Here is a 52413-nt window from a genome sequence, read left to right as displayed (position 1 = left end):
AAGACCTGACCGTCCGGGCCGTACCAGGCCGGGATCTGATGGCCCCACCAGAGCTGGCGCGACACGCACCAGGGCTGGATGTTCTCCATCCACTCGAAGTAGGTTTTTTCCCAGTTCTTCGGGACAAATTTCGTGCGGCCTTCGCGCACCGATGCGATCGCCGGCTTGGCGAGCGTCTTGGCGTCGACATACCATTGCTCGGTCAGCCGCGGCTCGATCGGCACGCCGCCGCGATCGCCATGCGGAACCGTGTGCTTGTGCGGCTCGATCTTGTCGACGAGGCCCGCTTCATCGAGGAACTCGACGATGATCTTGCGCGCCTCAAAACGGTCCTTGCCCTCAAGCTGATCCCAGGCGCCATGCAGCGCTGCCGGATGATCGAGGCCTTCGAGGAAATCCTCGTTATCCTTGATGGCGATGCGCCCTTCGATGGTCAGCACGCTGACCGCGCGCAGACCCTGGCGTTTGCCGACGTCGAAATCGTTGAAGTCGTGGGCGGGGGTCATCTTGACGGCGCCCGTTCCAGCGGTCGGATCCGGGTATTCGTCCGCGACGATCGGAATGCGGCGGCCGACGATCGGCAGAATGACGTGCTTGCCGACGATGCCCTTGTAGCGCTCGTCGTCCGGATGGACGGCAACGCCGGTATCGCCAAGCATCGTTTCCGGCCGCGTCGTCGCGACGACGAGATAGTCGCGGGTCTCCCATTCGACGGGCTTTCCGTCCTCGTCAAAGGCAATCGGGTGCTGATAGGTCACGCCCGGCTCGAGCGGGTAGCGCAGGTGCCACAGGTTGCCGTTCACTTCCACCTGCTCGACCTCGAGGTCGGAAATGGCGGTCAGAAGCTTCGGGTCCCAGTTCACAAGACGCTTGTCCTTGTAGATGAGACCTTCCTTGTAAAGCGTTACGAATACTTCGAGAACGGCCTCCGAGAGGCCCTCGTCCATGGTAAAGCGCTCGCGTGACCAGTCGGCCGAGGCACCAAGGCGGCGCAACTGGTTGAAGATCAGGCCGCCCGACTCAGCCTTCCATTCCCACACCTTCTCGACAAACGCCTCGCGGCCCATCTCGCGACGGTGCTGCTGCTTTTCCATGAGCTTACGCTCGACCACCATCTGGGTCGCAATGCCGGCATGGTCCATGCCAGGCTGCCACAGCACGTCCTTGCCGCGCATGCGCTCGAAGCGCACCATGATGTCTTGCAGCGTATTGTTGAGCGCATGGCCCATGTGCAGCGAACCGGTAACGTTCGGCGGAGGAATCACGATCGAGAAGGTTTCGGCGCCGGGTTTGGCCCCCGCGCCGGCACGAAACGCATCCGCGTCTTCCCATACCTTCGCAATTCTCGGTTCTACGGCCGCGGAATCGTAATTTTTCTCAAGCATCTTACTGGCCATACCCATTGTTGCAGTCATCGGGTTCTAAACCGGATGCCCAGATTGAAGTCAACAACCTCAAAAGAAAAGCCGCGCTCCCGGCGCGGCTTGCAGTGCTGCACGCCCTTTCAGGACATGGGGCAGCACAATGGCAGAAGCAAGGGGCTAGCGGCGCGGACCACGTGCCACGCGGGCAATTTCCTCCCGCACCAGCCGCTCCACGAGAGTCGGCAGGTTGTCGTCGAGCCATTCCTGCAGCATCGGCCGCAACATTTCCTCGGCGATCTCATCGAACGAGCGACGCGGGCCGGCCTCGACGGCCTCCGCCAACGCCCCGAAGGAGTTCGCCACCTGTGCGCCCACCGCGGGCGAAACGAGCGACGCGGCTGCGGCAGGCAACGCCGCATCGGTCAACGGCGCCGCAGACACTTCGTAGGTATCGCTGTTGGTCCGAGACGGACCGAAATCTTCCCCGGCCGCTTTCGCGCCCTGCAAATCGACACCCACTGCACTGGAGGGAGGCATCCGCGTAGTCGTCAGCGGACTCGTCACATTCTGTTGGCGCTCCGACCGCTCCGGCTGTTGGCGCTCAGACCTCTCCAGTTCGGCGTTACCTGTGTTTGCCTCGCGCGTGAGGACGCCGCTTCGCTCGGAGGCGGCGCGTACGCGGGCTGCGACATCGGCAAGCGAAATCGCCGGTTGAGCCGCGCGCGTATCGGGCTGGACCACCGGCATTACATCGGGCGCGGAATCCTTCACCTCGGCAGCGCGGCGGGCTTCCTCGGCATGGAAATCGGCGACGATGATCTCGTCGTCGAAATTGTCATCATCGGACGCCGCATCGATGTTCGCGGGTTGGATCAGCATCGGAGGCGCGCCAAGCGGCGGCTCGTTGCTCTCGATGATCCGGCGGATCGACGCCAGGATCTCCTCCATCGAGGGTTCACGCGCTACATTCGGCTGAGCCATTTTCATCCCCGTTCACTGCTATTCGCAGCCGACGAACACGAAATGGGGGCTCGATGCGGTGCGATGAGCAAGACCATAAGCCACTCGCGAGGGCAAAAAAATCGTCGCGAATCAACTCTTAACAGTGATGCACAGAATTGTGGGCCCTGCCAACGGGCGGGGTTTTACCGACCGTCCACGGTGCGCAGGCCGAACCACTTGTCCTTGACGGCTTCGTAGTGGTCGCCGGCGCGATACTCGGCCACCTTCAGCCCCTGGTCCCGGACCGTCAGGCGCCCCATCGACGCAAGAAGCGAATAGCTAGCGACGACCGCGATCCGCTGGGAGATCACAAGCCGCTCCTGGGCATCGAGCACGGTCTGCTGAGCGATCAGCACGTCCAACGTTGTACGCTGACCGACGTTGCGCTCCTCGATCACGCCCTTCAGCGCCAGATCCGCAGCTTCGATTTCCGCCTCGTTCGCCTTGATCGCCGCCAATGCGGCCTCGAGCTGCGTATAGACGGAAATGATCGTCTGCTGCACCTCAAGACGCGCCGAATCGACGAGGATGCGTTGCTGGCCGAGCCGTTCCTTGGCCTGGCGGATCTGACCATATTCGGCGCCGCCCTGGTAAAGCGGTATCGTCACGCGGGCGGAAATGCTGCCGGCGACGTTATCGGGGTTGGCGTTGTCACCGCCATCGACTGTTTTAAAAACATCGCCCTGGAGGGAAACGCCAGGAAGCATGGTGCCCTCGGCCGCCTTGACGTTATAGCCGGCCGCATCGACACTGCGCTGCGCCGAGAGGATCTGCGGATTGTCGCGCAGACCGTTGGCGACCGCCACATCGAGGTTCCTCGGGATTCCGCGCGTGGTCGGCACCGGCTGCTTGATATTCTTCGGCTGGTCGCCGACGATCTGGAAATAGACCGCCTCGCTCGACTTCAGTGCCGCCTGCGCAGAAACGAGCAGAGCCTCGGCCTCGGCAAGCTGGGCTTCGGCCAGGCTCACGTCCGTCTGCGTCCCCTCGCCAACATCGAGGCGGGCCCTGGAGGCATTGAGCTGCTCGCGCAGGAACGCCAGGTTCTGCTTGCGGATGTTCACGATCGCCTGGTCGCGAGCGATGTTGGTGTAGGCCTCGACCGCGGTGAGGAGAATCGAGATTTCCTGCGCGCGCAGTGCTTCGCGGTTGGCCAGCACGTTCGCCTCGGCAGAACGCACCCTGTTCAGTGTCTGAAAGCCGTCGAAGATCTGCTGGGTGATCGAAATGCCATAGGAGGAGTTGACGCTATCTCGACGCGTCAGTGGTGCGGAGCAGAACCCCCCAGGGGATACGGGAACGGCACAATCTTTGTCAAAGCTCCTGCGTGTTGCAGAGGCCTCCGCCACACCATTGATCTGCGGACGCATGGCGGCCTTCGCTATGGTCACGTTCTCGTCGATGGCGCGCAGTGCGGCCCGCGCGGCGTTCAGGTCCGGATTGTTCGCGTAGGTCTTCGCCATGGCGCCGGCCAAGGTTTCGGCAGACAAAGGCTGCGTCGTTGCCAGTAAGATGGGAACGAGGGCTGCTGCCAGCGCGGTCTTGCGAAAGTTATACACGTATAGACTCCAGACTGGACCGGCGTATCGGCCCCGCTTTACGCAACAACGACAGCCATCAGCGCCGCGATACGCATGTTTTCCTGCGAATGCAACGGTCCGATCTGGTCGCCACACTCTGGCCTTATGCCATCACCTGTATCTTTTCCCCACCCTCAGCACAAGTACTGAGGTACCATCGCACTTACACCCGACCTGCTTCCGACGAACTATCCACAGGCCTGATCCAATTCCCCAACTCGTTATTCAGCATTTACCTCGCACACAATGCACGTGATCGTATGCTAAATTAATATAAAATCCTTTCCGAATTTCGAATCGGATTTCACGGTCCCTCAGAACACGAACTCTGCAGCCTTGCGGAAGCCCGGCAACGGCTTGACGGCAGTGTTGAAGACAGTGCGCTCCGAGGCGATACCGCGCTCCTTGACGAACAGCCGCGCCCTCGATGCATTGCCGTAACCCTCAACAGCCACCAGCCGCCCGCCGTCACGCAACTCGCCAAAGAACGACTCCGGAATGACTTCGACGGCACCGTTCACGAATACGACGTCATAGGGGGCCTCGGCCCCGTATCCCTTCTCGAGGTCGCCGGTGACGACCGCGACATTGTCATAGCCGAGTTCGGCTAGCGTTTCGCTCGCCTTTGCAGCCAGAGCCTCATCGCTTTCAAGCGCCACCACCGATCCGGCCAGCATGGACAGGATTGCCGAGGCATACCCCGTACCACAGCCGACCTCGAGAACCAGGTCCTCTTTGGTGATCGTGGCAAGCTGGATGAGCTTTGCGAGCGGCGACGGCTCCATAAGATAGCGGCCCGGCGCTATCTCGATATCATTATCTATGTAGGCGAGCGGCTTCGAGGCGGCGGGAACGAAGGCTTCGCGCGGAGCCTTCAGGAACGCTTCGAGCACGGAATGCGAAGTCACATCCGTGGTCCGTATCTGGTTGTCGACCATTTTAATGCGCGCTGCGGTATAGTCCATCATTCCTGCCCTGTCAGAAGCTCGCGGCCGTTCGGTCGGCCGGCGGATATATTCAGCCTGTCTTAATGCTCTTTCATATTGGGTGTCCATATCCATAGCCGCCACCTATGGGCAAAAAATGACGCACTCCCCACAACGTGGGCGAGATATATCATGAGTATTTAACTCATAATAATATTGCTCCGGCGCACATTTGTGGTATGAAATACTCATGATTTCGCCCCCGCGAACGCGCGCCCTACCCCTGCTGCTCGCTTCCCCATAACGACTACCGAGGATCCGACCTTGTCAAAACAGCGCCACGTGGCGGCGGCCATGACCGTAATCGGCCTAGTATTTTGCTCAACACCGGGACACGCCCAGGAAGGGGCCGCGTCATCGGTCACCAGCACAGCGCACACGCAAGACCGGCCGAGTACTTCCAGCAATGCAAACACGGGGCCTGGTGTGAACACCGCGGCGTCGTCCGTAGGCACTGCGACTGCGGTCGAGGGCTTGGAAATCGACACCTTATCTTCCGAGACGGTCGCGCCCGGCGTCCAACAACGCCCAGATGCAAATGACACGTCGACGGGCACCGAAGGCGAGCGACAGAGCGGTTTGCCGCACGATCTATCGCCCTGGGGCATGTTCCTTGCTGCAGACGTGGTCGTAAAAGCAGTGATGATCGGCCTTGCCTTTGCGTCCGTCGCCACCTGGACCGTCCTCATCGCCAAAATTGTCGAGCTTGCGACCGCTCAACGCTCTGTCAGACGCGCCATTGCCGATCTCACGGCAGCGCAGGGTCTCGCTGTCGCCGAGCAGATCTTCGCCGGTCGCCAGAGCGTTCCCGCACACATGGTCGCGGCCGCGCGGGCCGAGATGAACAGTTCGGAAGCCGTGCTGGATCACGTCTCAGACGCGGGGGTGAAGGAACGGGTCGCCTCGCGCCTCCAGCGCATGGAAGTTCAGGCCGCCCGCCGGATCGCCAAGGGAACGGGCCTCCTCGCAACGATCGGCTCGACCGCACCATTTGTCGGCCTTTTCGGTACCGTCTGGGGAATCATGAACTCGTTCATCGGAATCTCGAAGGCGCAGACGACCAATCTGGCGATCGTCGCGCCAGGGATCGCCGAGGCGCTTCTTGCAACCGCCATTGGCCTTGTGGCGGCCATTCCCGCCGTCGTCATCTACAACTTCCTTGCCCGCGCCATCACCGGCTACCGGCAAGGACTAACCGACACCTCGGCCGCAATCGAACGCCTCGTCAGCCGCGACCTCGATGTGCGCCGCTCGAAGCTTGCGGCATTCCGCCCCTCCGGCTCCACCCGTCCGGACCCCACTCTCGTCAGGGTCGGGTGAGCCATGGCCGGCAGGATCAAGGAAGGCGGCAGCGACGATCTTGAGGAGAACAGCGAGATCAACGTGACGCCGTTCATCGACGTGATGCTCGTGCTGCTCATCATCTTCATGGTGGCCGCACCGCTGGCGACGGTGGATATTAACGTCGACCTCCCCTCCTCGGTCGCCAAACCGGCACCGCGCGAAGACAAGCCGGTGTTCGTGACGCTGAAGAAGGATCTGGCGCTTTCGCTCGGCAATGGCACGGTGGAACGTGATGACTTCGCTGCAGACCTGGATGCAATCACGCAGGGCAACAAGGAAACGCGCATCCTGCTTCGTGCCGACAAGGCGGTCGGCTATGGCGACGTTATGGAAGTGATGAACCTGTTGCGTGCAGCCGGCTACCCGAGAATCGCTCTTGTCGGGCTGGAGGGAACCCCAGGCTGACCATCCGAGCGGAAGCGCCTGTTGCGCCGGCGTTAAGTATCTAGACACCCTGCCCGGCCCAGAGCCCTTGCGGACGCCGCGATCCCCTTGCCACCCGCCCGCAACGAGCGGTAGATTGAAATCCGCTGCATGCTCCCGGCAATGGAGGACGCCATGACCCACCGTGCTTCGATACTCATGCTTGCATTGGCGCTTCTCGCCCTACCCGGCTGCGCCACCCAATCAGGCGCCTACAACACAACCTATTCTCAGTACCAGGGCCCATCGCCGGACGCAGAAGTCACGGGGATGCGTACCGGTACCATGAACGCCGAGTACTGATCTATCGAGGCACACGGGCGACGCGCGCGACAACTCCGCACTACTGGACGCGACCGATCGCTCGACCTACTCAGCCAGGGTTCATGCGCTAGACTCTAGATGATCAGGATGCACACGCAAAACGGGCGGGTTTGCTGCCCGCCCGCTATGCCATCTCACAGGCCCCCCGCGACTACTGGCCGGTGACGACCTTGGTCCAGATCCGGGTGACGATGCGCTGCGTCTTCGGGTCGTACGGATCGTGCGTGTAGAGCTTCTTCATCGTTTCCTCGGAGAGGTAGACCGACGGATCCTCGAGGATTTCCTTGCTGACGAAGGGCTGCGACGCCTTGTTGCCGTTGGCGTAGAACACGTAGTTCGTAGCCTTAGCGATGACCTCCGGCTTCATCATATAATTGAGGAAGGCATGCGCCTCTTCGACATGCGGCGCATCAGCCGGGATTGCCATCATGTCGAACCACATCATCGTCCCGTCGGCGGGCACCGAGTAGCCGACTTCGACACCGGCGCCGGCTTCCGACGCGCGATCGCGCGCCTGCAGAACATCGCCGGACCAACCGAGCGCCAGGCAGATATCACCGTTCGCCAGAGCGTTGATATATTCGGAGGAGTGGAACTTGCGGACATACGGGCGGACCGACTGCAGGAGTTCGCCGGCCTTTTCCAGATCCGCGGGATCGTGCGAGTTGGGGTCAAGTCCGAGATAGTGGAGTGCCATTGGCATCATCTCCGTCGCGGAATCGAGGAAGTAGATGCCGCAATCCTTGAATTTGGCCGCGAGCTCCGGATTGAACACGACATCCCAGCCGGGCGCCTCGTCCGTGCCGAGTATCTCCTTGACCTTCTGAACATTGTAGCCGATGCCGTTCGTGCCCCACATGTAGTTGATGGCATACTCATTGCCCGGATCGGCAAAGGCGACGCGCTGCGAGATCTCGTCCCACATGTTGACGAGGTTCGGCAGCTTCGACTTGTCCAGCTTCTGGAACACGCCCGCCTGGATCTGTCGCTGCAGGAAGTCTGCAGTCGGCACCACGACGTCGTATCCAGTCCCACCGGCAAGCAGCTTCGTTTCCGCAGTTTCGTTGGAATCAAACGTGTCGTAGACGACCTTGATCCCCGTTTCCTTCGTAAAGTCAGCCAGGATCGAATCATCGATATAGTCGGACCAGTTGTAAATGTTCACCGTCCGCTCCTGCGCCTCTGCCGGCAACGCGATGATGCCGGTCAGTGCTGCAACCGCAACAGTCGCCAAGAAGTTCAACTTTCTCATGAAGGGTACTCCCGATATCAAAAAATTCTGCCCGTATCAGAGCCGGGCGGACATAATGTGCACGTTAGGATCAGTCCGTAATCTCTTCTACCATAATTGAAATCTCTTCCGTAGCTTGAACAAGGCGAAAACGTCTTGTGAGGTCGTGAGCTATCGGTGGGAAGAGAGAAGGAAAACCGGCGGACTTGAAATTGGCCGCCCCGAAACGCAGCGGATGTAGCATTGCTACCGTCCCACGCTGACAGATGCCAGTGGATTACCGTTACCTGACAAGATCTGTGCGACGCCGCGAATGGCGACGCGGAACGCTTCGTCGAAATTGACGCCGCGCACTTCCCAGGTGATGGAAGCCGCGCCGTGGCGGAACTGCCACCGGGCCACCCAGCCAAGGTCCTTTTCGCTCCAGGTGAGATGACCGACAACCGGCGTGGCGAAAGCCTGCGGGATGTCGGATGGTTCGACATCGTCGGGACGAATGCGCCCCGCCGCTGAAAGCGTGCTCTTTATTTCTGCTTCGCTCGGAAAGGCGACGGTAAAGGCGAGCGGCGTGGCGGCCTGCTCGAAAGCCTGGCGCATGGCGAGGTCGCGTGGCTGATCACGCTCGACGGCGTAGGTCGTTACGCCGCGGCTGACATTGAGGAAAATGCTGAGATGTGGTCGTTCCCCACGCCAGGGCCGGCTACCCAATTGCCGAAGTAGCCCGTCGATAACGACCGGCTCATATCTGCAGGTCAGGTCATGTGGCCGGTCATGGGTGCCCTGTTCATCGTGGATGGGTCGACCGGCAAGCCGGTCCCGGTAGGTGAAGGAGGCGATGAAACTGCCCGCATGGGCTCTCGGTTCGGCCATTGCCGGCAGTGTCGTTAGTCGCTGATCACCCGAGACGCGGATTAGCACGCGATCAAGGCACTCCTGGAAACCTGCCGGGCGGTTCCTTTCGTCGCTGCCGGTGACGATCGTGACCGACTGGTAAAGGTCGTCGAGATCGGTCGCTCCCGCTGGAGAGGCGAGAGCGCACATGGCGACCGTAATACCGGTGATGCAACGAAAGTAATGCATCCTGCCCCCATATTCCGGCCCACCCGGGGTAGCTGGTCGCAAGAAATACCACCTCCGAGCGATCAATGCAAAGGCAGGCTATCTTGCCGACGGTGACCCAGTTCTTGAACCCGCCGGCCGCTTGCGGCTGGCCGATTCGCGCGGCACCTCGGGCCGAAACCGGAGGGTGCGGCGCGCGTCATGAGGATGCTACACTCGCAACGCAGAACGGGCGCGCCTCGCACGCAGGCCGTGGCGAAGATCGATCGGGACGGAGTGGGCGCGAAGCTGCTGGCTTCGCAGGGATAAACGGCGAACGAATTGCCACACTTAGCCCTACGGTGGCGTTCTGGAGTGCCACACCCAAAAAGATAGAGCAGTAAAAACAATGCCTTACATGGAAAGAAAGCGAAGGTGGAGGCCTCGCCCGGAATCGAACCGGGGTGCAAGGATTTGCAGTCCTCTGCGTAACCACTCCGCCACGAGGCCGTCCGTTTGCTTAAAAGCGAGTGGTGCCGGGCGTTTAGAACGAATTTCACGTGGACGCAAGGGGGCTGATCCCGGATTCGCTCGTCTCCCGTTTTTCAATTGATGTTTCCACAGCGTTCGAACAGATCGCCCCGATCAACATCTCTGCCAGCAATCTCGGGACGCTGCGGCACTATGGCGTTGGCCACATTCAAATTCAGCGTCAATTCGAAGCCAACGGCAACACGCACCACCCGTTTGCTCTCCGCCCCCCAAAATCACGTCGGAACAGAAACCTATCGTCACCTGCTGTAGTAATAAGGCGAGATGCACAGCCGGCGCGGGCCATAATAGGGCTGAAATGAGTTGTCATCCGCTCTGTACGACCGGTAACGCGCATAGCACCAGCCGACATGAGTATCCGATCCGTAGTAGCTCGGCACATAGTAGCGCGGCGCGTTATACCGGTAGCCCGGCGCATAGGATTGGGTCAGCAGCCCACCAAGGATCGCTCCGACCGCCAACCCGCCGAACACGGCCCCGAAATCATCGAAATCATCGTGATCGTCATAATGGCGATGGTGGTGCCCGTGACGATAGAACCTGTAACGGTGAGAATGATTGCGATGACCATCGTCGCCACGTCGATAATATCTTCGAAATGTGCCGCCATCATTGTCGCCGCGATTGGCTATAAAGCCGCGGTTCCAGGCGCGTTTGCGATACCACTTGCGCTGCTTCACCTGCTGAACATCACTCGAGACCTGAAGCTGCGCGCCTTGGATTGACGGAAATGCCTCCGCCGGCAGGGTTCCGGCAATGGCAGTCACCGCGGATAGGCCGATAGTTGCGAGCATCTTCATGTGCGTCACCCTTGCCATTTGATGGCATAACGCACGAGACGGCTCTTTGTGCCGCAACGGCGCGCCTAGCCACAGCACAGACGAACACAAGAGCGGCGCCACGGCGCGCCCGCATTGACAAGGAACGCCGTTCGCCCCGCTCCTAGCCCCGGCGGCGCATCTTGCGCGTCGCCCACCAGACGGCGAGCTTGCGCCGCTGGCGGCGGACGGAGGGAGAATCGTGCGACAACACAAGAAGGCCAAGCGGAATCATCCAGAAGCCGAGTACGGGCAGGAAGCCGAGTAGGCCAAAGAAGATCAGCATGAAACCGATGAGCATGCGGACCATGCGCGACTGCGGAAGCCTCTGGCGGTACGGGCCAATGACGATCTCATGGGTCCGATGATCGATGCCGAAGCGGGTCTTCGACGTGTTTTTCGGCTTCATCCGTTCAGCTCGCAATTCAGGAATGCTGGATTTCCACGTGGTTCAGCGTCTCATCTGGGCCCTTCTCCACAATCAATCAAGGAACTTGCGTTTTTTTCGCAAAAAGCGCTTGGCAAATCGGTCCAGCGTTTGTATTACGCGCTCACTCCGCAGCGAGCGGATGATCCCTGGTAGCTCAGCGGTAGAGCATTCGACTGTTAATCGACAGGTCGCCGGTTCGAATCCGGCCCGGGGAGCCAGTTTCAAGAGCCCTGCACCTCACGGTGCGGGGCTTTTTCTTTAAGCCTTTTCAATAACTTACATCGCCACGCTAACCCGTCCGCCCCCCAAACGCGCGACGCCGCATTGCCTTTTTGGTTACATTTTGGCTACATTTCGGACTACAAGTCATCGGGAGAGAGGCGGTCGATGGGTTCGCACGACATCGCGCGATATGTGGTCAAACACCCGGCGAGCGGAATTTATCGCTACTATCGGCGCGTCCCGACCGAAGTGGCGCACCTCGACGCACGCACCCACATCAAGCAATCGCTGAAGACGAAGAGCCTGAAAGAGGCGCTGGATAAGGCGCAGGCGGTCCACGAGGCCGCCGAAGCCTTCTGGCGAGCACTGCTCGCCGGAAACGACAACGATACCGCCTTCGCCAGATACGAAGCTGCCGTGAAGCTCGCGCAGTCGATGGGCTTTGCCTATAGGCCGGTCGATGAGATTGCCACCCTGCCCCTCGACGAGCTGGAGCGTCGGCTCGCAATCGTCGCTGAGCACTTGGACAAGTCGCAGATCGTGGTCGACGCGGTCGCCGGCACGGTCGAGGAACCGGAGCCACGCATCAGCAATATCTGGTCGCTGTATGAGAAGCACAACGCCGCCGGCCTGACCGGCATGTCGAAGAATCAGATGAGGAAGCACAAGGTCTCGCGCGAGCGTGCCATCCGCTACGCGATCGATGTCCTAGGGGATCTGGAGCTTTCCGCAATCACCCGGGCAGACGTGCTGAAATTTCGCCAGTGGTGGACCGACAAGGTCATCAGCGAAGGACTAACAGCAGACACGGCGAACCGCTCGTTCAGCGACATCATGGGCATGCTGACGCCCATCGATAACGCCTTGCACACCACCTATCACGCGATCTGGGAAAAGGCGCGGATCAAGGAAACGAACGCTACGAAGGGCACCAGTCGGCCGCCCTTCCCCGTCAGCTGGATCAGCGAGAAGATCCTGGCAACCGGCGCGATGGACATGCTCGACGAGGATGCGCGCCTTATCGTCTACTCGATGGTGGAAACCGGCGCCCGGCTCGGCGAGATCTGCAATCTGAGACCGCAGGACATTCGCCTCCACGACGAGGTGCCACATATCGAGATTGCCGAACGAACCGACCGCCGGCAGAAGACTGACCATTCCATCCGCCGCGTGCCGCTCGTCGGTGTCTCGCTCTGGGCAATGTGCCAGCGGCCGCATGGCTTCAAGAAATACCAGGACAAGTCCGATTCCGCCTCCGCGCTGATCAACAAGGTAATGCGCAACAACGGGCTGATGCCCTCCGACGAGCACACAGTTTACTCGCTACGGCACAGCTTTCAGGACAGGATCGAGAACGCCGCCTGCTCCGATCGCATGCAGGCAGACCTTATGGGGCACGAGTTCGGGCGGCCGCGCTACGGCGACGGCCCCGAAATGGAGCGACGGAAGGTGTTCCTCGACGGCATCAAATTCACTTGGGCGCCAGCTGGGATGCAGGGTTAGCGGCTGCTGGTGTCGCCCCTTTACGACAGGCCCTAGCCGCGCCGCGCGGTGGTGGACCCGGAGGGCTACTGGAAAGCATTCAATTTCAGCCATTTGCGAAAAAGTGGGACAAATAATGGGCCTTTGATTTTCTTATGTTTTACAAGCCGATTGTCCCACCACGTTTCTACGACGGATCATGGACAAGCGACAAGCGCGTTACGGCTTCTCGACAACCTAGCCGCGATTTGCTTTATTCCCGCCATCTCGCTAGCTCACGCACCTTCGTCCGAGAACTAAGGCCAACAATGCCATCCCAAACACTGTACAAATTCCTGGACAAGGCCGATGTACATTATTGGTTTGACGGTTCGATCAAACTTTCTTCACTGTCGTATTTCCGCACCTTAGAGGGGCCCGAATGGATAACAGATCGAGAGGAGAACTGCTCAAAATTCAACGCCCAAGACGTTCACATCTTCCATCGCGATTGGGGCGAAGGTAAAGTTCTTGCGGACCGGCTTGAGAAAACAGGAATGTTTATCGTTCCTCCGGGAACGACAGATGCTAGGATTACCGGCCTGCAATTCATGACACAGCAGCCTGAAGTGTATGCCCTCTGCTTTTCGGAAGGACCATTTAAGTCAGCGCGAACCGCAATGTGCGTTAACGCGCCTGACGGATACCGCTACGATGCCTGCATCGTGTTACCGAGACCTTCTGCATTGATAGAACATATCTACAAGGAAGGAACGATAGACAATCAACCAGTAAGGCAATTCTTCAGTCGGTATACAGGTTCATCAGTAAAGTACACGAAGAAGCCCACTGAAATCAATAGGCAGGCGCCCGTCCATTATGGACCGTTTCACAAGCCGCCCTATTTTAAGGAACAGCAAGAGTTCCGCTATGTTTTCGAACCGAAGATGACGCTGGCAGACCGCATAAACGTACGGTTTCCACCGCGCCCCGACTTGATGAAGAAAGTCTTCTAGACCGTCATCTGGCACGTCCCCTCGCCATGCATGCGCAGCGTCCGCTGAGGCGGCCACGCACCAACGTGTAAGATTAACATTCGAAGGGTTCGATGGTCGCTCACTGAACGCAAACAGTAATGCAGTTGCCGCCCGAAACGCCCCTGCTCCGAGTAATTTGCGGCATACGTTCAGCTTGGGAAGCTCGCGACCTTCCTTGATCGTCAACGGCTTGGCTGTAAAACAGGCTCCACTCAGCCCAAACGACATCAATGGCTTAATCGGCCGCTGTAAAACCCATCAGCGTTTCAACCGATCACATAGACCGCACCATCGCCCTCCGGATCGCGCAAGCCCTTGAACGACGAATGTCGCAACTTTCCGTCCTGCGTCCACCCGCGAAACTCGATTTCGGCTACCAGCTTCGGCGCGACGAATACACCCTTGCGCCGACCGACATCGGCGGCCGGCGTCTCTGTCCGGATCTGATCGAGGGCCTCCCGCAAAAGCGTTGCTGTCCGTTCGGTGAAGCCCGTCCCGACCCCGCCGACATAGACCAGGCCATCGCCATTGTGCGCCGCCAGGAGTAGCCGACCTATTCCGCCATAGCCGACGCGGGATGGCTCGTAGCCGATGATCACAAACCCTTCGCGCTGCGTGCATTTGATCTTGACCCATCCGCCACGGCGCCCCGATCGGTACGGACACGTCCGGTCCTTGGCAATGATACCTTCCAGCCCCATTGCGCAGGCCGCTTTCAGGAAGCTCTCGCCATCGGTCTCGATCTCCTCTGAAAACCGGATCGTCGGCTCTGCTTCATCGATCAGCGGCGCCAGCGCCCGCCGGCGATCGGACAACGGCATACCCCGCATGTCGTGCCCATCCAGGTAGAGCAGATCAAAGGCATAGAAGATGACCTCGTGCGCCCGTCGTTTGCCGCCTCGTCCACCGAGGGCATGCTGAAGAGCACCGAAGTCGGATCGACCTTGCGCGTCGAGCGCGACTGCCTCACCATCCAAGATGGCCGTTTCTGCCGGCAGTTGCTTGGCTGTTTTTGCGATGGTGGGGAATCGTTCGGTCCAGTCGTGCCCGCCTCGCGTCATGATGCGCAGGCCTGCAGGCTCCTTGTAAATGACGAGCCGATAGCCGTCCCACTTCACTTCGAAGGCCCATTGCGGGCCAACGGGCGGATTTGCCACGAGCTGCGCAAGGCAAGGCTCGATGCGGTCGGGCATTGGATCCGGCTTGATGGACGGCTTCTCCATGGCACATTATTGCGCCACACGCCGTTTCGCTCCAAGGAAGCAAAATGACTGATGAAGAAGGCCCCCGCCCCCGCCACCAATGGATCAAGGACCGCGACGAGGAACGCCTGTTCGCCGGGTGGGATGGCGCTCGCAAATTCGGCCGACTGCTGAACCCGTCGAACAACCCGAGCAAATGGGACTGGAATCTTGTCTGCCTGGATGGTGTCAGGGATTTTGGGAGGCTCGCCGGCTGGCATGGATCGGAAGACACCGCCCGTCTTGCCGCTAAGGCTTGTGAGGACGCCTACGATGCCGCGATGGCAGGAACCCTATTCGGGATGACGCCGGAGGATGTAGAAGCCATCCTTGAGCACGAGCGATTCATGAAGGCGAGACGGGAAGGCAGGCAATGAAAGACCCGCGCTGGCTTTACGCCCTCATCGTCGCGGTAGGCATCACGACGGTTGCCGGCATGGTGATGCGCGTCGGGCAACTCTTTGGCGCTTGGTAGCCGCTAAGGCTTCGGCCTCGATCAATGCCATGGAGAGCAGGTACAGAAGCAGGGCCGCCCCATCGCCCTCCTCTCGAGCAAGCCTTATGATTTCCGTCAGCATTTGCGAAATGTAGTCAGTGCGCCCTAAGCCCATGATCTCCTCCCGGACGGCGCGCGAGCATGACACAGTAATTGCCTCGCGACATGGGATGGGTATCAGCGCTTGATTCTTCACACTGGCAATCACCCAATTGGGTGAGATCTGACAAAAATCTTCCAGACGTTTTGCCAGAACGTTATGTACCGGGCAACTGGTCGGGTGGTGGTGATCAGGCGCTGCCGGCACCACTCGACAACGCGGCTTTCACCCTTGGCTCCTCAAGACTAGCCCACCCCAACAAGTGGGTAGCCACATCTAGCTATCGCCGTGATTGCGGGTATCGCGTATTATTTGGTTGTGGCGCCTCCCTACGCCACTACCCCAACTGTACTTGCCCGGCGTACCGCACACGCCGGGCTCTTTCTTGGGCGTGCACCTCACCCGACCTTCGCCCCGAACCCCCGCATGAACAGCACTTCTGCACCGCGCGTAGGCGTAACAAAGCGTAAATAAGACAGGGCTAAATTATCATTGTTCGCGGAAATGCGAATTGCTTGCGTATGAGACAGCAAGTAGCCCGGCAGCGCTTCGTGTTGTTGCCGGGCGCCATCACAAAGGTTGCAGCATGATCCGGAATTTCGTGCTCTATTTCTTCGTCATAGCCGGCGCGGTTGCTGCGATCGCGTCGATGGTCATCAATACCGGGCAACTGGACGGGTGGTGGTGATAAATCGCTCGAACCGTGCGCGATTACTATCGCCTCAATGACACGATGGGCGTATATGACGAGTGCGGTGGATCCGGCAAAGGCCCTCGCCGGCCCGCGCGGGGTGGCCCATGAGCAGCAAGCACCGTGTGATTGCTCATTTTGTCGTTGCGCGCGCCAATCGAATAGGATTCGAGATACTTGCCCGCCGACATGGCTCAATTGTCAGATACAGGCTCCTTCACTGCGCCACCGACGCCGTTGTCCTTGGCTTGTACTATGATGCCACGCTGACGGAGATTGATGCTTATCTCGATCGCTACGAAGCGACGATCTCAGAAATGGGTGGGAAAGCGGACGTGTCGCCGATCTCAAACACTGACCAAAGTCCGCAAGAGAACTCAGCGGCCTGCCAACTTGACCGAATGTCGTAACAACTACCCCACTTTCGCCCCGAACCATTTCATAAACAGAACCTCTGCGCCGCGCGGTCCCAGATAGGCAAGTGCTGCGACAAGCCCTGTTGAAACAGGCTGGCCAAACTGGAACCAGGACGCCAACCCCTCGCCGATCAAAGCCATGCCGACAGCGATCGGCAGCTCCCAGATCAGTTCGCGCCCGAGGAACTTCCGGCGTGCCTTCTTGACCTCCTGCGCATGCCACATGATGCGGCCGATAAATGCGCCAATCAGGGTGGTGAAGGCACCGCCGAACCATGCATCGAGCAGGCCGACGAGCGAGTTGTATTTGTCGGGCATGGATTGGCCTCTACTATTTCGCGCAACCGGCCATCTGCTGGCAGGTTCGGTTATGGGATGCGATCTGGCGAGCGAACGGAAGATCGTTGGCGACGATGTACGAACGCGTTGCAGCCGATGGCGTCAGCGTCTCGAATCCCGTCCCGGTCACGTCACTCGCAGTGGTCTTGCACCCACTCGCCACCGAGAGCGGTGCAAATGCCGCGAGCATCAAGAGCGTTGACTTCCGCATTGGTGCGGCTCCTCTGCTGAATGATTTCGATTGAGCGCTTCAGGGTGTCTGCCCGTTCAAGGTCCCCGCCCTCGTCTCTGGCGGCAGGAAGCCACAGCAGCACGTTCAGCGCCGTGAAGGTTGCAGCGGCTGCGGATGCGCCCAGAACAGCGCCAGCGGCCAACGTGAGGCGGGAGAACATCACTTGATCCCGAGCGCGTGGCGAACGGCTGGCATCGTCGCAATGGCGTAGAACGCAAAGGCGATAATCGAACCGAAGATGAGCATCTGAACGCGCCAATCGAGCGCGACGATGTTGAGCTTCTCAAGGATCATCGCGCCCATGCCGGTCCCGGAAAAGAACCAGGTCCAGAACCGTCCGGATTTTGCTACCGGCTTTGGCCGCGTTGCTGTTGGCGCCTGACGCTCCTCTACCGGCTCGCCTGCATCAACGGACATCCCCGCCGCCTTCACCCGATCAAGGATAGATTCCACCTTCTCAGGAGACACCAGCGCCTTGTTGAGTTTGTCCCCCATGTAGAAGGACGACCCGCGCGGCACATTACGATGAGCGCCCTTCGTGGACGCCAGCACCGGCAACGATGCCCACTCCTGCGCCAGGCGTTTGCCGAACTCGGTGCGGCTGATCTTCCCGGCCATGAAAAGGGCATAACCACGCCGCACCAGCAGTTTGTAGGCAAGACGATCCTGCAAATCGGCCGTGAAAAGGTCCGTGCCCTTGAGCGACAGATTCGCCTTGGCGAGATCAATCAGTGTGGCGCGCATGAACTGCGGAGCGCCGGCAGCACTCGACCCGAACTGCTTTGTCCAGCCCTTCTGCGCGTCGACGACTTCGCCATAGGTCATGGACGTGAGCGGCTTGGGCAACTTGCCCTGGTTGTGGCCGTAGATAACGTCGTAGCATTCCGGCGCCTTCATGCTCGTTTCGGTCTCGTAGACGAACGCGAGCAGAAGCGCCGCTCCCGGGGGAACGGTTCTATCCATTGGAATTTCCTTTGATCGTGTTTGTGGTCAGCCAGACGTGCGGGCGCGAACGCTCGCAGCGCGTCGAAGACCTAACACCGGCTCGTGGATACTGACCGCCTATCAGCCAGGAGTGGGGTTGACACTAGGCACCAGGTTACCCGCTATGTGGGATATCACTTCGGGCTACTGAGAGTTGAGATGGCGCGGATCGTAAAAGACGGCGAAATCGCCGGTTACTCGGACGACAAAGGCAACAGGATCATCGGCGTCCCGGCCTTCGCAGATAGGTTCGAAGTATCGTTTGCAGGCTCAAACAATGAACTGCATATAGGCCAACGAGCGAATCTGACAAACACCCGCATTCTCTTCGACAGCAGCAACAGCAAAGTTAGCATTGGCGATCACTCCATTTACCGCGGGGTTATCCGTGCAAGCCATGGCGGTTGCGTCCACATTGGAAAGCGCCTGGTCGTCACTCTCAATTGCTACATTTCGGCGTTTGAAGGCCAAACTGTCACGATCGGTGACGACTGCATGTTTGCGACGAACAATGAGATTCGGACGGACGATGCACACCCTATCTTTGACAGGCGAACTGGCGCGCGGCTCAACAAGAGCAAGTCGGTAACGATCGGAAACCACGTCTGGCTTGCCGCACAAACTGCCGTCTGGAAGGGGGCGGATATAGGCGACGGCTGCATGATCGGTCGTAATTCATTCGTGAATTCAGCAATCCCGCCGCACTGCTTGGCTGCCGGCACGCCGGCTTCGGTTATCCGCGAAGAAATAGTATGGGACAGGACCCACCTTGGGATGACTGCCCCTTATGCCTATGCTCACAGTTCAGAACTGCCGAAGCCTGTTTGGGGCGACGCTCCAAGCACCACAGCCGAAGAGCCGCCGCCAGTCGGCAAACCATCAAACGTACTTTTCGGCTGGATACGCCGCTACCGCACAGCGGCGGCAATGGCGGCGTTGATAGCGGCCTACTTACTTGCCGACGAGGTTATGGCGATCGCTGAAATTATGTATCCGTGACAATCGTTTTCACGGTTCCATCGCCAAATTTCACCTTTAAGTCTCCGTCTGCGGTATCAACATAGATAGCCGCAGCCCCTGCACGCGTAGCTGGAGCGGCCACACCGTCCGTCAGGTAAAGAGCGTCACCGAATACCCGCAGCGCGGTCGCGGACCACGTTCCCGATTTCGAAAGACTGTACCAGTGCTGGAAGCGGTTTGTCGTACTGATGAGCCGGCAGTGGATCGTGGTGTTATTCAGATTGAACAAATCCACCCTGAAATTCTCGCCAGCAATAGTCGGTAGGCCCGTCACCGGAGTGAGTGCATGGACCGCAGTAAAATAGGCCGCGTCCGGCAGCTGCATATCAAGCATCAGATCGAGGAGGGCATCCATAGTCGTGATCGTCGCATCCGAAACGGGATTGCGCATCGTGCCGTCTGCTGAACGAGGCCAAATTTGGCCGGAATACCTAGACAGCTTCGCAGGCTTATACGGGGTCGAAATATCGTCCCACCATTCGCCTGCGATGTCCATTTCCTTAAAAAGGAGCAGGCCCGTGGTGTTTGCGTCCGCACTGGCTGGCCGTTTGGTGATGAGAAGACTATACATCTCGCCATCCGGGCCAACCGCGAGCCCTTCGTTTTCGGTCCTTTCAATGGAATAGCCGAGAGCGGCGACCCTGGCTAGAAAGAGGTCTGCGCGGCACACGCCGTAACCGGTGACACTGCCGTCAGGGCTACATTCGATCACGCCATAATCCGCCGCCCTTTGCGGCCCGGAAGGCTCGCTCACGGGGATGTAGCTGCCGCCTACCGAAAAATACACCTTGCCGTCACGATAAGACACCCCCTGCGTTTTGGGTACGTAGGGGTAATTAGCGTTTCCCGAGGTTTGCCAGCCGACGACATTCTTTGCGACGAAAAAGCGGCTGATGAAGGCGAAGTTGGGATCGTACATATTCCAAGCGGTGCGCGACGCCTCGCTCCCCAAGTCTACAGTGAGCTGCTGGATAATCCAGCGATCCTCTGCCCTGCTGAACAATGAACCGCAGCCGCCGGTAATCTTCACCGTCCCCGCAGAGAGTGTCGATCCGTTCGCTGGAAGCGCCCCCAGATTGTATTCGACAAGGTTGGCGGACTCGGCGGCGTATAGCTTCAGTGTGTTGTCGGAGGCTTTCCCCGTAATGGCAATGCTCTCGCTTTGCGGAGATGGGCGGTAGAAATGCCTGAGATAATGAAAATTGCCGTCGAAAACGACAATAACCGTGTGGGTGGGAGACCCGGCATTGCTCGCATAGTTTATGTAAATGTTTCCGTCGCCGTCAAAATCGAACCCCTGCGGATAGATGTACGCCCCACCCGTAAATGCAAGCGCTGTAGAGTAATCAGCGAATACAAGCGGCCCATCTGCAACAGGAGTTCGACGCCAGACATCGCGACTGGTGCGGGCGACATTCCGCTCTAGCTTCCGCGCGGTTATGGCTTCATCTGCAACCCGCGCCTCCCCGACATCCTCGACCAGGACCCACCAGCCGCCGTTGACTGAATCGCTGTTGCCGTCAGATTCCCATCGATCGAGTGAGCGGAACTTGCTGGAGGCTGCCACTGCAGGCTCGCTGAGTGTGCGCTTATAAAGCATTCCGCCGACATTAATGGTGCCGATCGCCTTACGCACATTGGTAGCCTGTGCGTGCGCAACGGACTTGCGATCGAGTGTCCCGCCAAGATCGAAGACCTCGACGACTGTGCGCTTCTCATTGTCGTCGCCCGCATCGGCAACCGGCAGCTGCGTGGCGTCCGAAATGTCCGTTGCCGCCGCTGTAAGGCCATCAATCACCATTTCCGGCCCTTCCGGGCCTCGGATGTCGGCAGCGTCGGCAACGGCGTCAACAAGTCCGGTTGCGCCGACGTATTTGCCGGTCGCCGGCTTAGTGCCTTCACCGCCCTGCCAGTCCACGACACGTTGCACACGGCGGACACCGTCATCGACAACGCCAAAGACCGGTGCCCAGCCCTTGTCGCCCTTGATCAGGCCGTTGTCGGGCCAACCGGCGGCATTCTTCGGGCCGTATAGCTTCTTGGCTACGGTATCGATGAAGAAATCACCGATGCGTCCATCTGTGATCAGCGGCGCGCGAGCCTTGGCAAGCGTCGTGCGGCCGTCAACGCCCTTCTCGGGAGAGGCCAGATAGACAGGATTGGAAAGTGCTCGTGCCATGATCAGGGCTCCGGGAAGGTGATGCCAGGGGTGATGGAAAGCGTGTGCGGGCCGCTGCGAGAGCGGACCTGCGTCGTCTTGTTTTCGAACAGGATGTCGAAGGTGAACGGGCCGGGTTCGATGGCCTCGATCTCCGACCAGCCGACGTTGACCTCCAGTCGGCGGCCAGGCGCATCGGCAATGACCAATTTGCCGTTGTCCGCGTTCAGGTCGAGCAGCACCGAGGCATCCCCAGTCTTTTTCAGGTGGAGCCAGATGTCGTAGTCGTCCAGCCGCCAGCGATCGTTGACGGAACCGAACACGATCGTGTCGATCCAGTCTGTGCCGGCGGCAACCGTGAAGGTCGCCATGGTGATGTCCTTGGGTTAAGTTTCGTTTTCGAGGGTCTGGATGCGGTCCAGCGCGTCGTTCAGGCGTGCATTGAGGCCAGCAACCTCGCGATGCAGGAGTTCAACGTCAGGCGACCAGACCATTGCGTCGGTCGCGTCTACGACTTGGATCACTTCGACATGCGTGACGCCGGACCCAAACGTGCGAACGAACGGGCGGAAGTAGACCGCGCCTGCCGGAGACACGGCGTCGATATCCGAGGCATCGGCCGTCGCCAGTGTGAACATGTACTCGAGCCGCCCGTCCGAGACCGTGATGTCGAGCAGGTTGGCAAGCTCGGTTGTCCCTGCCCCAGTCTTGTCAGCCGTCAGCCAGCGCACACCAAGGCGCACGGCGTCGTTTGATGGGTCCTCTGTATCGACTGCTCGCTGCACGACGAAGCGGACGCGATAGACATGCCCCGGCTCGATGCGCCAAACATTGATCGGGGCGACGTTTCCAGCCCCATCGATCTTGGCAACTTTGCCAGAGGGCGAAGCAACGGCTACACTCTCCGCAAGAGGCGGCACCACCGCTGGTTCGCCGTCGATAGATGCGGAAAAGAAGCTGATCGCATCGCCGGGTCGCACTGACGCATCAACCGTCGCTAACGCTGCTCTGCTGGCTTTTGTGGCAATCTGCCCCTGGAGTTGTCCGTCGGCCAGTTGTCGTGCCAAAATCTCTGCATCCAGCGCTGTCTTTTCTGCCTTCCCATCGACCAGATTCGCCTCGTCGATCGCCTGATTGATCTTGTTGATGGAATTGACGTCGTTCACGCCGATGTGCGCAATCGCCATTGTTCAATCCTTATGTGACGGTGAATGAGCCGGTCGCGACAGGCGCCGCCTGAACGCCAGATCGGTTGATCGCAACGACCCAGCCATAGCGCGTCCCGGCCGAGATGCCGGTGACAACCTTGCTGTCGTTCAAATTTGGGGAACCGTACTCCGTCGTCGCCAGAGTGGCGGTCGAGAAGTTGTTGGCGGTGTTCCAGTAGATCTGCGCGCCAGCGTAATTGGCGCTGTTGGGTGATCGCCATCCGACGGTCACCTGCCCTGCTCCACCAGTCTTCGTGACGTTGGTCACAACACCTGGAGCAGTCGGGTCGGCAACTGCTGTGCGCAGCACATACGTCGTCCATTCCGAATACGTACCGCCGCCCCATGCTCGCAGGCGAAACTGGTAGGCTTTGCCGTCGTTGAGGGAGGCCGACCGAACGCTGTCATCGCCGTCTTCAGACATTACTGACCGGGGCGGTTCACTGAGATCGGTTAGCTGCCATTCCAGTTCGTAGTTTAGCTTGTCACTGGTATGCGCCCACGTGGCGTAGGCGTAAGGCACTTTCATTCCAGAAACCGTGTCCGTTTTGATCACGACGTCGAAGCTGGTTGGCATCGGGACGCCGCCGCTTTCCAGCGGAACGACGTCGTTGCCGGGAATACCCTCCTCCGTTGCGGCGTTGAAGGCATAGAGGTTAGCCGGAACGATAATGCCAGAAAACGAAATGGTCAGGTCACGCAGAGACAGGTTTGGCGTCTCGGTGATTTCGACGATGACGTTCGGCAGTTTCGGCGGGTGGTTAACCCGAACAAAGCGCCGGTATGGCACATTCTCGGCCGGCTCATAGTGCGCCACAATCGACACGCGCGGTGCGTTGGCTCGGGTAAAGGCGATCTTCTGTAGCCGCTGCACATGGTTGTGCGACTGGATCGCCTGGTTGTCGATCGTCTTCGTGCGCTCGGTGTCGTCGCCGTCGACGTAAGGGTCGCCATAAATCGCCGCGTCCGACTGGTTGTAATCGAGGTCAAGGCGGGTATAGCGGCCGCGCACGGCAAGCACGTTCGAGGTGTCGCGTGTATTTGCGTCCAGCGTGACACTGACGATGTCGTTGGCCGTGAGCGTGATGTCGGGAGCGACGTACTCGCCGGCATGAACGCCAACCAGCCCATCCGGCCGCTCGTAGACAACGAGCTCGGCCGCCTGGTCCATGATCCGACCAACGTCAACCGGGTCGTTGTTCGCACGAAACCAGAAACCGCCGTGATAGCGCTTTTCAGTGACTCCTGCGCGGTTGGTCACATTCTGATCGCATACGGTCGCCGCGTTCTGCCACTCAGGCAGGTACATGTCCGATTGAGCCAGCTTGCCGCCGACGGGATGCGTCAGGTGCCAAAACCGCATCAGCGCCAAGTTACGCGAGAACGCTGTACTGCCGCTGCGCGGGTCATAGAGGCGCGCGCCAGCAATGACAGAGGAAAGCTCTGGCATGTTGTTCGGGAACATCTTCATGAAGCTCTTTTGGCTGGTGCCGAGTACATTCATGAAGACCGATGCCAGGCCGTCGCCGCGGTGGCTGTTCGTCCAGATCGTCGGGAACGCCGAGACGACTTCGGAGTAGGCCGTTTCGGCGTTCAGCCCCTTGCGCTCCTTGATGACGACGTTGTTGTCGAAGTGTCCAGGAGCCGTGATGACACCATCGACGCCAAGCGTAATCTTCTCATCATGGAGGTAGTGCTGAATGTAGCCATCGATGCGATGCGCAGCCTGCACGATGATGTGGTAGGTGTCCCCTTCCTTCTCCTCGAGGAAGACATAATCCCCGCCCTTCTTCGTCCAGCCGAGAACATATGCGAGCGACGGAACGTTCTGCTTCAGATTGTACGAGCCATCTTCCGGCTTTGGCACGTCTGGCTTTTGGACGAGCAAGCGAGATGCAAAGGTGAGACCGCCAACCGCGAGTGCATAGGTGCCGAGATAAAGCGTATTGGCGGCAAAGACGGTGGTGCCCAGCGATGAGATCATCAGCGCCAGCGTTTCAAGTCCGGGCATTCAAATTCTCCAGATCGCCAGAGGCTGCGCCATCATCGGGCTAATGCGGTCGATGAAACGGACCTGCCAGCGTCTGCCATCAAAGATCGCGCCGAACTGCCGGTCGATACGTGTTGCCGAGCCGATCACGCCAACATCGCCGCACGCGGGGTGAGACACGCGCCGGCCACCAATGAGTGCCGCAGCTTCCCCCACCAGGGGAACGCAGCCGCCTGTTTCCGTGACGATGGCGCGCATATGCTCCTCGTCACGAACAACACCGCGCCACTTTTCGATTGGGTCTCGATGGCCAAGCCAGATCCCCCATGCCGCCGGAAACATCAGGCAATTGACGGTTGCCGCCGCCCACGACTTGTCGCCATAGGCACGGAAGAAGTCCGCGAGTGTCGTTTCCATTACCAGCGCGGCCAGCGGATTTTCTTATTGAGGTAGAGGACGATGCGCTCGGCAAACTTGTCCGCCGCCGCGCCCACGTTTAGGGCCGCCGACCGTGCTCGCTGATTCACGTCAGATAGGACGCCGCCGTTCTCCTGCTTCCGCAGCATAAAGCGGTTTGCCACTTCGACCGTAATCGTCGACCGGATTTGATCTTCGCTCGCCGTGTCGGAAAACATCAGGTTGTCGACGCGCCCAGTGAACTTGACCGCCGGGACACCGATGGGCTGGTCGAACTCGTCGCACTTCTGGATCATCAACCGGAAGCGCGAGCCCTTGATCGTTCCAGCTTGGTAGTCAGTCCAAATCGCGTTTGACGTGGCGACATCAATTCCGGAGATAACGAGCGATAGCGTGAACGCCTCGGCGTTGATCGCCATCTCAATGTCATTCAACGCGTCCTCGGTGAGGCTGCACGAGCGATAGATGTTCCCGTCCTGCGCGACGAACGGCCCGCCGGAGCCGTCATACCAGCGCAGTGTCTTGGATGGCAGATCAACCTGACAAAGGATGCGTAGCGACTTCAGGGCCATCAGGCACCCCCAGCCGCAAGCGCGTTCCAATAGTCGACAGCTTCGACGAAACTGACGCTGGCCATCGTCACCTTGCTCACTCTCGGAATGTCGATGTCCATCCCGTTATCATCCGCTAGGTGGCAAAGGCACGTCGGCTGCGTCACCTCAAGCGCCGCCCCGCTTGGGATCGGAGCTCGTATCGACGGCGTGATGGGAAGATCCCACACGTTGCCGACCGGAGCATCCCCGATTCCAGTTTCATACAGGGCGTGCTGGTAGGAGAAGCGGATTCCGTAGAGGTTCTCGCCACCCGTGATCACGCGGATCTTGATCGACGTCGCCCCGATCGCTGCTGAAGCATGCGCCACGATTGAGACGGGAGACTTCCGGTACGGGAGCAACTCCGGCTGAAGCGGCGGACCTTCCTGGAAGATAACACCGCTCGCGTCCGGCACGATGGCGTCACTCTCGAATTCCCCTGACGCATACGGTGCCATCAATGTCGATGGTGCCCGAACGGCAACAAGGCCCGCCTTGCCGGCCAGTGTAGAGCGGATGGCTGACCACCATTGCCACTGAGCGCGGTTCTTCACCCGCATTGGGATATTGGCGTAGTCGATCCGCCAGAAACCGAGGTCAGTCCTGATTGTCGGCTCGACGCCACCGAGCGATCGCCCACCCGATCGCGAGTAGGGCGTAAGGTTGACCGAAGGCTGCTGCGGAGACAGTAGGCAGTAGGGCCACGTCACGATTTGCGTCATGAGTTACGATAATCCCCGCCTGCCTTCATCACTTGGTGTCGCCCGACAGCGGCCGGCGCGGCTTTGGTGGCGCGTCCGACGGCCACGTTCACAATCGTCCCGCTCTGCGTCTGGATGCGCTGGTCGGCTATGGCCGCCATGCGGCCGCTGTCATCCTGCAGGTGAATGGTCACTTCATCACGGCTGCCACCGCCTGCCTTCGTGCCGCGGGGCAAGACAACCTCGCCGCGCTGCAGGATCGCCGGAACTTCACCCGGCTGCAGGCCGGCAACGCCGCCACTGTGGTAGCGCTTGGCGCCGGCAAATACGGATGGCGAGACTGCACGGCCGTGGCCGTAGCCGTCCGAGCCGGCAACGCCGCCCTTATGCAGGATGCCAGGGATAAGCATCCCGCCGAGCAGCCCGCCGCCCATGCCGCCAAGCCCGCCGAAGCCGGAAAAGATGTTCTGCAGCGAGATCTCGATGACCTTATCGAGAACTTTGTCCAGCGCGCCGCGCATGGCATCGGCTGCCGACGCGCCTTTGCGAAGGTCGTTGATGAACCCGCCGACGAGGCTTTGCCCGAACGACTGGAATTCCTTCGTTTGCTGGTTCAATTCCTTCTGCGCCGCAGCCGCTTCTCTCGCGGCAGCAGCAAGCCTCTTCTTCTCTTCCGCTGCCGCACGGTCCGCACCGCCTCGCCCGCCACCGCCAGTTTTCGGCAGGTTGAGTTGATAATGCGACTGCGTCTCGTCGGCGCGCATGTCGAGCCATTCGGCTTCGTTCAGGAACTGACCGCCACCGGAATAGATCGGTGAAAGCTGCCCGAGCGGCGTCTGGCCGATCTGTGACTGAAGGCTGTTGTAGTTCTTGACCAGCGTTCCGAGCGCCCGCACGGCATTGGCCGCTGCGGGGATAAGATGGGTCTGAATCGCTCCAGCCACACCGCTGATGACTTCCGCCCCTGTCGAGCCAAACCCGATCACCGCGGACGTCAGCGCCTCGAATGCGACTTTCGCGTCTTCGGCGCTGAGATAGACCGTGTTCAGGCGCTCGCTCGCCCCTGAGATGGCGTCCTCAAGACCGATGGATTCCTGAGCCGCCAACCGGAACTGCGTTGCGAGCTCGCGGATATTGGCCGGCGCCCCGGTGCTGTTCGCAATTTCTGCCATCTGGATGGAAAATTGCGAAAAGTCCGGCTGGTCCTGCTCGAGTAATCGCAGGGCTGCATCGAAGTCGGCGATGATCTTGGTCGCTCCGCCGAACTCATCGGCTGGGATGCTCAGGATATCGTTCTTGATCGCGTCGGCAGCAGCACGCGCGGCAGCCTGAAGCGACCCGAACTCGTCCTGGAGTTTGAGAAGCGATATCTGACGCGCCGCCTCCGTGTATTTCCGCGCCCCTTCCGCCGCGATGCCGTAAGCCTCATCGAAGGACTTGATGAGGTTTGCGTGCTCCTGCAGCAGCTTATCGGTGTTGGCGGTGTCTTCCTGAACCGTCGTGAAATACTGGACAGCATAGCCCGTCAGGCCGATGAGTGCGAAGGATGCCAGCGAGACAGGGCTGACCATCGACGCAAAAGCCCCGCCAAGCGCCTTGACCGCGCCAGTCAGGCCACCACCGGCAGCGCCAAGAGCCTGCGACACCTGGCTTCCCTGTTGGACCATGATCGTGAATGGAGACGTGCCAGAGGCAAGTCCCATCGCGATGTCGTTCAATTGAAATGACAGGTTTGAGACAGCCGCCGAAGACTGACGCATCGAGGCGGTCGCCTGCCGGCTTCCACGCTGAAAGCTGTTGGCAACGTTGTCGTTCGCTTTCTTGAAGTTGCCCTCGACGTACTTCGCCGCATCAGCAGACTGCTTTGCCACTGCCTGCATCTGCTTGGCAAAGCTGCGCTGGTTCGCCTCGATCGAGACGAGCAACCTGGCCTGATCGTCTGCAGTCGCCATTTAGAACCCCACGATGCCGAGTTCGGCCAGCTTGTCGTCATCCATTGGCGGCGGCGCCTTTTCCTCGGCGCTGTTCGCCTCTTTCCAGCCTTCGACACAGTGGGCGAACTCCCACGGCGTCATGTCGTCAATGTCGCGCGGCGTGAAGCCTAAGACAGCTCCGGCGCGGTAGTAGCTGGACCATCGGGTTCTTCCGTTTCGGAGCGGGTCAGGCGCTGGTTTGCCTCCCCCGCCTCCGGCTCCCCCGGCGCGTCCTCTCCCTCCCACATGATGAAGCGGCGGAGGATTTCGGCGGAGGTGATTGCCAACGCATAGGGGCTGTGTGTCGTCGATGCACGGTTGAGGACGGCCTTCGCCTCGCTCTCGATCATGCCTGCGCCCATCAGGCCGAGCCGGATCGGGCCAAGAACGTCGTCGATCTTCCATTGCTGGCCGATCAGCCGCATGAACACCACGGCGACACCCGCATCGCTCAACTGCTCAATGGAGCGCAGTTCGCCAATTCCGAGCCGGAAGTTATGCTCGCCCCCGGCCCATGCGATCGTTTCAGAGCCCCGCATCAGGGGGCCTTTGCCGTGCGTGTCGGCTCGCCGTCGAAGCGCAACTCGATCTCACGGGTGACGACCTTGCCCTCGCCCTGGATTTCGCCGCTGTCGTTGAGAGCCGTCATGTAGGCGAAGCCGGTCTCATATTCGGTATCCCCAGCTGCTGCCGCGACATGCGCGACACGGATCGATTTCCGCTGCTTGAGGTAAATCCAGTCCATCATCATCTCGTGGGACTGCCGTGCCCATTTCGCGGTGCCGCTGACCGTGACGACGAGGGCGCCAGTCTCCACCAGCATTTCCACGCCGGCCGATTCGTCATCGCAATCTTTCGGGACAGGGACCTCTTCAAGAGCGAGGGCGCGGTTCACCTGACGACCGGTGATCCCGCAAATCTTGGCATAGGTGCCGGGCGTGTCGGTCTCGACCTCGACAACGAACTCGTGAAAGCGCTGGAAGTTTGGCGCAGCCATTGTCTTCTCTCCATGTGGCAAGGGGCCGGAGATCGTCCAGCCAGGAAGGGCTTGCGCCCGGTTTCAAGTGGAAGGGCTACTTCGCCCGGGTGCGCCGCTGCTTGATCGCTTTGGCTTGCTCTCTGGTCGGAGACGGGACTTCCGTGGCCAACCCTTTCGAGACCGCATAGTCCACGACGTCACGCGGGCGCTCTTGAGGCTCCGGGCTTGGCTTAAAATTGAACGAGTAGACCGACCGAGGCCGGCGGAAGTTACCTTCCGTATGGACGATCATCCATGCCATCACGCCGGTTCCTCTATCACAGCCGTTACGGTGACGATGCCGTGCGAGGTCAGGCCATCTGGGTCACCGATCACCCGCGCGAAATCAGTCCTCATCTCGACAAGGCGATATACACCCATGTCGGCCTCGTAGCCGTGCAACGCGCGCCGGACGGCATCGGTGATCTGCTTCGCCTCGCCACGTCCCACGGCACGGCTCCATATGTCGATCTGCAGCGTGTGTTCTCCTGCGGTGATGCAATCAGCATCGTCAGACACGAAATCGTAGGGACCGAAGCCGACATGAGGGAACGTCGCCGTCACCTTCCCGTTTGTACCAGTCGGTATCCGGTCGTAGACCCGCCCGCCGATCAGCGACGACACCGAAGCATCCGCCTTGAGCGCGGCAAAGACCATCTTTTGCAGTTCGACTGCTACGCTCATGCCGGGAACTCCGCCTTGACCGCCTTTTTCATCTCGCGGGTGATACGTGACTTGATCCGCTTACGCAGCGACCGCCAGGACGGGAAGAAGAATGGATTGGCCGCCATATTGACCGTGCCGAATTCCTGCCAGCGGGCGTAATAGGCTTCCTTGTTGCCGGCGTAGATGACGATGCGCATTCCACGGCTATCATATGGGCTGCTGGCGATTATTGCGGACCCCTTCGGAGGCGCGCCCCACGACCAGCCGATGCTGGCGCGAAGGTCACCCTGATCGACAGGGACAAGCCGCTTCATCATCTCGACCAGTTCTTTGGCGCCGGTCTCCATAGCCTTCCGGGTCGCCGCCTCGACACGCTTCGGCAATGTCACCGTCAGCTTCTTGTTGAGCCGAGCGAGACCCTGCACCATCAGACGGCCACACCTCGCTCGATGAGCAGCGAGATCCACTGCCGACCGTTCTCGTGCGTCACGTCGCGGATATTAAACTCGTCGCCGGTTCGCGTGTCTCTCACGCGCCAGTCGGTTGTGATCTCCCGCGTCTGCGACGAGGCGCGCACGGTGATGATCTGTGTGTGCTTGCCCTGTAGGCGGCCAGCCATGATGCTTTCGCCGCCGCGCAGGTGACGATAAGCCGCCCGGCACTGGAACTGCTCCTGCCAATCACCCTGAGTGTTGCCCATGCCGTCGTCGATCGGGGGGCGTAGGTCGAAGGCGACACGCTGGAAGAGATCATTGGCCTCCATCACACGCTGATCCTGCGATAGGGCGCGATCAGCGCATCAAAGGCGCGCTGGTAGGAGTCTCGCGCCGCGGGCTCCATCGTCTCGTAGTTCATCTTAACGTGGAGCACGATCGCCAGCTTGAGCCCATCAGGCACAGTGCTCTTTTCCGGCACTACCGGCGACCCAGGCTGTTCCGGCGTCGTCGGATAGCCCGCCTCATAGGTGACGCTGACAGGACCCGCCACCGAAACGCCAGAGGCGAACTCCACGCGCGCCCTGCCCCCGGCGTCGGTGACAAGCGAATAGCTCGCCTGATCGACCGACCCGGCGTCCGACATGACGCTGACAATCCCAATCACTGGGCCGAGCGGTAGCGGCAGGCAGGAAGCGAACCGCTCAAAATCCTGCCGCCACGTCTGCTCGACCAGGCAGCGACCGAGAATGCCCGTCCAGCCGTCGAGATGGTCGACCGCAGCCGCGATCAGCGCCGTGATCAGGGCGTCATCATCGGAATGATCAACGCGCAGATGCTGCTTCGCCTCGGCGAGCGAGACGGGCGTGATCGCAGGCGCGACGGTGCGGACGGGTGCGAGCATGATCAGTCGGCAGCCTTATTCTTGGGCGAGGACTTCTCGGCCTTGTTTGCCGGTGCCCTGTTGGCCTTGTCACCTTCCACAAGAACGCCATTGGCAACGAGATGCGCGACGTCAGCCTTTGCCGCCTCGCGCCTGTCGCCTGGCATGTACATCTTGTCGCCAAGGTGCTGGCGAATGACTGAATAGGTTTTCATCGCTATCTCCTTCGGTTCATAGGGAGGGCGGCGCGAACCGCCCTCCTTGATGAGCCGAACTTGATCAGGTCACGCGGCCGAAATCGCCGTAGATGAACGCTTCCGGACGGTAGACCGCCAGGGCGAGCCGCTCTTCTGCCAGGATCGTCACAAGGTTCTTGGTGAAGTCGTCGTTCTCGTACCCGACGTCGATTTGAGCATCCCAGCGGTCGAAAACCTGGGCGCCGAGCTTGAAGGCACCGGTCAGGAACTTGTCGACCGAGACGGCCTGCGTGGTGACGACCGGCAGCCCCCAGAGCGTCGGCGTAACCGTGCCCTGCGGGTTGCCGATGATGTAGCGCCCGGTCGTGTCCTTCAGCGTCTCAACCCATGCCCAGTCGCTGGGATGCATGACGTGACCCGTTGCCGGATACTCCGCCAGTGCCGCCTGCAGCTGCGCCAGACGCATCATGTCGATGCTGGTCGGGCTGGAAAGCGTGATCGGCGCCGCATAGGCGGTGGCCTGCGGGATAAGCCCGAGCAGATTCTGGCCGGTGCCGTCGCCGTTCAGGAGTTGCGCCTCTTCGGCATAAGCCAGACCGTAGAGAAGGCGCTGGTCGATGATGGAACGGAGCTGTGAAATATCGCTCAGAACCTGCTTCGACGCCTTCATCCAGTGGGCGATGACCTTGGCCGACGTCGTCATGAGATCGAACTTCAGATCCGACGAAGGCTTTGCCGCGCCTTCAGCCACCGGAGCGGCATTGTTGGTGAAGCCGGTTTCCTTGACATACTCCAGCGTATTGCCGTCCATCTGGCCCTGAGACAGCAGATCGCGAACGGTCATGCGGCGCTGGGGAAGAGGAAGAATGCCCGGGAGACGGGTATTCTGGATCGCATCGCCAACGGAGCCGGCGGCATTGGTTGTCGCCGACGTCAGGGTCGCCTTGACCTGCAGGCTCCCGCCACGGTGGCTTTTCGAGAAGCCGGCGCCCTGGAACGACGTGAAGCCTTCCGATTCGACGTACTGCTCGCCGATGGACTTCACGGCATCCTTGCCGTCGCCCTTGGCACGGGCCATCTTCTGCTCGAGCTCGGCGACCTGCTCGGTCAGACCGTTCATCTTCAGAAGAGCCTCGTCGGCCTTCTCCTTGAGCGATGTAGACAGTTCCTCGCCAGATTTGGCCTTGCCGAGCGCATCCTCAGCGATGGACTTCACAGCATCAATCGCCTGGTCGAACTTGGCCTTGACCTGTGCAGCCAGTTGTTCGGGCGAAACACCTCCGCCACCAAGATCATCGGGCGGGGCAAAGAAGATGCGCGGACCGATCATCGACGAAGCCACACGGGCAACGCCGGCGGCTCCGATTGCAGCATACGGCGCCAGAGTGGCGAGGTCAGCCGGGTTGACGAGGCCGGCGGCGGCGTGAGCGCCGGTCGCCGTGAGCACGCCCACGACAGCCAGCATCGCCACGGCAAGCGTGGTGAAGAAATGACGTTTCATTGTGGTGTCCTTTCTGGACAGGGAGGAAGATCAGCCGCGCAGGAGGGCTTGGAGGAATGCGGCCGGTTCATTCGCCTTGCTGCCCTCGGACTCGCTCCGAATGGCCTTGGCATAGCCGTGCGAGGCGATCGCTACGGCCATGCTCTTCGGGACGCCTGCCTCGCGCAGGATGTCCTCGAAATCTTTGATGGGCATGGGGTCTCCATCGCGAAGGCGACAAGCAAACTCTTCCATGCGCTCCGATTTGACGCTCTCGATGCGGGCGCGGCGGTTTGCGGGGAACGAGACCGGCGAGATTTCCCTCAGGTCCAGTTCATCAAGATTTCGGACATTGCCGTCCGGCGTCACCTTCACCTCGCGATAACCGATGGAGAGGCCGCCGATCGCCTTGCCCTTCATCAGGGCGTGAACTTCGCGGGCCTTCTGAACTTCGAGGATAAGCCGGCCCTTGCCCCAGAGGCCCTTTGCGTCTTCGGCCAGGTCTTCCCATACGCCGATCGGCTCATCCGCGTTGTGTTGCCACAGCATCAGGACACTCGAACCCTCGCGCCGATGCTTCGCAAGCGAGCCCACGAACGCCCCCGGCATAACTTTTTCGCCGTAGCTGTCCACGTTGCCGAAGATTGAGCCGTAGCCTTCAAAGGTGCCGTCTTCCGACAGGCCTTTAACCTGCAGGGCGAAATCCTTGGTTTTCATGTGCGCTATTCCTCGTTCGGCGCCGGGAGTTGCTGTTGCTGGCCCGCCTGAGTGATCGGGACGTTCTGCATTTGCATGCGCGGGACGTCGCCACCCGCGACAGGAGGCATGTTTTCCAGCGCGCGGACCTCGTTGATCGTCATCCAGCCATTGTTCAGGCCCGACTGGTAGAAGCTCGCCCTTGCGCCACTGTCGCCCCGGAGAAGGCCCTCCAGGTTGAATTCGATGGTGATGCCAGCTGCGCGATCCAGCGGCGTCAGCAACTGCTTCTCCAGCGCCTGCTCAATGCGCTTCAACCTGCGGCGCAGAGTGAACTTCTGGAAGCCGAGCGTCTGTTGCTCGAGTCCGGTGCCCCAACTGGTCGACTTCTCCGTATGGCCGACCATGAACGGCGGAACCCCGAAGAACCGGCAGATTTCCTCGACGGAGAAGCCTCGCGATTCCAGCATCTGCGCGTCTTCCGGTGCGATCGTCAGTTGCTGCCACTTGGTCCCACCTTCGAGGATCAGCGGCCGCCCGGCATTCATCGCGCCGAGGAACTTCTCGGTCAGCTTTGCCTCGGCGAGCTTCCTGTGTTCTTCCGAGAGCCAGTTCTCGAACGTCAGAACACCGGAAGGGCGTAGCCCGTTCTTGAACATTCCCGCGGCAGATCGATCGACGGCGCGTGCAAGGCTGAAGGCATGGCGCGCGAAATGCAATGTCGACATGCCGCCAAGCGGGTTGCCGCCAAAGCCGCGGATATGAAGCACGGTTCGATCGGTCTCGACGTAGCTCTTGCCGTCCTCAGTCCATCGATATTCAATGTCGCCGCTGGTAAGACGCCGAACCGACATAAGGCTCGGCGCTACCGGATGAAGGCCAGAGACCTGCCCGGCGCTACGCTCGACCCGCGCATAGGCGTTGCCCCAGAGTTCGACCGAGGCGCTGACGAACTCCCAAAAATCGACGGCCGTCTGGTCGAAGTTCGGGCTGTCGTGCAGCACTCGATAGAGCTTGTGATCCTTCGCGACAGCCCTGCGCCCTTGCGCATCTGTCCGGTAGACCATCAGCGGAAGGCTGGCGATCGTTCCGGCGAGCAGGTTCACGCAAGCCCAGACCGCAGACAACGAAAGGGCCGTGCCATCGGTGACAATCTCGCCGGCATCGCCGCGCATGCTGTCGGGATACCAGCCGTCAGGCTCGCGCACCGTCAGGCGTCGAACGATGGCGCTCTTGATCCTATTGATAACCCTCACGGCGCACCTGTCAGGCTCTTGAAATAATCATCCATGCCGGCCGCCGTGGCTTCCGGGTTGAGGAACATCAGCATCGCCGCGTTGAACAGCGCCATCAGCGGGTCGATCTTCGACGCGCCGGCCGCCTGCTTTGTGACGATGTAGTTTGAGCCCTTCAGCTCGGTCTTGGCATTGCCGACCGCCCACGCCATCAGCGGCTGGCCACAGTGCTGTATGGTCCGGTCCTTCAGCTTGCGTGGCAGCGTCGTCACCGCCGACTGCAGCTTCCAGCCCTGCCCGACGGCCATGGTCAGGTCGCCGGCCATGCCAAGCTCGGCCAGTGCGTCGAGGAGACTGGCGACTCCGAAGGCGTCGAGGCCGATGCCGGCCTTTTCGGGCAGCTTTCCGGCCACGAACAGCCGCTCGCAGATGTCGGCGATTTCGGTGATGTCCTGGTCGACCTCGTCGCAGACGACCAGGTCGCCGTCGCGCTCGAAATCCCGAAGCCGCGGGGCGATTTCCTTGCGGCGCTCGAACACGTCCGGATGCGCCCAGGCCCTTCCCCACGCGAGCCACGTCCGCGTTTCACGCTGGCGCCCGATCACAGCCATCGCCATCAGGTCGTCGAGCCCGCCGCCGTCGATGCCGACGACGCAAACGTCGCAGTCGGTCATGATGCGATCAAGCGTCAGGTCGGTGCGCCCTGCCACTTCCCAATACGTCGCCCCGGCCCATCGATCGGCATGCAGGCCGAGGCCCACTTCCACGTTGAAGTGCTGCGAGGCGATCAGCGCCAGCTTCTCCGGCCCCTCGCGCTCCGCCGTGGCGACCTCGCCGGCGAGATAGTCTTCGTTGACCGACCGGTTCAGGTTCGGATTGACGAGACCCCAGGTCTCGCGCCGCTTCCAGCCGCCGTCGACGGCATCCTCCGCCGGCAGCTCGTAGAGCACGGCCAGCATTGGGAAGTCGAAAAGGCCGTCGCGAACGTCCCGCGCCTTCTGCAGCTCCGCCTTGAATACCCCGGCCGGCGGCGTCTTCGATTGGGTCGTGATCTGCAGCAGGAACCCGTCTGGCCGCGCCGCCAACGATCCGCGGATCTCGACGAAGATATCGGCCGCCTTGGCGATCGCGGCAAAGACGTGGGTCTCGTCGATCAGGATGTAGGTGGCCTTCGAGCCGGTGATGACGTCGGCCGCGGCAGCCTTCACCGCGATCACGGCGAGCGTGTTCTGATGCGTGATCTTCTTCAGGTGATCCTGAGGATGGAATAGCTTCGCCAGCTCGTCGTCGAGCCGGATGATGCCGACGGCCTGCTTGAACGAGATATCCGCGATCTGCTTCGTCGGTGCGATCAGCAGCAGTTCCGCTTCCGGCCTCTCGTTGAGGATCGCCGCGGTGACGATGATCGCAGCCGCGATGGAGGACTTGCCATTCTTCTTCGGCACCAGCAGGAAGAACTCGCGCAGTGCGCGGCGTTTCGTTTCCGGATCGTAGCTGCCAAAGACGACGCGGACGAAATCGAACACCCACTCGTCGCAAGCCTCGCCGTAGGTCGGGTTACCGATGATGTCGGGTACGCGCAGCCGCTTGAAGATGCGGAGCGCCTTTTCTGCGACGGCATCGTAGAGCGGCAGATCGGGGATGAGCGACCGCTTGCCGCGTATCCGTTCCTTCCAGTCGGGAACGGCCGTCGACCAGGTCGACGCCGGCATCCAGGCCGTATCCACTACTGCACGCTCCGATGCACGCCCGGCAGCAGGTCGCTACCCCACTCGCTATCTGCGCCGGCTGTTTTCGCGGCATGCTTCTGGGCCGCCTTCTTGCCAAGCTTCTCGGCGGCCTTCCCGGTGGTCGCCCGATCACGCTGCGCATCGCGCATGTTGCGATCGGCGTCCATCATGTCGGATCGCTCGATCATCTTCCCGAGCTCCTTCAGCGCCGCGACGTTGCCGGCGTTCGCGTGCTCCATCGCGATCTCGAAGCGCCGGGCATCCAAGCGGTCACGCATGGCGTAACGCTCTTTCAGCTCGGCTCTAAAATACCGCTTCACCGTCGCCGGAGAGACGCCGATCCCATTCGCCAGCCGCTCGATCGACCAGCCGAGCGCCAGCAACAGTTTGATTTTGTTGCGATCAGCCTCGGTCGGCTCATAAGGAGGCCGGCCACGCTTGCCTCTCCATGCCGGGACCGGATGCCCGAACAGGTCTAAAATCGTGTCCATCCGAAAAAAATCTCTGCGTGAGGGGGACGCGGGTCCGGGAGCGAGAGGGTCTCCAGACTTTTGACCCGCCCCCTCCCTTGCGCCAGATCACCACCGAGCCTGCGCTCGCTCCTGCTTCTGCTTCTCGCTGTCGTGGTAGGCCTTGCTGACTACCTGCAGGTTGTCCTCATCCCAGAACAGACGCTCATCACCACGGTGCGGAACCTTGTGGTCAATCACCGGGCTATTGTCGGCAGGGTACTTGCCGATGCACAGCACGCCGGTCTGCTTGCATGTGAAATTGTCGCGCAGCAGGATCTTCTGCCGCAGCTTCCGCCAGCGCTCGGTCTTGTACCAGCTGCGCCATGATACGTTCTGGTCACGCTCACGAAGGCGGGCCTGCTCATCACCAGGCACTCGACCGATCCTCGGAGCCAACATCCCTATCCGTGGTTTGATGGTGGAGAGCCTGCCCATACCCTAGACACAACAAAGGCGACCTTTCCGGCCGCCTCGTCTGTCGTCTGGTCATAGCGGTAGCACTGGCCCCGACTCGGTGCCTCTATGCGAGGCTGTCAGGGAAGGGTCTGCCCGGCGTACCCACGTGGAGGTTTCCCTCTCTTGCGGCCCGATCTTGTGGGCGGCTCAAACGCTTGCTCAGGATCAGCAGATCATCCGATGGGATTTAAACTCACATTTTCACCAGCAGTGCAAGAGGCGTCGTGATCGAGGACCGCTTGCCGTTGATCTCCACTTCCACCACACCTTCAACGCCGACAGGCCGCATTCCGCGTACCAACACCATCTTGCGGATCCGGCTGATATGGCCGCTATAACCGACAAATGGTCCCTCATCGAAACGCACCCAGTCGCCCGCTGCGAAAGCCTCGGCATGGGCTTTGACATCGCTCCACTCACCCAGCAGCACCTTGAAACGATTCATGGTTTCATCGCGAATCCGATGAGGCTTTTCCGCCCCGCCAACGAAGTCATCAACGAACTTCACACGAAGCAAACCGGCAATCGCCGCCGGCGACGGAACGAACGAAACCATGATGTATCCCGGCAGTGCCGGACGGTCTGCGCAGTGCGCGACACGACCGCGACGAACCTTTTTCCCGCCCGGAATGAACGGCAAATAGGCGAGCACGCCGGCGGCGCGAAGCGTATTTTCCACAGCCTTTTCCTTGTTCGCGAACGTCTGGAGCACGAACCACACCCGCTCTCCGGACTGATTCGCCCCCGCCATCGAGAGCATGGAAGCGCTGATGGAACGGAGCGAAGTGCATCGGGCAAGCTCCTGCTCAATTCGCAGCTGGTCGACCTTGTCGCTGATTGTGAACCTATGCCGCATGTTCATCGCCTCGTACCTCTCTGAGCTTCACCGCAAAATCATCAATCGCCGCCTGGACGGCTGCGTCCGGATCAGTTTCCCAGCCATCCGCAACAGCCGGGAAATGCACCCACTCAGGCGGTCGCGTATCGTCGAGGAAGGGCCATCCGCGGCGCTCGTGTTCCCGCCGCCAAGCCGCATAGAGATCGCCGTCACGATGCACCTGGCGGAAGCCATCGGCGATCGGCAGCAGATCCGCCGGGCAAGGATAGCCCTTTGCATCCGCCGCCCGCTCGTGCATGGCGTTGACTACGGTCCAGCCGCTGCGGCGAACCTTGTCGCGATAAATCGCCTCGCTCGTCGTCTTTCCGGCCCGCACAAGGCTTTGCTCGAAAGCGGTCATGCTGGCGACAGGCCCATAGGCCTTGCGGTGCAGGTCGGAGAATCGTGCCGTCATCCAGAGCTTGCCGTAGGGGGCCGCCAGCTTCGGCCCGGCAGGCTGTTCCGGCTGATCGGAAACGGCCTGCCAGAGCTTTTCGCCGAAATAGGTCGCTGGTGCCGGCACATGGGTTTTCTTCTGCGCCTTCAGCAGCGCGAGCCAGGCGGAGAACTTGTCGGCCGCCTGCTGTCGTTCCTCGGCCGAGAGCTTCGTCCAAGCCATCTGCGCCGGCCGCTTCGGCATGCCGTCGAAGCCGGGCCAACCCTTCACCAGACGCCAGAAGGCCTTTTCGATGGCAGCAGCGCTTTCGGCAAGCTCGTCGGCACTTTCCTCGCTCCGATCATCCGAAGCCTCACGCCCGCCCTCTCTCAAACCCTGATTCTCAGTATTTGCTAGATATGAGTTATTACTATGTGCCGATTTTACCGGCGCCGGCAAAACCGGCGACGGCATTACCGGCGCCGGCAAATCAGTCTGCGGTAGAAATGCAACACTCTCTGGATCGGCCCCTGCGCCGGCCGCCTCTGCCCCGCGCGGCTCGTCGAAGATGACCAGAACGGACGAACCGAACTTGCCATCGTCACGCTGCTGTTCGCGCTCGGCATAGCCAATTTCGACCAGTTCGGCGATCATCTTGCGCGCCTTGTCGCGCCCGCAGCCGCCCTTCTTGACGATGTCACCCACGACAACGGTCCAGTTGTCCGGCTTCGACAGGAGATAGCCCAGCAGCCATCGGGCCTCCATCGAAAGCCTGGCATCCTCGAATACATGGTTAGGAATGGCCGCATAGCGCGCATTGCGAACGCCACGCCGGATTGTCGCCTCGCTCATGCCGACGCCCTCCGCATCTCGGAAAGTGCCTGCTCGCCCCACTGCTGCGCCATGGCGGTCGCAATACCCTTGAAGAAGCGCGAGCGCTCTCTCGCCCGGTTCGGGCCCGGCGGCATGCGATGCACCCGAGACCACGCCTTGTGTTCGTCTGTCCCGCTGCGCGGCGGCAACAGGCGATCCGTCGGCGTGAGCGGCTTCAGGTTGCGAATGTAGAGCCCGGTGGCCTTGAAGAACGGCTCTCCGAACCACCATGGCTGGACCGTTTGTGCCGGTGGCTGGAAATCGACGATGCGTTCTTTCGGATGCCGGTGCATAACGGGGTTCTCGATGGCGATGCGCTCGATCGGTGCATTCCAGAACGCCGAAAACAGCGCCGCCCCCTCGTCCAGCTCGCGCCACATCTGTTCGCGCGTCTTTCCGGGCGGCGGCGTCGATAGCCAACGCACTCCGGAATTGCAAAGCCTCGTGCAGGGCGGATGCGCCACGATCAGCAGATCCCAACCATCGTTTAGGATCTGTCGGGCGTCTCCAGTGATATGCCGGTTGCTGCCATTCTCCTTCGGCAGCAGATCGCAGGACCACGCATCGTAGCCCTCGGCGAGAAATGCGTTGCGCACCGTGCCAGAGAATTCGCATGCGACGAGGATGCGAAGGGAAGAACGGTCAGCCATGGACATCACCACCCTCCCGCTTCCAAACCCCGCCGAAGTCGACGACGACCCCGCGCACGGTGTCTTCGCTGCCAACGAAGACGGGCGGCTGCGAACGACCACTGAAAATGGAAACGTAGATCCGACCGGTGCGAGCAATCTCCGCTAGCTCGTCCGGCTCCAGTTGCCAGCACGAGACCGAGCAAAACCCATTGGTGAAGGTCGCCAGCTCCTGAACGTTCTCGGAGCCTTCCGGCGGCAACAGGCGCATGTTTGCGCCGTGGAAACTGACAGGATGAGCCATGTCACACCACCTCCAGCAACGCGAATTGCTCAAGGAAGGCGTGCTCTGCTTCTGCCGGCGTCCAAAATTGCAGTGTGATGCCGAGTTTCGGCCCCGGCTCGTGGTCCCATTTGAGCGGGCCGAGGTTTTGCGCTACCTCGTCGGCAAGAATGCGATCGTCCGCCCGTTTCAGCTCCGGCGGCATCGTGCTGTAGAGGCCAAACCGTTTGGCAACGACATCCATGATGCCGCTTTCGATCCCACGATAGTTCGTCAGGAATGGCTTGAGCGGCCTCGGCACGTCGAGAATGTAGGCTTCGCTGGCATCGTGCAGCAGCGCCCAGCGCGCCAGCATGCGCCCCTCCGGACGCAAGAAGCGCGAGAGCAGCACGCTGTGTTCCGCCACGCTGTAGAAGCGCAGGCAATGGCCGGCATACCGGCACTGCATCGACAGCGCATGCGCTATGTCGCGGATGTCGATATCGTCTTCCCGGGGATCGAGCGGATAGAACCGCTTGCCGGTGAAGGTCTGAATCCAGTCGCCGACACGGTCGTTCATACCATTTCCCCTTCCGGCGTCGCCGCCTCATATCCCCATGCGTCCCAGCCCAGCCGCGGCGCACGGCAGAACAGCTCCAACCGGGGAATGCCCGGATAAAGCCGCTCGATTGTTTCTGCGTAGAAGTCGGGCTTGGCCGAGTGCCGCCCCTTGGTTTCGCGGTGCACCGTCTCCGGCTGCGATCCCATCAGTGGCGCCGGCACGTCGCCGCGCCGGCCGATAAGCAAAAGCTCGTGCCGATCGCGACCCCAGTAGCCGGTGCCCGCGATTTCCTTGTCCCAGATCCAGTGATGAACGTAGGCAAATCCCCAGGAGGCCATGACACGCAGCGCATCCGGCAGCATCGGGTTCGTCGCCCAGAGAAAGAGCACCGCATCACGCCCGGCCGGCGAGCCGATCTTGTCGAACAGCGCGCAGATCTCGTCGGTCGGCATCGTCGGATAGTGGTTCTCCGCACTCTTCTCGCGGCCGGTCACTTCGGAACGCACAGCAAATTGCCAGGGCGGATCCGCATAGATGACGGGATACTTTTGGCCGATCACGCCCGCCGTCGCCTGTCCGGCGGTGGCGACCAGCGCCATGTGCCGCAACCGGCCCTCGTGACGGGTCTTCGCGCGTTTCGCCCGAATCTCCTTGGAGAGCTGCACGATCTTCTTTTCTTCCTCGCGAAGCACCTTTTCCTGCTCTTCGCGCTCCAGATGGCTGATCGCCTCGCCGGCATGGACGGAAATCCGGCCATCGCGGATTGCATCGGAAAGCGCCTCGACGCCGTTGTCGCGAACGCGCTTGGCGGCAGCCACCGCCCTTTCCGAGATCGAGAGCCGGCGGGCAGCCTCGCGGGTCTGCAAATTTGCAGGCCCGGCTGTCGTCTGATTGATGCCGCGCTCCCAGTCGACGACCCGCGCCGCCACCATGGCGCGCTGGCTTTCCGTCAGGTGGCGGCGATGCAGGTTGAGCGACAGCACGAAGCCGAGCGGATCGTTGCCGTCATATTCCTTCGTCCAGGCATCGATCCCGAGCAGCGCGCAGGCTGCCTCCCGGTTGCGGCCGTCGAGGATCTGCCCGTTGAGCAGCCAGACCGGCTCCTCCTGCCCGCGCATCTCGATGTCGTCGGCAAGCCTGCGCAGCTCATCTTCCGAAAGCATCGGAAAAAGGCCGGCGAGCGGATGATGGGGCAGCCGCACCGGCCCATCGGAGACCGGCACTGCAGCAGGTGCCGCCGAAGGCGAGGCAACGGCGAGATCGGCCGCCACCCGGCGCCCCTCGTCGGTCGGCCGCCAGAGAAAACCGTCCTGCTGATCGCGCGAAAGCAGCCCCTTGCTGTTCAGCTTGCGCGCCTTTGCCTGCTCGCTCTCGCCATCACACCGGTACTCACCGGCTTCAGTGGCGGACATCAGAATGCGGCGCTGTTCTTCACCAAGGGAAAGCGCCATCACAAAGCCCTCATCAGCCGATCGAGATAGGCGCGGCCCTTCTCGGTGAGATGCAGAACGTCATCATCGCGGCTGTCGAGACGAACCATGCCCGCCTCGATGCAGCGCCAGGCAATGGCGTCGGCATTGCGCTCGCATCGATAAGGACCATCCGCCGCGCGAACACGCCGCAGCAGCGCCACGCCGCGCAGGCCGATCGGTCCCGGCGGGATGTAAGCGCCGGGCCGTTCCTTGCCGGCATAGGGGATTTTCTGGACGGGAGCGCGCATCATGCAGCCACCTCCCCACAGAACCGGTTTCGGTCCTGCAGCGACCACCCCCTGCCCCAGATCGTGTCGATAGCCACGCCGAAAGGCTTCACCTTGCGACGCAGCTTGCAGATGAAGACATCGACGATCTTGGGCTCCGGTGCCTCGTCGACCCGGTCTGAGTACATGCTGAGGAGGATCGATTCGCGGGTGCAGAAATCACGCGATGCCAGATGCGCAAAGACCTTTGCCTCCGAGGAGGTCAGCAGCCATTCGACCGGCACCCGCACGCTGTCCGGGCACAGCGCGGACTCCAGCTGACGAATGCGCTCTCGCAGGATCTCGTTTTCGGAAATCAGGTCGGCGTCAGTCATGGCGCGCCTTTCTGCGGTTCATGAACAGCACCGAGGCGAGCGCCCGCCAGAGCGGCAACTTCCGCTCCGCTGCGAACCGCTTTGCCTCTGCTTCCAGCGTGGAAAGGCGGGACGAGATCAGAAGGGCGATACGATCGGCCTGCAACTCGCCCTTGTATTCGGCAGCATGAAGAAGATGCTCGACGGCCTTGATCAGGTCCGCTGATATCGGGCATGCCCCCCCCTGCACGCAGATCTCCAAAACCTTGCGAGCTCCTGCCGCGTGCCGCCGGTTGACCAATGCGCCGATCGTCGAGACAGCGATGGTTTCGCCCGGCCTGAACCGCGCCATCGGCGGCGGGTTCTTCAGGATCGTTACCCCGGCCCGTTGGCAGACCTGCGCAATCGTCATCGCATCTTCGTCACCGGCCTCGACGAGCGCTGTATGCAGCTGCGTCGGTGTTACCTGGATGCGATCGCGGTTGTGGCGGACGAAGGCGCCGGCCCGGTTCTTGCGCTCGACAGCCCGCACGACGAGAACCGGGATCTGCGCGATACCGCCATGGGTCACGGCGCCGATCGCGGTATGCTGACCGTCGATCACTTCGAGCGCGCCACCGACATCGACGACGACTGGCGGCTTGAACGCGCTCCAGTCCCACTGCGACACGATCTTGCGGATGAGGCGAACGGAACGCTCGGAAAGCGCCCGCTGGTAGCTTTCGTCGACAACAAGCGTTCTCGGATCGACATGGCGGATCTCCGGCATCCAGTCCGGAACAGGTGCCGGCGCAATGTCCGGCAGGCTGAGGGCGTCGATCGACCGCATCACTCACCCTCCCCGCCGACGACGGAGAGCCGAGCAACGGCGCCCTGCCGTGCCTTCACCGACGCAAGCGAGCTGCGGAGGTTGGCAGAGGCCGCATCCAGCGCCGAAGCAATCCGGTCGACTGTCGTCGCCTCGGCCGGCGTGATCCGCCCATCCTCCATCGCCAACGCCATCGCGTTCATCAGCTCAGACGCCTGCCGCATGACCTCCGCATGGCTCGTCAGAACCGAGACATCAGCGGCGCGCTCCTGGTTGGGATCAGTCAGGCGGCGCCCGTTCGCCTCGGCCATGACGGCAGTGACGAACGGGCGCTGGCATTCGGCTTCCAGCGTGATGATCGCCGGCAGGGGCATCAGCGTCGGATCGTTTGGGTCGAACCAGCGGCCAACATTCGATTTCGAATAGCCGCATTTTTCCGCCGTGCGCATCACACCGCCGCAGGCTTCCACCAGGTCGCGCTGCGCTGCTTTCAGGCGGTACATCGTTGCATCGCTCATGCTGTCCTCCGGACAAGAAAATGCCTTTCCCGCCCCGGGAAATCCGGGCGGGTTTTCCCGTGGCGGGAAGGGTCCAAAACTGTGAAAACTCAGGGCCTCAGATCACGGAGGCCCGCATGCCAATCGAAATAGAAAACGGAAACGCCCGGCGGGCATCGAGGTCCGCCGCCCGCCGGGCTCGGGGCACCGCACGGCACGGGTTTGCGTGCGGATTCGGAATGGAGAAGAATGGGCCGGAGCGGCGGGCTGTTCCCTCCGGCTCCGGCACCAGGTGGCAAGGCAAGCGCGGGGAAGTTCGCGCCAGAGGGGAACGCCTTGCAGAAACAGGATGTGCGAAAAGACCGCGCTCATTCGGCGGCCTCCGGCACCCCGAAGAATTCGGGCAACAGTACGTGACGGGAGATTCCGGTTACACGCTCGATTTCGATCGCGCGCTTCGGAGTTACGTTTCCACGCTCCCAGCGAAGCACGGTCGACTTGTCAACGGCGGGCGTGAACAGCTGTCCGAATGCCTCAAGGGACATTCGGTCATGCTTTTCGCGGTACTTGGCTATCTCCGAAGCGTACGTCATGCCGACTTAAGTTGCATAAGTTGCAACTTTTGGCAAGGCGACATGATGCATTTTAGTATAACGAAATCTAAGTCTGCTTTGGATAAAGTTGCATCATGAGCAACATCGAAACGATTCACGCCACAAAGACGCCGACCCGCATCCATTTCATCGTCGAATGGGCGGAAAAGCGAAACCTGTCGCAAGCCGACATCGTGCGCGAGATCGGAGCAGACAAGGGCCTGGTCTCACGTTGGTTCAAGGGCATTGTCCCGAAGACTGACTACCTTGAACGACTTGCAGCCTTGTTCGACACCGATGTCCACGGCCTGTTTCGGCATCCGGACGAGGATTGGCTGGCACGCTTCTTTGCCGGAAAAAGCAACGAACAGCGGGAGCAGGCCATCGAGATGCTAAAGGTCCTCTTTAAGGACCTAGGAAAGACCGGCACGGATAATTGACCCGTGCCGATCTGAGGCATCTACCGCACATCGACACTTTCCAGAAATCCAAGGGCTGAGCCGATCATCGGGCCGACGAGCGCATAATCCCCCTCCTGCTCTGCATCAACAGCCAACCGCAATGCAGCTATCGCTGCAGCACGACAACGTGCAGGCATACGCCAGTCGGCAATCCTCTGCCGAGGCGGCTCGTAGGAGGTCGCGGCATAGGTGTCACGCCCCTTGTCATCATCCGGTGCATTTTCCACGAAGTCCAAAAGCGCCAGCCGATAGGCCGCAATTGACACCATGAGCGGATCCGCGTCCTGCCCGCTTTTCCGACCACACACCATTGTCGGCCCCGAACGTTCGCAACAATCGCACACCTCCTCATCCATGCTATTTCCTCAACTCTTGAACTGCCGGCGAGAGCCTCATGCCATGCGCCGAACGCCAGGACGGTAACACCCTCGCACCGCGTGACGTGAGCTTCTCTTTTGCCATCCTATCCAAATGCTTAGCGTCACCTAATGCAAGGCCAAACGCCATTGGTGTGTCATTCGTGCGGCATATCGGAGAAGTAGCTTTTGTGCCATTGGTGCGCCATGGCTCGCGACGATCTCCATTTCAGATTGCGGATACCCGACGACCTCAAGGCAAGGATCGCGGGCGCAGCTGAAGAGAATCGAAGATCCATGACGGCGGAGATCCTTGCCCGCCTCGATGCCTCCTTTGACGCGCCGACGATCAACGCGCCGACCGACCTCAAGCAGCTCATCACCGATGTAGTCTGCGAAGTCCTTGCAGCGCAGCGACAAGGCCAGCACCAGCAGGGCGAATAGCCACTCGCGACCGCTAGAAACGAGAGCGGCGCCGCCATTCCAAATCTGACATTCGTCATACCCATAAGGGCGATCTTCGCCCTTGCTCGGATATCGTGCAACAAATAAGTTGCATAACGTGCAATTTTTCGATTTGACGAAAGTTGCATGCTGTGCAACTCTTGGCGTCGTTCCGGCCGCGAAAGGGCCGCCGTCACTCCTCCTCCCAGGCGGCGGCCCACCTTCCCGGTCCTTCTCACCCGAACGATGGAGAACGACGATGCTCACCCCCTCCCAGAAACGCCGCACTTCCGAAATGGCCCGCGCCATGCGCGAGCATGGCGACGGCTGCAACGCCGACCATCTCCGGCTGAAGGGCTTCACCCAGCACGAAATCGACACGCTGGGCACCTTTGCCACGGAAGAGGCCAACGCCACCTTCGCCCGCGCCGCCTGATCGGAGGCTGCCATGCACCAGGCACCCCGCGACTTTGCCGAATGCCCCCGCAGCATCGCCCGTGATCTTGCCCGCCTTCGCGCTGACAGGCGCCGGCAGCTGATCATCGGCCTCCTTGGCGGCGCGGGGTGCGCCTTCATCACCGCAACGCTTCTCTTCTCCTTTTTCTGGTGAACCCGATGCGCCAGCCCCGCTTCCCCCGATACCCGATCGAGCAGATCGACGCCGACTGGTCGAATATCGACCGGCGGCGCGCCGCCATCGCCCGCGCCGACCGCATCTGCAATCTGGTCGTCTACCTGCTCGTGCCGACCGTCGCGATCGCCACCATCCTCCTTTCCATCCGCTGGAGCTGACCCGATGTCTCACATCACCATCACGCTCGATGCTGCCACCGAGGCGCGCTATCGCCAGATAGCCGAAGAACTCGATCGACGCGTCGAGGACCTTGCCGAGCTGGCGGTTGCCGAAGCCGCGCGCGAGTTTTTCGCCCGCCGCCAGGATGACCCGGCGATCGGCATGGGCGTCCTGCATCCGCTCCTCTTTCCGGCGGAGCTGCACGCATGAGCACCGCCATTCAATTCGGCGCCCACAAGGAAGCCTACGTCCCGCCGGCCTTTGAGCCGGAAATTCGCAACCGCATTCTCGCCGGAACCAGAGTGGCAGCGATTGCCGCGGAATTCGGCGCCGACGAAACGCGCCTGCGGAACTACGTCTATAAGCGCATCAAAGGCTGGCGTGCCCAGGGCGCCGCCCCTGCCACCGTAACCGCCAACGCGAAGCCGTCCGCCCGCGGGATCACCGTCTACAGGCCGTTCGTGGGCAAGAGCGGCAACATGGTGATGAAGCCGATCCGGCTTGCCTACGTGACGATGCACGCCCGCGCCCTTGAGGAGAGCCGCCGCCATGGCTGACGCGCTCGCGACCTTCCGCGTCCATTTCCACGACGGCACCAGCTTGGACATCGAGGCCGGAAACAGCCTCGTCGCCGAGGCCCGCGCCCGAAGGGAACGCCCCGGCGCCTTCGTGAAAGAGGTCAAGATCCAGATAGCTCGCGAAAGCATGGCCACCGCCGCAGCATCGATTGAAGGCGGCGCAGATGAGTAGTCAGTCGGGCAGCACGCCGGTGAAGTTTACGATCATCCAGCCGATCATAACGAACGTGACCAGAGCGTATCCAACGCGGTTTTCGTCGTTGGAGGTCCGCAGACGGTTGGAGCGTGGATCGATAAGCCGCCACTTCCAAGCAATGGCGAGGATCAGGACCAGCGCGGCGAAGAAAACGTATAGCCTCATTCTGTGCCCTCCAGATCGTTTTTCCAACATCGCTGACCGAAGCTTAAGAACCGGTTTCCACGGGATCGCAGAAGCCGCCCTATTCACGAAGGGCGGCGCAGAATGAGCATCACCCTCTGGAAACCCGAACCGGATCTTCTCGTGCACCAGGCTCTTGGCAAAGCATGCGAGGAAGCGTCCGAACTTTCGAATATCCTCGCGCGCTGCCTTATCCAGGGCTTGAACCAAAACGAGCCGGTGAGTGGGAAGCCGAATCGTCAGGCCCTGTTCGAAGAGATCGCCGACCTCGACGCGGCTATCCAGTGGCTGCGCGAGCTCGTCAACGACGAATATGACGGCGCGCGCGCAGATCGGAAGCTCAACGGCTTCCGGCGCTGGCAGCGCATGCTTGAAGAGGACGCCACAGCATCGAAAGGCGGTGCAGAATGAGTACTCACCTGCTGAAACAATGGGCCTCCGATCCTTCACTTTCGGCCGAGGACAGTCAATTGCTGCGTCAATCGGCCGATCAGATCGACGCGCTCGGCGACAGGGTTCTCGATCTCAAGCAGGCCTGCCAGGACATGATTTCTATCATCGTCCGCCACCTAGGCGATGACCTGCACTACCCGTCAGACGCGGAAGCTCTGGCAAAGGCGAAGAAGCTCGTCCGGTGGGAAGAGCATCCGGACGCCACAGCACCATCAGGAGTTTCCGACAATGGCTGAGAACTCAGGCATTTCATGGACGACGCATACGTGGAACCCATGGATGGGCTGCACGAAGGTCTCTCCGGCCTGCGATGGCTGCTATGCCGAAGCCTTGATGGACAAGCGGTACAACAAGGTGCAGTGGGGCAACGCTCCACGCGTCCGGACCAAGGCACATACCTGGAACGATCCGCTACGCTGGCAGCGCCAGGCCGGGAAGGATGGCACCCGGCCGTTCGTTTTCTGCGCCAGCCTCGCCGATGTTTTCGACAACCAGGTCGATCCGCAGTGGCGTTCTGATGCCTTCGATGTGATGCGGAAGACGCCGAACCTCGTCTATCTCCTGCTGACCAAGCGTCCACAGAACATCATCAAACTGGCCGAAGCTGCTGGCGGGCTGCCGCGCAACGCGGCGATCGGCACCACGATCGAGGATCAAAAGCGCGCCGACATCAACGTGCCGGCACTGCTCAAAGCCAAGCATGCAACACACCCGCTATTCGCGTTCGTCAGCTGCGAGCCGCTGCTCGGGCCGATCAATCTGCATGAGTGGCTGCTCGGCTTCGGCGCCGGTAACCCTGCGCATTGCGCGGCTTGCGACAAGGGGCACGGCTTCGACCGCTGCCCTAACTACGGCAAGGTGTCGAAGCAGCGGACGGAATATCGTGAAGGCAAGGTCACCTGTGAGAGCTTCGTGCACGATCCGCTCACGGCGGCCGGCATCGACTGGGTCATTGCCGGCGGCGAGACGGACCAGGGCGAGCACAAGGCCCGCCCGTCCCATCCCGATTGGTTTCGCGACCTTCGCGACGACTGCGACCGGGCGGGCGTGCCATTCCATATGAAGCAGTGGGGCGAGTGGACGCCAGGCGAGAACGTGCCGCACACGGTACGCGGCCGCAGACCGTCGGCGCATTACTTCAATGACGAGTGGGATATCGGGTCGACCAACATGCGCGATCCGGAAGACGGCTGGATGGATGAACCCGACGTCTACCGCATCGGGAAGAAACTCACCGGCCGACTGATCGACGGCGTCTTGCACGCCGACTTCCCGCATCTTTCCCTCATCGTAGCGAAAGGTGGCGCTGATGCTTAAGATCACGCCCGAAAACACGATCATCGATATTCCCGACCTGAACCGGTTTCGGATCGGCGATCATGTCATTGCTGACGCCTGCGCGGCCTTTGACCGCCACGAAGGCATTGTAGTCGGCATCGAGCTGCAACGCCTCCACGGCTCCAGTTATCTCGCGCCAAGCATCACCCTCTTGCACGGCGGATATCTGACGGACGGTTTCAAGCCGGGCGACCTCCGCAAGGTGGAGGCCTCAGAACCCGCCGCGTCGTCGCAGCACGCTTTCGTGCCGCACCCGAAATATCCGTGGTTCTGCCGAGATTGCGGATACGCACCTCACGAGGCGTTGAAGCATAAGCAGCCTGGCGACCGCGCAGCCCCCACGGAACCAAATGGAGCCTGAAATGCCGGAGCAACAGGAACTTGAGAACCTTTATCGCGCCATTGCCGACCGGACGCCGCACGGCGAGCTGCTGCAAATGATGTACGACATCTTCGGCGAATGGGCGGATCTGCGCCCCCCCGTCAGCGAGGCAAGGCTGGCACGTCTGTGCAACACGGAAGTCACCGCCGATGCGTGATGCCTGGTTCAACATACACCGCTCGGCGCTCGCGCCGGCCTTCGCCCGCGTCTCGGCGGCAGTCGACCACAAGAGCAAGATCCCGATCCTCGCGCATGTTCTGTTTGAGGCAGGCGCCGGCGCCCTTCGGCTTCGCGCCACTGATCTCGATCTGCAGATCGATGCGGAGTGCGAGTTGATGAACCTGAGCGACGAGGCTTCGTTTGCCGTGCCGGCGAAACTACTGGGCGATATCCTGCGCGAGCTTCCCGAATCCGCCGAGATCGCCTTCGGTCCCGGCCGCCATCGCGACCAGGTTGGCATCAGGGCGGGCCGCTCGTCCTTTTCCATCCCCGTTCTCCCAGCATCCGACTTCCCGGAGATGCGTGGACGCGTCGATTTGGGCTGGACAGAGATCGATGGTGCTCGCCTTTCGGATGCGCTGGCGAAGACGAGCTACGCGCTCAACAAGAATGACGACCGCGTCTACCTGACAGGTTATTGCCTCCATGCCGACGAGGCGGGATCTGGCATGGTCGTTGTCGCCACGGACGGCTTGAGCCTCGCGCGCATCGAACTGGCTGGCTGCGGCTGCCCGAGCTTCCCGCCGGTGCGCAACACCTATCCGCATATCATCCTGCCGCCAGCGGGCGCAGAGCCAGCGCGCAAACTGCTCGACGGCGCGAAAGTCGGGGCGAGGATTGCCATCACGGGCGAGATCTTCGCAGTCGCCTATGACGGCGTCGAGATCAGCTCGAAACTGATCGACGGCATTTTCCCGCAGTATGACATGGTTATTCCTGAGCGAACGGATTTGACGGCGGTACTGCCGCGCGAGGCCGTCGCGGCTGCGGTCAAGCGCGTGTGCGCAATGGTGGACGACGCCAAGCACGACGGCGTTCGGCTCGTCGCCCAGGGCGACACCATCAAGGTTGACCTGATGACAGCACTCGGCGGATTTGCGGAGGATTTCGTGCCCGGCGAGATCCAAGTGCCGAACAACTTCACCATCGCGCATCAGGCCACGCGCCTCGAAAAGACGCTCGGCGCAATACGCTCTGTCGATGTGGAGCTGATGGTGCGTGACGCGTCGACGGCACTCGTCATCCGTCCACTTGGCAACAACGCTGAAACCTACGTCGTAAGCGCCATGCGTCCACGCCAGGTAGCGGATTAACGCCATGGATCAAAATGACCGACCTCATGAAAACTGAGCTCTCGACCGCTCGCCGAACCTTTGCTGATGCAGCCGCCAGCCACATCGAGCACGGAGGCGAAGCACGTTATCTTGCACGCATCATCGCCCATTTTGGCGATAGACCCCTCGTGGAGATCTGCCCTTTCGACATCAAGCAGATGGCCAAGGCACTTTACCCTGAAGGCTCAAATGCCACATTGAACAGGCAGGCCCTTTCCCCGGCCCGCGCCGTGATGGTTCACGCCTATGAACGTGGATGGTGCGATTATCTGCGCATCCGGCGCTTCCGCGAAGATAGTCCGAAGCGTCGAGATCCGGCCTCACCCACATGGCTGCACACATTTGCGCGTCAGTGCATGCAGGACGGGCACCCGCGCCTCGCGGCGATGGTACTGTTCATGGCGACGACAGGCGCTCGCGTCACCGAGGCCATCAACCTGCGCTGGCGTGATGTCGATCTGCGCCAGAGGAGAGCGCTGCTCGTCAAGACAAAGACGGATCGCAATTCCTTGCGCTCCCTGACCGGAGAAGTCGCAAGCCGCATGATGGATTTTCAGGAGAATGCAAAACCGGGAGACCGCGTTTTCGGCTATGCGCACAGGCAGTCGGTCAATGCTCGCATCCGCACGATATGCGCTCGCGCTGGCATTTCCTACAAGCCAAGCCACACCTGCGGCCGGCATAGCTT

At 61.0% G+C, this 52413-nt stretch carries 70 protein-coding genes and 2 tRNA genes (2 of these 72 running past the window's edge); 24 read left to right on the top strand and 48 right to left on the bottom strand.

Annotated features, from left to right (window positions below; all coding sequences use genetic code 11):
• The 4 genes from IB238_RS05805 to IB238_RS05790 all read right to left on the bottom strand — a co-directional run.
• A protein-coding gene (locus IB238_RS05805) for a valine--tRNA ligase (protein WP_192244379.1) crosses the window boundary here: on the bottom strand, positions 1-1385 show its beginning. Its footprint begins 1456 nt before the window's first position; 1385 of the gene's 2841 nt are visible here — the first part of the coding sequence; its start codon is at positions 1383-1385; the stop codon falls past the left edge of the window.
• 156 nt (positions 1386-1541) lie between these two features.
• On the bottom strand, positions 1542-2345 hold the full coding sequence (locus tag IB238_RS05800) for a DUF2497 domain-containing protein (RefSeq protein ID WP_192244377.1): 804 nt from the start codon (positions 2343-2345) through the stop codon (positions 1542-1544).
• 164 nt (positions 2346-2509) lie between these two features.
• Entirely contained in the window at positions 2510-3901 is a 1392-nt protein-coding gene (locus IB238_RS05795; protein WP_281414453.1) for a TolC family outer membrane protein, read from the bottom strand.
• 359 nt (positions 3902-4260) lie between these two features.
• Positions 4261-4911, bottom strand: coding sequence for a protein-L-isoaspartate O-methyltransferase (locus IB238_RS05790; RefSeq protein WP_192244375.1), 651 nt, complete (start codon positions 4909-4911; stop codon positions 4261-4263).
• Positions 4912-5358: 447 nt separating this feature from the next.
• Here IB238_RS05790 and exbB point away from each other — a divergent pair, with 447 nt between their 5' ends.
• The 3 genes from exbB to IB238_RS05775 all read left to right on the top strand — a co-directional run bounded on the left by exbB (position 5359) and on the right by IB238_RS05775 (position 7002).
• Positions 5359-6252, top strand: a complete 894-nt coding sequence (gene exbB, locus IB238_RS05785) for a tonB-system energizer ExbB (RefSeq protein ID WP_348648201.1) — start codon at positions 5359-5361, stop codon at positions 6250-6252.
• A gap of 3 nt (positions 6253-6255) precedes the next feature.
• The gene (gene exbD, locus IB238_RS05780) at positions 6256-6681 is read left to right on the top strand and encodes a TonB system transport protein ExbD (RefSeq protein ID WP_192244373.1); all 426 of its coding nucleotides are present in this window, start codon (positions 6256-6258) and stop codon (positions 6679-6681) included.
• A gap of 153 nt (positions 6682-6834) precedes the next feature.
• Positions 6835-7002, top strand: coding sequence for a hypothetical protein (locus IB238_RS05775; RefSeq protein ID WP_192244371.1), 168 nt, complete (start codon positions 6835-6837; stop codon positions 7000-7002).
• A gap of 172 nt (positions 7003-7174) precedes the next feature.
• Here the strand turns inward: IB238_RS05775 and IB238_RS05770 are convergent, their stop codons facing one another.
• From IB238_RS05770 to IB238_RS05750, 5 genes are all read right to left on the bottom strand, one after another.
• Positions 7175-8275 carry a polyamine ABC transporter substrate-binding protein gene (locus IB238_RS05770; RefSeq protein ID WP_192244369.1) on the bottom strand — a complete coding sequence of 367 codons (1101 nt, stop codon included), beginning with the start codon at positions 8273-8275 and terminating at the stop codon, positions 7175-7177.
• A 225-nt stretch (positions 8276-8500) separates the two neighbouring features.
• Positions 8501-9334 carry a DUF2066 domain-containing protein gene (locus IB238_RS05765; RefSeq protein ID WP_192244367.1) on the bottom strand — a complete coding sequence of 278 codons (834 nt, stop codon included), beginning with the start codon at positions 9332-9334 and terminating at the stop codon, positions 8501-8503.
• 394 nt (positions 9335-9728) lie between these two features.
• Positions 9729-9802, bottom strand: a tRNA-Cys gene (locus IB238_RS05760).
• A 281-nt stretch (positions 9803-10083) separates the two neighbouring features.
• Positions 10084-10644 (bottom strand): BA14K family protein, encoded by a 561-nt coding sequence (locus IB238_RS05755; RefSeq protein WP_192244365.1) that lies wholly within the window; start codon positions 10642-10644, stop codon positions 10084-10086.
• Positions 10645-10786: 142 nt separating this feature from the next.
• The gene (locus IB238_RS05750; RefSeq protein WP_192244363.1) at positions 10787-11071 is read right to left on the bottom strand and encodes a hypothetical protein; all 285 of its coding nucleotides are present in this window, start codon (positions 11069-11071) and stop codon (positions 10787-10789) included.
• A 164-nt stretch (positions 11072-11235) separates the two neighbouring features.
• Here IB238_RS05750 and IB238_RS05745 point away from each other — a divergent pair.
• The 3 genes from IB238_RS05745 (at position 11236) to IB238_RS05735 (ending at position 13791) form a co-directional block, all read left to right on the top strand.
• Positions 11236-11310 (top strand) — tRNA-Asn (locus tag IB238_RS05745).
• 169 nt (positions 11311-11479) lie between these two features.
• A complete protein-coding gene (locus tag IB238_RS05740; protein WP_192244361.1) occupies positions 11480-12817 on the top strand; it encodes a DUF6538 domain-containing protein in 1338 nt (445 codons plus the stop codon).
• A 134-nt stretch (positions 12818-12951) separates the two neighbouring features.
• Entirely contained in the window at positions 12952-13791 is an 840-nt protein-coding gene (locus IB238_RS05735) for a hypothetical protein (protein ID WP_192244359.1), read from the top strand.
• A gap of 287 nt (positions 13792-14078) precedes the next feature.
• Here IB238_RS05735 and ligD read toward each other — a convergent pair whose 3' ends face one another.
• On the bottom strand, positions 14079-15035 hold the full coding sequence (gene ligD, locus IB238_RS05725) for a non-homologous end-joining DNA ligase (protein ID WP_246723485.1): 957 nt from the start codon (positions 15033-15035) through the stop codon (positions 14079-14081).
• A gap of 44 nt (positions 15036-15079) precedes the next feature.
• Between ligD and IB238_RS05720 the strand changes: the two genes are divergently transcribed.
• Positions 15080-15430 (top strand): hypothetical protein, encoded by a 351-nt coding sequence (locus IB238_RS05720; protein ID WP_192244357.1) that lies wholly within the window; start codon positions 15080-15082, stop codon positions 15428-15430.
• Between the two features lie 1017 nt (positions 15431-16447).
• Complete coding sequence (locus IB238_RS05715) at positions 16448-16750, top strand: hypothetical protein (protein ID WP_192244355.1); 303 nt, start codon at positions 16448-16450, stop codon at positions 16748-16750.
• A gap of 3 nt (positions 16751-16753) precedes the next feature.
• Here IB238_RS05715 and IB238_RS05710 read toward each other — a convergent pair whose 3' ends face one another.
• From IB238_RS05710 to IB238_RS05700, 3 genes are all read right to left on the bottom strand, one after another.
• The gene (locus tag IB238_RS05710; RefSeq protein ID WP_192244353.1) at positions 16754-17074 is read right to left on the bottom strand and encodes a phage holin family protein; all 321 of its coding nucleotides are present in this window, start codon (positions 17072-17074) and stop codon (positions 16754-16756) included.
• Between the two features lie 152 nt (positions 17075-17226).
• The gene (locus IB238_RS05705) at positions 17227-17487 is read right to left on the bottom strand and encodes a hypothetical protein (RefSeq protein WP_192244351.1); all 261 of its coding nucleotides are present in this window, start codon (positions 17485-17487) and stop codon (positions 17227-17229) included.
• Positions 17487-18290, bottom strand: a complete 804-nt coding sequence (locus IB238_RS05700; RefSeq protein ID WP_192244349.1) for a hypothetical protein — start codon at positions 18288-18290, stop codon at positions 17487-17489. The genes IB238_RS05705 and IB238_RS05700 overlap by 1 nt, the downstream gene beginning before the upstream one ends.
• A 180-nt stretch (positions 18291-18470) precedes the next feature.
• Between IB238_RS05700 and IB238_RS05695 the strand changes: the two genes are divergently transcribed.
• Positions 18471-19310, top strand: coding sequence for an acyltransferase (locus IB238_RS05695; RefSeq protein WP_192244347.1), 840 nt, complete (start codon positions 18471-18473; stop codon positions 19308-19310).
• On the opposite strand, the gene IB238_RS05690 is transcribed toward IB238_RS05695, so the two are convergent.
• From IB238_RS05690 to IB238_RS05535, 33 genes are all read right to left on the bottom strand, one after another.
• Positions 19297-21510, bottom strand: coding sequence for a hypothetical protein (locus IB238_RS05690; RefSeq protein WP_192244345.1), 2214 nt, complete (start codon positions 21508-21510; stop codon positions 19297-19299). The genes IB238_RS05695 and IB238_RS05690 overlap by 14 nt on opposite strands.
• A gap of 2 nt (positions 21511-21512) precedes the next feature.
• On the bottom strand, positions 21513-21860 hold the full coding sequence (locus tag IB238_RS05685) for a hypothetical protein (RefSeq protein ID WP_192244344.1): 348 nt from the start codon (positions 21858-21860) through the stop codon (positions 21513-21515).
• Positions 21861-21875: 15 nt separating this feature from the next.
• On the bottom strand, positions 21876-22676 hold the full coding sequence (locus IB238_RS05680) for a hypothetical protein (RefSeq protein WP_192244342.1): 801 nt from the start codon (positions 22674-22676) through the stop codon (positions 21876-21878).
• A gap of 10 nt (positions 22677-22686) precedes the next feature.
• Positions 22687-24708 (bottom strand): hypothetical protein, encoded by a 2022-nt coding sequence (locus IB238_RS05675; RefSeq protein WP_192244340.1) that lies wholly within the window; start codon positions 24706-24708, stop codon positions 22687-22689.
• On the bottom strand, positions 24709-25104 hold the full coding sequence (locus tag IB238_RS05670; RefSeq protein WP_192244338.1) for a hypothetical protein: 396 nt from the start codon (positions 25102-25104) through the stop codon (positions 24709-24711). It lies immediately after the preceding gene.
• Positions 25104-25676, bottom strand: a complete 573-nt coding sequence (locus tag IB238_RS05665) for a hypothetical protein (RefSeq protein WP_192244336.1) — start codon at positions 25674-25676, stop codon at positions 25104-25106. The genes IB238_RS05670 and IB238_RS05665 overlap by 1 nt, the downstream gene beginning before the upstream one ends.
• Entirely contained in the window at positions 25676-26419 is a 744-nt protein-coding gene (locus IB238_RS05660; protein ID WP_192244334.1) for a hypothetical protein, read from the bottom strand. Before IB238_RS05660 ends, IB238_RS05665 begins: the two co-directional genes overlap by 1 nt.
• On the bottom strand, positions 26416-28350 hold the full coding sequence (locus tag IB238_RS05655) for a phage tail length tape measure family protein (protein ID WP_192244333.1): 1935 nt from the start codon (positions 28348-28350) through the stop codon (positions 26416-26418). The genes IB238_RS05660 and IB238_RS05655 overlap by 4 nt, the downstream gene beginning before the upstream one ends.
• Positions 28351-28473 (bottom strand): hypothetical protein, encoded by a 123-nt coding sequence (locus tag IB238_RS24915; RefSeq protein ID WP_281414431.1) that lies wholly within the window; start codon positions 28471-28473, stop codon positions 28351-28353.
• A gap of 26 nt (positions 28474-28499) precedes the next feature.
• Entirely contained in the window at positions 28500-28910 is a 411-nt protein-coding gene (locus tag IB238_RS05650) for a gene transfer agent family protein (protein WP_192244331.1), read from the bottom strand.
• On the bottom strand, positions 28910-29368 hold the full coding sequence (locus IB238_RS05645) for a phage tail tube protein (protein WP_192244329.1): 459 nt from the start codon (positions 29366-29368) through the stop codon (positions 28910-28912). Before IB238_RS05645 ends, IB238_RS05650 begins: the two co-directional genes overlap by 1 nt.
• A gap of 282 nt (positions 29369-29650) precedes the next feature.
• A complete protein-coding gene (locus tag IB238_RS05640; protein ID WP_192244327.1) occupies positions 29651-30073 on the bottom strand; it encodes a DUF3168 domain-containing protein in 423 nt (140 codons plus the stop codon).
• Positions 30070-30483, bottom strand: a complete 414-nt coding sequence (locus tag IB238_RS05635) for an HK97-gp10 family putative phage morphogenesis protein (protein WP_192244325.1) — start codon at positions 30481-30483, stop codon at positions 30070-30072. The genes IB238_RS05640 and IB238_RS05635 overlap by 4 nt, the downstream gene beginning before the upstream one ends.
• Positions 30483-30818 carry a phage head closure protein gene (locus tag IB238_RS05630; protein WP_192244323.1) on the bottom strand — a complete coding sequence of 112 codons (336 nt, stop codon included), beginning with the start codon at positions 30816-30818 and terminating at the stop codon, positions 30483-30485. The genes IB238_RS05635 and IB238_RS05630 overlap by 1 nt, the downstream gene beginning before the upstream one ends.
• Positions 30818-31393: a head-tail connector protein gene (locus IB238_RS05625; RefSeq protein ID WP_192244321.1), complete on the bottom strand. Its 576-nt coding sequence runs from the start codon at positions 31391-31393 to the stop codon at positions 30818-30820. The genes IB238_RS05630 and IB238_RS05625 overlap by 1 nt, the downstream gene beginning before the upstream one ends.
• Positions 31394-31395: 2 nt before the next feature.
• Positions 31396-31587 carry a hypothetical protein gene (locus IB238_RS05620; protein WP_192244319.1) on the bottom strand — a complete coding sequence of 64 codons (192 nt, stop codon included), beginning with the start codon at positions 31585-31587 and terminating at the stop codon, positions 31396-31398.
• A gap of 64 nt (positions 31588-31651) precedes the next feature.
• Positions 31652-32899: a phage major capsid protein gene (locus tag IB238_RS05615; RefSeq protein ID WP_192247383.1), complete on the bottom strand. Its 1248-nt coding sequence runs from the start codon at positions 32897-32899 to the stop codon at positions 31652-31654.
• Between the two features lie 201 nt (positions 32900-33100).
• Positions 33101-33766, bottom strand: a complete 666-nt coding sequence (locus IB238_RS05610) for an HK97 family phage prohead protease (RefSeq protein WP_192244317.1) — start codon at positions 33764-33766, stop codon at positions 33101-33103.
• A 5-nt stretch (positions 33767-33771) separates the two neighbouring features.
• Positions 33772-35001, bottom strand: coding sequence for a phage portal protein (locus IB238_RS05605; RefSeq protein WP_348648200.1), 1230 nt, complete (start codon positions 34999-35001; stop codon positions 33772-33774).
• Positions 34998-36707, bottom strand: a complete 1710-nt coding sequence (locus tag IB238_RS05600; protein ID WP_348648199.1) for a terminase large subunit — start codon at positions 36705-36707, stop codon at positions 34998-35000. The genes IB238_RS05605 and IB238_RS05600 overlap by 4 nt, the downstream gene beginning before the upstream one ends.
• Positions 36707-37201, bottom strand: coding sequence for an AraC family transcriptional regulator (locus tag IB238_RS05595; RefSeq protein ID WP_192244315.1), 495 nt, complete (start codon positions 37199-37201; stop codon positions 36707-36709). Before IB238_RS05595 ends, IB238_RS05600 begins: the two co-directional genes overlap by 1 nt.
• An 87-nt stretch (positions 37202-37288) precedes the next feature.
• Positions 37289-37597, bottom strand: a complete 309-nt coding sequence (locus IB238_RS05590) for an HNH endonuclease (protein WP_348648198.1) — start codon at positions 37595-37597, stop codon at positions 37289-37291.
• 274 nt (positions 37598-37871) lie between these two features.
• Positions 37872-38540: a transcription termination/antitermination NusG family protein gene (locus tag IB238_RS05585; protein ID WP_192244310.1), complete on the bottom strand. Its 669-nt coding sequence runs from the start codon at positions 38538-38540 to the stop codon at positions 37872-37874.
• Positions 38524-39783: a helix-turn-helix domain-containing protein gene (locus IB238_RS05580; RefSeq protein WP_192244308.1), complete on the bottom strand. Its 1260-nt coding sequence runs from the start codon at positions 39781-39783 to the stop codon at positions 38524-38526. The genes IB238_RS05585 and IB238_RS05580 overlap by 17 nt, the downstream gene beginning before the upstream one ends.
• Entirely contained in the window at positions 39780-40454 is a 675-nt protein-coding gene (locus tag IB238_RS05575) for a hypothetical protein (protein WP_192244306.1), read from the bottom strand. The genes IB238_RS05580 and IB238_RS05575 overlap by 4 nt, the downstream gene beginning before the upstream one ends.
• The gene (locus IB238_RS05570) at positions 40447-40737 is read right to left on the bottom strand and encodes a hypothetical protein (protein ID WP_192244290.1); all 291 of its coding nucleotides are present in this window, start codon (positions 40735-40737) and stop codon (positions 40447-40449) included. The genes IB238_RS05575 and IB238_RS05570 overlap by 8 nt, the downstream gene beginning before the upstream one ends.
• 1 nt (position 40738) lies before the next feature.
• Positions 40739-41275: a phosphohydrolase gene (locus IB238_RS05565; protein ID WP_192244288.1), complete on the bottom strand. Its 537-nt coding sequence runs from the start codon at positions 41273-41275 to the stop codon at positions 40739-40741.
• The gene (locus IB238_RS05560; protein ID WP_246723593.1) at positions 41272-42669 is read right to left on the bottom strand and encodes an MT-A70 family methyltransferase; all 1398 of its coding nucleotides are present in this window, start codon (positions 42667-42669) and stop codon (positions 41272-41274) included. The genes IB238_RS05565 and IB238_RS05560 overlap by 4 nt, the downstream gene beginning before the upstream one ends.
• 38 nt (positions 42670-42707) lie before the next feature.
• On the bottom strand, positions 42708-42980 hold the full coding sequence (locus tag IB238_RS05555) for a hypothetical protein (protein ID WP_192244284.1): 273 nt from the start codon (positions 42978-42980) through the stop codon (positions 42708-42710).
• Positions 42977-43330, bottom strand: a complete 354-nt coding sequence (locus IB238_RS05550) for a helix-turn-helix domain-containing protein (RefSeq protein WP_192244282.1) — start codon at positions 43328-43330, stop codon at positions 42977-42979. The genes IB238_RS05555 and IB238_RS05550 overlap by 4 nt, the downstream gene beginning before the upstream one ends.
• Complete coding sequence (locus tag IB238_RS05545; RefSeq protein ID WP_246723483.1) at positions 43323-44138, bottom strand: DUF6551 family protein; 816 nt, start codon at positions 44136-44138, stop codon at positions 43323-43325. Before IB238_RS05545 ends, IB238_RS05550 begins: the two co-directional genes overlap by 8 nt.
• Complete coding sequence (locus tag IB238_RS05540) at positions 44138-44635, bottom strand: phage regulatory CII family protein (protein WP_192244280.1); 498 nt, start codon at positions 44633-44635, stop codon at positions 44138-44140. The genes IB238_RS05545 and IB238_RS05540 overlap by 1 nt, the downstream gene beginning before the upstream one ends.
• A gap of 347 nt (positions 44636-44982) precedes the next feature.
• The gene (locus IB238_RS05535) at positions 44983-45159 is read right to left on the bottom strand and encodes a hypothetical protein (RefSeq protein ID WP_246723482.1); all 177 of its coding nucleotides are present in this window, start codon (positions 45157-45159) and stop codon (positions 44983-44985) included.
• 143 nt (positions 45160-45302) lie between these two features.
• Here IB238_RS05535 and IB238_RS05530 point away from each other — a divergent pair, with 143 nt between their 5' ends.
• Positions 45303-45647 carry a helix-turn-helix transcriptional regulator gene (locus IB238_RS05530; protein ID WP_192244276.1) on the top strand — a complete coding sequence of 115 codons (345 nt, stop codon included), beginning with the start codon at positions 45303-45305 and terminating at the stop codon, positions 45645-45647.
• Positions 45648-45667: 20 nt separating this feature from the next.
• Here the strand turns inward: IB238_RS05530 and IB238_RS05525 are convergent, their stop codons facing one another.
• Positions 45668-46024, bottom strand: a complete 357-nt coding sequence (locus IB238_RS05525; RefSeq protein WP_192244274.1) for a hypothetical protein — start codon at positions 46022-46024, stop codon at positions 45668-45670.
• 207 nt (positions 46025-46231) lie between these two features.
• On the opposite strand from IB238_RS05525, the gene IB238_RS24910 reads away from it, so the two are divergent.
• The 7 genes from IB238_RS24910 to IB238_RS05490 all read left to right on the top strand — a co-directional run bounded on the left by IB238_RS24910 (position 46232) and on the right by IB238_RS05490 (position 48011).
• Entirely contained in the window at positions 46232-46468 is a 237-nt protein-coding gene (locus IB238_RS24910; protein ID WP_192244272.1) for an Arc family DNA-binding protein, read from the top strand.
• A gap of 259 nt (positions 46469-46727) precedes the next feature.
• Positions 46728-46904, top strand: a complete 177-nt coding sequence (locus IB238_RS05515) for a hypothetical protein (protein ID WP_192244270.1) — start codon at positions 46728-46730, stop codon at positions 46902-46904.
• Positions 46905-46916: 12 nt separating this feature from the next.
• The gene (locus IB238_RS05510; RefSeq protein WP_192244268.1) at positions 46917-47078 is read left to right on the top strand and encodes a hypothetical protein; all 162 of its coding nucleotides are present in this window, start codon (positions 46917-46919) and stop codon (positions 47076-47078) included.
• Positions 47079-47083: 5 nt separating this feature from the next.
• A complete protein-coding gene (locus IB238_RS05505) occupies positions 47084-47260 on the top strand; it encodes a hypothetical protein (protein ID WP_192244266.1) in 177 nt (58 codons plus the stop codon).
• A 4-nt stretch (positions 47261-47264) separates the two neighbouring features.
• On the top strand, positions 47265-47471 hold the full coding sequence (locus tag IB238_RS05500) for a hypothetical protein (protein ID WP_192244264.1): 207 nt from the start codon (positions 47265-47267) through the stop codon (positions 47469-47471).
• Positions 47468-47818, top strand: a complete 351-nt coding sequence (locus IB238_RS05495) for a hypothetical protein (protein ID WP_192244262.1) — start codon at positions 47468-47470, stop codon at positions 47816-47818. The genes IB238_RS05500 and IB238_RS05495 overlap by 4 nt, the downstream gene beginning before the upstream one ends.
• A complete protein-coding gene (locus IB238_RS05490; RefSeq protein WP_192244261.1) occupies positions 47811-48011 on the top strand; it encodes a hypothetical protein in 201 nt (66 codons plus the stop codon). Before IB238_RS05495 ends, IB238_RS05490 begins: the two co-directional genes overlap by 8 nt.
• Here IB238_RS05490 and IB238_RS05485 read toward each other — a convergent pair whose 3' ends face one another.
• On the bottom strand, positions 48012-48200 hold the full coding sequence (locus IB238_RS05485) for a hypothetical protein (RefSeq protein WP_192244259.1): 189 nt from the start codon (positions 48198-48200) through the stop codon (positions 48012-48014).
• Positions 48201-48302: 102 nt separating this feature from the next.
• On the opposite strand from IB238_RS05485, the gene IB238_RS05480 reads away from it, so the two are divergent.
• The 7 genes in view from IB238_RS05480 to IB238_RS05450 are tightly spaced (at most 26 nt apart) and all read left to right on the top strand, a layout consistent with a single transcriptional unit that may run on beyond the window.
• Positions 48303-48629: a hypothetical protein gene (locus tag IB238_RS05480; protein ID WP_192244257.1), complete on the top strand. Its 327-nt coding sequence runs from the start codon at positions 48303-48305 to the stop codon at positions 48627-48629.
• Complete coding sequence (locus IB238_RS05475) at positions 48626-48907, top strand: hypothetical protein (RefSeq protein ID WP_192244255.1); 282 nt, start codon at positions 48626-48628, stop codon at positions 48905-48907. Before IB238_RS05480 ends, IB238_RS05475 begins: the two co-directional genes overlap by 4 nt.
• Positions 48900-49988 (top strand): phage Gp37/Gp68 family protein, encoded by a 1089-nt coding sequence (locus IB238_RS05470; RefSeq protein WP_192244254.1) that lies wholly within the window; start codon positions 48900-48902, stop codon positions 49986-49988. The genes IB238_RS05475 and IB238_RS05470 overlap by 8 nt, the downstream gene beginning before the upstream one ends.
• A complete protein-coding gene (locus IB238_RS05465; RefSeq protein WP_192244252.1) occupies positions 49972-50370 on the top strand; it encodes a hypothetical protein in 399 nt (132 codons plus the stop codon). Before IB238_RS05470 ends, IB238_RS05465 begins: the two co-directional genes overlap by 17 nt.
• Position 50371: 1 nt before the next feature.
• Positions 50372-50548 carry a hypothetical protein gene (locus IB238_RS05460; RefSeq protein ID WP_192244250.1) on the top strand — a complete coding sequence of 59 codons (177 nt, stop codon included), beginning with the start codon at positions 50372-50374 and terminating at the stop codon, positions 50546-50548.
• The gene (gene dnaN / locus IB238_RS05455) at positions 50541-51704 is read left to right on the top strand and encodes a DNA polymerase III subunit beta (RefSeq protein WP_192244248.1); all 1164 of its coding nucleotides are present in this window, start codon (positions 50541-50543) and stop codon (positions 51702-51704) included. Before IB238_RS05460 ends, dnaN begins: the two co-directional genes overlap by 8 nt.
• 26 nt (positions 51705-51730) lie before the next feature.
• Positions 51731-52413, top strand: the 5' portion of a protein-coding gene (locus IB238_RS05450) for a tyrosine-type recombinase/integrase (protein WP_192244246.1). It continues 166 nt past the right edge of the window; only the first 683 of its 849 coding nucleotides appear in the window; its start codon is at positions 51731-51733; the stop codon falls past the right edge of the window.

This window comes from Rhizobium sp. ARZ01, from assembly GCF_014851675.1.
In the GTDB taxonomy this organism is placed as follows: Bacteria; Pseudomonadota; Alphaproteobacteria; order Rhizobiales; family Rhizobiaceae; genus Mycoplana.
This window is presented reverse-complemented; position numbering and strand designations above follow the sequence as displayed.

What these genes read in the sequence shown, in the direction of transcription:
- IB238_RS05480 (WP_192244257.1), top strand. Translation starts at nt 48,303, where the DNA reads ATGAGCATCACCCTCTGGAAACCCGAACCGGATCTTCTCGTGCACCAG.
- IB238_RS05655 (WP_192244333.1), bottom strand. Translation starts at nt 28,350, where the DNA reads ATGGCGACTGCAGACGATCAGGCCAGGTTGCTCGTCTCGATCGAGGCG.
- IB238_RS05560 (WP_246723593.1), bottom strand. Translation starts at nt 42,669, where the DNA reads ATGTCCGCCACTGAAGCCGGTGAGTACCGGTGTGATGGCGAGAGCGAG.
- IB238_RS05790 (WP_192244375.1), bottom strand. Translation starts at nt 4,911, where the DNA reads ATGGACTATACCGCAGCGCGCATTAAAATGGTCGACAACCAGATACGG.
- IB238_RS05580 (WP_192244308.1), bottom strand. Translation starts at nt 39,783, where the DNA reads ATGAGCGAGGCGACAATCCGGCGTGGCGTTCGCAATGCGCGCTATGCG.
- IB238_RS05680 (WP_192244342.1), bottom strand. Translation starts at nt 22,676, where the DNA reads ATGGCGATTGCGCACATCGGCGTGAACGACGTCAATTCCATCAACAAG.
- IB238_RS05705 (WP_192244351.1), bottom strand. Translation starts at nt 17,487, where the DNA reads ATGTTCTCCCGCCTCACGTTGGCCGCTGGCGCTGTTCTGGGCGCATCC.
- IB238_RS05485 (WP_192244259.1), bottom strand. Translation starts at nt 48,200, where the DNA reads ATGAGGCTATACGTTTTCTTCGCCGCGCTGGTCCTGATCCTCGCCATT.
- IB238_RS05715 (WP_192244355.1), top strand. Translation starts at nt 16,448, where the DNA reads ATGAGCAGCAAGCACCGTGTGATTGCTCATTTTGTCGTTGCGCGCGCC.
- IB238_RS05710 (WP_192244353.1), bottom strand. Translation starts at nt 17,074, where the DNA reads ATGCCCGACAAATACAACTCGCTCGTCGGCCTGCTCGATGCATGGTTC.
- IB238_RS05675 (WP_192244340.1), bottom strand. Translation starts at nt 24,708, where the DNA reads ATGCCCGGACTTGAAACGCTGGCGCTGATGATCTCATCGCTGGGCACC.
- ligD (WP_246723485.1), bottom strand. Translation starts at nt 15,035, where the DNA reads ATGGAGAAGCCGTCCATCAAGCCGGATCCAATGCCCGACCGCATCGAG.
- IB238_RS05665 (WP_192244336.1), bottom strand. Translation starts at nt 25,676, where the DNA reads ATGGCCCTGAAGTCGCTACGCATCCTTTGTCAGGTTGATCTGCCATCC.
- IB238_RS05575 (WP_192244306.1), bottom strand. Translation starts at nt 40,454, where the DNA reads ATGGCTGACCGTTCTTCCCTTCGCATCCTCGTCGCATGCGAATTCTCT.
- IB238_RS05470 (WP_192244254.1), top strand. Translation starts at nt 48,900, where the DNA reads ATGGCTGAGAACTCAGGCATTTCATGGACGACGCATACGTGGAACCCA.
- IB238_RS05550 (WP_192244282.1), bottom strand. Translation starts at nt 43,330, where the DNA reads ATGACTGACGCCGACCTGATTTCCGAAAACGAGATCCTGCGAGAGCGC.
- IB238_RS05620 (WP_192244319.1), bottom strand. Translation starts at nt 31,587, where the DNA reads ATGAAAACCTATTCAGTCATTCGCCAGCACCTTGGCGACAAGATGTAC.
- IB238_RS05765 (WP_192244367.1), bottom strand. Translation starts at nt 9,334, where the DNA reads ATGCATTACTTTCGTTGCATCACCGGTATTACGGTCGCCATGTGCGCT.
- IB238_RS05515 (WP_192244270.1), top strand. Translation starts at nt 46,728, where the DNA reads ATGCTCACCCCCTCCCAGAAACGCCGCACTTCCGAAATGGCCCGCGCC.
- IB238_RS24910 (WP_192244272.1), top strand. Translation starts at nt 46,232, where the DNA reads ATGGCTCGCGACGATCTCCATTTCAGATTGCGGATACCCGACGACCTC.
- IB238_RS05660 (WP_192244334.1), bottom strand. Translation starts at nt 26,419, where the DNA reads ATGACGCAAATCGTGACGTGGCCCTACTGCCTACTGTCTCCGCAGCAG.
- IB238_RS05740 (WP_192244361.1), top strand. Translation starts at nt 11,480, where the DNA reads ATGGGTTCGCACGACATCGCGCGATATGTGGTCAAACACCCGGCGAGC.
- IB238_RS05615 (WP_192247383.1), bottom strand. Translation starts at nt 32,899, where the DNA reads ATGATCGGTCCGCGCATCTTCTTTGCCCCGCCCGATGATCTTGGTGGC.
- IB238_RS05525 (WP_192244274.1), bottom strand. Translation starts at nt 46,024, where the DNA reads ATGGATGAGGAGGTGTGCGATTGTTGCGAACGTTCGGGGCCGACAATG.
- IB238_RS05570 (WP_192244290.1), bottom strand. Translation starts at nt 40,737, where the DNA reads ATGGCTCATCCTGTCAGTTTCCACGGCGCAAACATGCGCCTGTTGCCG.
- IB238_RS05625 (WP_192244321.1), bottom strand. Translation starts at nt 31,393, where the DNA reads ATGCTCGCACCCGTCCGCACCGTCGCGCCTGCGATCACGCCCGTCTCG.
- IB238_RS05505 (WP_192244266.1), top strand. Translation starts at nt 47,084, where the DNA reads ATGCGCCAGCCCCGCTTCCCCCGATACCCGATCGAGCAGATCGACGCC.
- IB238_RS05755 (WP_192244365.1), bottom strand. Translation starts at nt 10,644, where the DNA reads ATGAAGATGCTCGCAACTATCGGCCTATCCGCGGTGACTGCCATTGCC.
- IB238_RS24915 (WP_281414431.1), bottom strand. Translation starts at nt 28,473, where the DNA reads ATGACGCCGTGGGAGTTCGCCCACTGTGTCGAAGGCTGGAAAGAGGCG.
- IB238_RS05685 (WP_192244344.1), bottom strand. Translation starts at nt 21,860, where the DNA reads ATGGCGACCTTCACGGTTGCCGCCGGCACAGACTGGATCGACACGATC.
- IB238_RS05800 (WP_192244377.1), bottom strand. Translation starts at nt 2,345, where the DNA reads ATGGCTCAGCCGAATGTAGCGCGTGAACCCTCGATGGAGGAGATCCTG.
- IB238_RS05585 (WP_192244310.1), bottom strand. Translation starts at nt 38,540, where the DNA reads ATGAACATGCGGCATAGGTTCACAATCAGCGACAAGGTCGACCAGCTG.
- IB238_RS05475 (WP_192244255.1), top strand. Translation starts at nt 48,626, where the DNA reads ATGAGTACTCACCTGCTGAAACAATGGGCCTCCGATCCTTCACTTTCG.
- IB238_RS05775 (WP_192244371.1), top strand. Translation starts at nt 6,835, where the DNA reads ATGACCCACCGTGCTTCGATACTCATGCTTGCATTGGCGCTTCTCGCC.
- IB238_RS05735 (WP_192244359.1), top strand. Translation starts at nt 12,952, where the DNA reads ATGTTTTACAAGCCGATTGTCCCACCACGTTTCTACGACGGATCATGG.
- IB238_RS05640 (WP_192244327.1), bottom strand. Translation starts at nt 30,073, where the DNA reads ATGAGCGTAGCAGTCGAACTGCAAAAGATGGTCTTTGCCGCGCTCAAG.
- IB238_RS05510 (WP_192244268.1), top strand. Translation starts at nt 46,917, where the DNA reads ATGCACCAGGCACCCCGCGACTTTGCCGAATGCCCCCGCAGCATCGCC.
- IB238_RS05630 (WP_192244323.1), bottom strand. Translation starts at nt 30,818, where the DNA reads ATGGAGGCCAATGATCTCTTCCAGCGTGTCGCCTTCGACCTACGCCCC.
- IB238_RS05490 (WP_192244261.1), top strand. Translation starts at nt 47,811, where the DNA reads ATGGCTGACGCGCTCGCGACCTTCCGCGTCCATTTCCACGACGGCACC.
- IB238_RS05695 (WP_192244347.1), top strand. Translation starts at nt 18,471, where the DNA reads ATGGCGCGGATCGTAAAAGACGGCGAAATCGCCGGTTACTCGGACGAC.
- exbD (WP_192244373.1), top strand. Translation starts at nt 6,256, where the DNA reads ATGGCCGGCAGGATCAAGGAAGGCGGCAGCGACGATCTTGAGGAGAAC.
- IB238_RS05540 (WP_192244280.1), bottom strand. Translation starts at nt 44,635, where the DNA reads ATGAGCGATGCAACGATGTACCGCCTGAAAGCAGCGCAGCGCGACCTG.
- IB238_RS05670 (WP_192244338.1), bottom strand. Translation starts at nt 25,104, where the DNA reads ATGGAAACGACACTCGCGGACTTCTTCCGTGCCTATGGCGACAAGTCG.
- IB238_RS05720 (WP_192244357.1), top strand. Translation starts at nt 15,080, where the DNA reads ATGACTGATGAAGAAGGCCCCCGCCCCCGCCACCAATGGATCAAGGAC.
- IB238_RS05555 (WP_192244284.1), bottom strand. Translation starts at nt 42,980, where the DNA reads ATGATGCGCGCTCCCGTCCAGAAAATCCCCTATGCCGGCAAGGAACGG.
- IB238_RS05545 (WP_246723483.1), bottom strand. Translation starts at nt 44,138, where the DNA reads ATGCGGTCGATCGACGCCCTCAGCCTGCCGGACATTGCGCCGGCACCT.
- IB238_RS05535 (WP_246723482.1), bottom strand. Translation starts at nt 45,159, where the DNA reads ATGTCCCTTGAGGCATTCGGACAGCTGTTCACGCCCGCCGTTGACAAG.
- IB238_RS05565 (WP_192244288.1), bottom strand. Translation starts at nt 41,275, where the DNA reads ATGAACGACCGTGTCGGCGACTGGATTCAGACCTTCACCGGCAAGCGG.
- IB238_RS05495 (WP_192244262.1), top strand. Translation starts at nt 47,468, where the DNA reads ATGAGCACCGCCATTCAATTCGGCGCCCACAAGGAAGCCTACGTCCCG.
- IB238_RS05750 (WP_192244363.1), bottom strand. Translation starts at nt 11,071, where the DNA reads ATGAAGCCGAAAAACACGTCGAAGACCCGCTTCGGCATCGATCATCGG.
- IB238_RS05690 (WP_192244345.1), bottom strand. Translation starts at nt 21,510, where the DNA reads ATGGCACGAGCACTTTCCAATCCTGTCTATCTGGCCTCTCCCGAGAAG.
- IB238_RS05530 (WP_192244276.1), top strand. Translation starts at nt 45,303, where the DNA reads ATGAGCAACATCGAAACGATTCACGCCACAAAGACGCCGACCCGCATC.
- IB238_RS05595 (WP_192244315.1), bottom strand. Translation starts at nt 37,201, where the DNA reads ATGGACACGATTTTAGACCTGTTCGGGCATCCGGTCCCGGCATGGAGA.
- IB238_RS05700 (WP_192244349.1), bottom strand. Translation starts at nt 18,290, where the DNA reads ATGGATAGAACCGTTCCCCCGGGAGCGGCGCTTCTGCTCGCGTTCGTC.
- IB238_RS05610 (WP_192244317.1), bottom strand. Translation starts at nt 33,766, where the DNA reads ATGAAAACCAAGGATTTCGCCCTGCAGGTTAAAGGCCTGTCGGAAGAC.
- IB238_RS05500 (WP_192244264.1), top strand. Translation starts at nt 47,265, where the DNA reads ATGTCTCACATCACCATCACGCTCGATGCTGCCACCGAGGCGCGCTAT.
- dnaN (WP_192244248.1), top strand. Translation starts at nt 50,541, where the DNA reads ATGCGTGATGCCTGGTTCAACATACACCGCTCGGCGCTCGCGCCGGCC.
- IB238_RS05650 (WP_192244331.1), bottom strand. Translation starts at nt 28,910, where the DNA reads ATGCGGGGCTCTGAAACGATCGCATGGGCCGGGGGCGAGCATAACTTC.
- IB238_RS05460 (WP_192244250.1), top strand. Translation starts at nt 50,372, where the DNA reads ATGCCGGAGCAACAGGAACTTGAGAACCTTTATCGCGCCATTGCCGAC.
- IB238_RS05645 (WP_192244329.1), bottom strand. Translation starts at nt 29,368, where the DNA reads ATGGCTGCGCCAAACTTCCAGCGCTTTCACGAGTTCGTTGTCGAGGTC.
- IB238_RS05635 (WP_192244325.1), bottom strand. Translation starts at nt 30,483, where the DNA reads ATGGTGCAGGGTCTCGCTCGGCTCAACAAGAAGCTGACGGTGACATTG.
- IB238_RS05770 (WP_192244369.1), bottom strand. Translation starts at nt 8,275, where the DNA reads ATGAGAAAGTTGAACTTCTTGGCGACTGTTGCGGTTGCAGCACTGACC.